General features: G+C 34.8%; 48 protein-coding genes and 3 pseudogenes (2 of these 51 running past the window's edge). 37 read left to right on the top strand and 14 right to left on the bottom strand.

What is annotated here, in order from left to right; genetic code table 11:
• The 7 genes from rpoB to tuf form a co-directional block, all read left to right on the top strand.
• Window positions 1-2,546, top strand: partial view of a DNA-directed RNA polymerase subunit beta gene (gene rpoB / locus HYI43_11050; GenBank protein ID UDI79067.1) — the 3' portion only. 1,006 nt of this gene lie to the left of the window's left edge; the window shows 2,546 of its 3,552 coding nt (coding positions 1,007-3,552); its start codon lies beyond the left edge, outside the window; it ends in the stop codon at window positions 2,544-2,546.
• A 190-nt stretch (window positions 2,547-2,736) separates the two neighbouring features.
• Window positions 2,737-6,330 carry a DNA-directed RNA polymerase subunit beta' gene (gene rpoC, locus HYI43_11045; GenBank protein ID UDI79306.1) on the top strand — a complete coding sequence of 1,198 codons (3,594 nt, stop codon included), beginning with the start codon at window positions 2,737-2,739 and terminating at the stop codon, window positions 6,328-6,330.
• 198 nt (window positions 6,331-6,528) lie between these two features.
• The gene (locus tag HYI43_11040) at window positions 6,529-6,789 is read left to right on the top strand and encodes a ribosomal L7Ae/L30e/S12e/Gadd45 family protein (GenBank protein ID UDI79066.1); all 261 of its coding nucleotides are present in this window, start codon (window positions 6,529-6,531) and stop codon (window positions 6,787-6,789) included.
• 89 nt (window positions 6,790-6,878) lie between these two features.
• Window positions 6,879-7,292: a 30S ribosomal protein S12 gene (gene rpsL, locus HYI43_11035; protein ID UDI79065.1), complete on the top strand. Its 414-nt coding sequence runs from the start codon at window positions 6,879-6,881 to the stop codon at window positions 7,290-7,292.
• A 70-nt stretch (window positions 7,293-7,362) separates the two neighbouring features.
• Window positions 7,363-7,833 carry a 30S ribosomal protein S7 gene (gene rpsG / locus HYI43_11030; GenBank protein ID UDI79064.1) on the top strand — a complete coding sequence of 157 codons (471 nt, stop codon included), beginning with the start codon at window positions 7,363-7,365 and terminating at the stop codon, window positions 7,831-7,833.
• A 122-nt stretch (window positions 7,834-7,955) separates the two neighbouring features.
• Window positions 7,956-10,037: an elongation factor G gene (gene fusA / locus HYI43_11025; protein UDI79063.1), complete on the top strand. Its 2,082-nt coding sequence runs from the start codon at window positions 7,956-7,958 to the stop codon at window positions 10,035-10,037.
• A 204-nt stretch (window positions 10,038-10,241) separates the two neighbouring features.
• On the top strand, window positions 10,242-11,426 hold the full coding sequence (gene tuf, locus HYI43_11020; GenBank protein UDI79062.1) for an elongation factor Tu: 1,185 nt from the start codon (window positions 10,242-10,244) through the stop codon (window positions 11,424-11,426).
• A 427-nt stretch (window positions 11,427-11,853) separates the two neighbouring features.
• On the opposite strand, the gene HYI43_11015 is transcribed toward tuf, so the two are convergent.
• Entirely contained in the window at window positions 11,854-13,020 is a 1,167-nt protein-coding gene (locus tag HYI43_11015; protein UDI79061.1) for an amidohydrolase, read from the bottom strand.
• Window positions 13,021-13,275: 255 nt separating this feature from the next.
• Between HYI43_11015 and HYI43_11010 the strand changes: the two genes are divergently transcribed.
• The 4 genes from HYI43_11010 to HYI43_10995 all read left to right on the top strand — a co-directional run bounded on the left by HYI43_11010 (window position 13,276) and on the right by HYI43_10995 (window position 17,048).
• Window positions 13,276-14,466 carry a glycine C-acetyltransferase gene (locus tag HYI43_11010; GenBank protein UDI79060.1) on the top strand — a complete coding sequence of 397 codons (1,191 nt, stop codon included), beginning with the start codon at window positions 13,276-13,278 and terminating at the stop codon, window positions 14,464-14,466.
• A 209-nt stretch (window positions 14,467-14,675) separates the two neighbouring features.
• Window positions 14,676-15,182, top strand: a complete 507-nt coding sequence (locus HYI43_11005) for a GNAT family N-acetyltransferase (protein ID UDI79059.1) — start codon at window positions 14,676-14,678, stop codon at window positions 15,180-15,182.
• 11 nt (window positions 15,183-15,193) lie between these two features.
• Window positions 15,194-15,613 (top strand): NUDIX hydrolase, encoded by a 420-nt coding sequence (locus HYI43_11000; protein ID UDI79058.1) that lies wholly within the window; start codon window positions 15,194-15,196, stop codon window positions 15,611-15,613.
• Between the two features lie 475 nt (window positions 15,614-16,088).
• Window positions 16,089-17,048, top strand: a complete 960-nt coding sequence (locus HYI43_10995) for an ornithine cyclodeaminase family protein (protein ID UDI79057.1) — start codon at window positions 16,089-16,091, stop codon at window positions 17,046-17,048.
• Between the two features lie 203 nt (window positions 17,049-17,251).
• Here HYI43_10995 and HYI43_10990 read toward each other — a convergent pair whose 3' ends face one another.
• A complete protein-coding gene (locus HYI43_10990) occupies window positions 17,252-20,110 on the bottom strand; it encodes a 5'-nucleotidase C-terminal domain-containing protein (GenBank protein UDI79056.1) in 2,859 nt (952 codons plus the stop codon).
• A 469-nt stretch (window positions 20,111-20,579) separates the two neighbouring features.
• Here HYI43_10990 and HYI43_10985 point away from each other — a divergent pair.
• The 5 genes and pseudogenes from HYI43_10985 (at window position 20,580) to HYI43_10965 (ending at window position 24,473) form a co-directional block, all read left to right on the top strand.
• Window positions 20,580-21,352 (top strand): annotated as a pseudogene (locus HYI43_10985) (NAD-dependent epimerase/dehydratase family protein).
• Window positions 21,353-22,151: 799 nt separating this feature from the next.
• Window positions 22,152-23,228 (top strand): branched-chain amino acid aminotransferase, encoded by a 1,077-nt coding sequence (locus tag HYI43_10980; GenBank protein ID UDI79055.1) that lies wholly within the window; start codon window positions 22,152-22,154, stop codon window positions 23,226-23,228.
• A gap of 200 nt (window positions 23,229-23,428) precedes the next feature.
• Window positions 23,429-23,687: pseudogene (locus tag HYI43_10975) on the top strand (hypothetical protein).
• Window positions 23,688-23,706: 19 nt separating this feature from the next.
• A complete protein-coding gene (locus tag HYI43_10970) occupies window positions 23,707-23,979 on the top strand; it encodes a hypothetical protein (GenBank protein ID UDI79054.1) in 273 nt (90 codons plus the stop codon).
• Between the two features lie 44 nt (window positions 23,980-24,023).
• Window positions 24,024-24,473, top strand: a complete 450-nt coding sequence (locus HYI43_10965) for a GNAT family N-acetyltransferase (GenBank protein ID UDI79053.1) — start codon at window positions 24,024-24,026, stop codon at window positions 24,471-24,473.
• A 761-nt stretch (window positions 24,474-25,234) separates the two neighbouring features.
• Here HYI43_10965 and HYI43_10960 read toward each other — a convergent pair.
• Window positions 25,235-25,942: a phosphatase PAP2 family protein gene (locus HYI43_10960; protein UDI79052.1), complete on the bottom strand. Its 708-nt coding sequence runs from the start codon at window positions 25,940-25,942 to the stop codon at window positions 25,235-25,237.
• A gap of 142 nt (window positions 25,943-26,084) precedes the next feature.
• On the opposite strand from HYI43_10960, the gene HYI43_10955 reads away from it, so the two are divergent.
• Window positions 26,085-26,504 (top strand): GNAT family N-acetyltransferase, encoded by a 420-nt coding sequence (locus HYI43_10955; GenBank protein ID UDI79051.1) that lies wholly within the window; start codon window positions 26,085-26,087, stop codon window positions 26,502-26,504.
• Window positions 26,505-26,602: 98 nt separating this feature from the next.
• On the top strand, window positions 26,603-27,304 hold the full coding sequence (locus HYI43_10950) for an HAD family hydrolase (protein UDI79050.1): 702 nt from the start codon (window positions 26,603-26,605) through the stop codon (window positions 27,302-27,304).
• Between the two features lie 58 nt (window positions 27,305-27,362).
• Here HYI43_10950 and HYI43_10945 read toward each other — a convergent pair whose 3' ends face one another.
• Both HYI43_10945 and HYI43_10940 read right to left on the bottom strand, forming a co-directional pair.
• Window positions 27,363-28,025: a deoxynucleoside kinase gene (locus HYI43_10945; protein ID UDI79049.1), complete on the bottom strand. Its 663-nt coding sequence runs from the start codon at window positions 28,023-28,025 to the stop codon at window positions 27,363-27,365.
• Window positions 28,012-28,635, bottom strand: coding sequence for a deoxynucleoside kinase (locus tag HYI43_10940; GenBank protein UDI79048.1), 624 nt, complete (start codon window positions 28,633-28,635; stop codon window positions 28,012-28,014). The genes HYI43_10945 and HYI43_10940 overlap by 14 nt, the downstream gene beginning before the upstream one ends.
• A gap of 63 nt (window positions 28,636-28,698) precedes the next feature.
• Here HYI43_10940 and tadA point away from each other — a divergent pair, with 63 nt between their 5' ends.
• From tadA to HYI43_10915, 5 genes and pseudogenes are all read left to right on the top strand, one after another.
• Window positions 28,699-29,172, top strand: a complete 474-nt coding sequence (tadA, locus tag HYI43_10935) for a tRNA adenosine(34) deaminase TadA (GenBank protein UDI79305.1) — start codon at window positions 28,699-28,701, stop codon at window positions 29,170-29,172.
• 141 nt (window positions 29,173-29,313) lie between these two features.
• Window positions 29,314-30,183, top strand: coding sequence for an HAD family phosphatase (locus tag HYI43_10930; protein UDI79047.1), 870 nt, complete (start codon window positions 29,314-29,316; stop codon window positions 30,181-30,183).
• A gap of 21 nt (window positions 30,184-30,204) precedes the next feature.
• Window positions 30,205-30,771, top strand: a complete 567-nt coding sequence (locus HYI43_10925) for an NAD(P)H-dependent oxidoreductase (protein ID UDI79046.1) — start codon at window positions 30,205-30,207, stop codon at window positions 30,769-30,771.
• A 329-nt stretch (window positions 30,772-31,100) separates the two neighbouring features.
• A pseudogene (locus tag HYI43_10920) lies at window positions 31,101-36,392 on the top strand (putative Ig domain-containing protein).
• Between the two features lie 153 nt (window positions 36,393-36,545).
• Window positions 36,546-37,847: an MFS transporter gene (locus tag HYI43_10915; GenBank protein UDI79045.1), complete on the top strand. Its 1,302-nt coding sequence runs from the start codon at window positions 36,546-36,548 to the stop codon at window positions 37,845-37,847.
• Window positions 37,848-37,933: 86 nt separating this feature from the next.
• Here the strand turns inward: HYI43_10915 and HYI43_10910 are convergent, their stop codons facing one another.
• From HYI43_10910 to HYI43_10900, 3 genes are read right to left on the bottom strand one after another with little or no spacing between them, the layout of a single operon-like run.
• Window positions 37,934-38,812, bottom strand: a complete 879-nt coding sequence (locus tag HYI43_10910; GenBank protein UDI79044.1) for a GTP cyclohydrolase I FolE2 — start codon at window positions 38,810-38,812, stop codon at window positions 37,934-37,936.
• Window positions 38,813-38,826: 14 nt separating this feature from the next.
• On the bottom strand, window positions 38,827-39,492 hold the full coding sequence (bshB2, locus tag HYI43_10905) for a bacillithiol biosynthesis deacetylase BshB2 (protein UDI79043.1): 666 nt from the start codon (window positions 39,490-39,492) through the stop codon (window positions 38,827-38,829).
• 13 nt (window positions 39,493-39,505) lie between these two features.
• Window positions 39,506-39,868, bottom strand: a complete 363-nt coding sequence (locus HYI43_10900; GenBank protein UDI79042.1) for a YojF family protein — start codon at window positions 39,866-39,868, stop codon at window positions 39,506-39,508.
• A gap of 276 nt (window positions 39,869-40,144) precedes the next feature.
• Between HYI43_10900 and hxlA the strand changes: the two genes are divergently transcribed.
• From hxlA to HYI43_10855, 9 genes are all read left to right on the top strand, one after another.
• Window positions 40,145-40,777: a 3-hexulose-6-phosphate synthase gene (hxlA, locus tag HYI43_10895; GenBank protein UDI79041.1), complete on the top strand. Its 633-nt coding sequence runs from the start codon at window positions 40,145-40,147 to the stop codon at window positions 40,775-40,777.
• A 2-nt stretch (window positions 40,778-40,779) separates the two neighbouring features.
• A complete protein-coding gene (gene hxlB / locus HYI43_10890) occupies window positions 40,780-41,328 on the top strand; it encodes a 6-phospho-3-hexuloisomerase (protein ID UDI79040.1) in 549 nt (182 codons plus the stop codon).
• Window positions 41,329-41,512: 184 nt separating this feature from the next.
• On the top strand, window positions 41,513-42,157 hold the full coding sequence (locus HYI43_10885; protein ID UDI79039.1) for an HAD family hydrolase: 645 nt from the start codon (window positions 41,513-41,515) through the stop codon (window positions 42,155-42,157).
• 84 nt (window positions 42,158-42,241) lie between these two features.
• Window positions 42,242-43,627 carry an AMP-binding protein gene (locus HYI43_10880; GenBank protein UDI79038.1) on the top strand — a complete coding sequence of 462 codons (1,386 nt, stop codon included), beginning with the start codon at window positions 42,242-42,244 and terminating at the stop codon, window positions 43,625-43,627.
• Window positions 43,624-44,769, top strand: coding sequence for a thiolase family protein (locus HYI43_10875; protein ID UDI79037.1), 1,146 nt, complete (start codon window positions 43,624-43,626; stop codon window positions 44,767-44,769). The genes HYI43_10880 and HYI43_10875 overlap by 4 nt, the downstream gene beginning before the upstream one ends.
• On the top strand, window positions 44,738-45,118 hold the full coding sequence (locus HYI43_10870; GenBank protein ID UDI79036.1) for a protein VraC: 381 nt from the start codon (window positions 44,738-44,740) through the stop codon (window positions 45,116-45,118). Before HYI43_10875 ends, HYI43_10870 begins: the two co-directional genes overlap by 32 nt.
• On the top strand, window positions 45,108-45,368 hold the full coding sequence (locus tag HYI43_10865; protein UDI79304.1) for a hypothetical protein: 261 nt from the start codon (window positions 45,108-45,110) through the stop codon (window positions 45,366-45,368). Before HYI43_10870 ends, HYI43_10865 begins: the two co-directional genes overlap by 11 nt.
• Before the next feature lie 193 nt (window positions 45,369-45,561).
• Window positions 45,562-46,974: an MFS transporter gene (locus tag HYI43_10860; GenBank protein UDI79035.1), complete on the top strand. Its 1,413-nt coding sequence runs from the start codon at window positions 45,562-45,564 to the stop codon at window positions 46,972-46,974.
• A gap of 208 nt (window positions 46,975-47,182) precedes the next feature.
• Window positions 47,183-47,683 (top strand): hypothetical protein, encoded by a 501-nt coding sequence (locus HYI43_10855; GenBank protein ID UDI79034.1) that lies wholly within the window; start codon window positions 47,183-47,185, stop codon window positions 47,681-47,683.
• A gap of 266 nt (window positions 47,684-47,949) precedes the next feature.
• Here the strand turns inward: HYI43_10855 and vraX are convergent, their stop codons facing one another.
• From vraX to thiD, 3 genes are all read right to left on the bottom strand, one after another.
• Window positions 47,950-48,120 carry a C1q-binding complement inhibitor VraX gene (vraX, locus tag HYI43_10850; GenBank protein UDI79033.1) on the bottom strand — a complete coding sequence of 57 codons (171 nt, stop codon included), beginning with the start codon at window positions 48,118-48,120 and terminating at the stop codon, window positions 47,950-47,952.
• A gap of 344 nt (window positions 48,121-48,464) precedes the next feature.
• Window positions 48,465-49,616, bottom strand: coding sequence for an FAD-dependent monooxygenase (locus HYI43_10845; protein UDI79032.1), 1,152 nt, complete (start codon window positions 49,614-49,616; stop codon window positions 48,465-48,467).
• Between the two features lie 228 nt (window positions 49,617-49,844).
• The gene (thiD, locus tag HYI43_10840) at window positions 49,845-50,675 is read right to left on the bottom strand and encodes a bifunctional hydroxymethylpyrimidine kinase/phosphomethylpyrimidine kinase (GenBank protein UDI79031.1); all 831 of its coding nucleotides are present in this window, start codon (window positions 50,673-50,675) and stop codon (window positions 49,845-49,847) included.
• Window positions 50,676-50,815: 140 nt separating this feature from the next.
• Here thiD and HYI43_10835 point away from each other — a divergent pair, with 140 nt between their 5' ends.
• From HYI43_10835 to HYI43_10820, 4 genes are all read left to right on the top strand, one after another.
• Window positions 50,816-51,475, top strand: coding sequence for a uracil-DNA glycosylase (locus HYI43_10835; protein ID UDI79030.1), 660 nt, complete (start codon window positions 50,816-50,818; stop codon window positions 51,473-51,475).
• On the top strand, window positions 51,476-51,880 hold the full coding sequence (locus tag HYI43_10830; protein ID UDI79029.1) for a DUF5327 family protein: 405 nt from the start codon (window positions 51,476-51,478) through the stop codon (window positions 51,878-51,880). It begins immediately after the preceding gene.
• Window positions 51,881-51,907: 27 nt separating this feature from the next.
• Window positions 51,908-52,276: a DUF423 domain-containing protein gene (locus HYI43_10825; protein UDI79303.1), complete on the top strand. Its 369-nt coding sequence runs from the start codon at window positions 51,908-51,910 to the stop codon at window positions 52,274-52,276.
• Between the two features lie 128 nt (window positions 52,277-52,404).
• Window positions 52,405-53,886: an APC family permease gene (locus HYI43_10820; GenBank protein UDI79028.1), complete on the top strand. Its 1,482-nt coding sequence runs from the start codon at window positions 52,405-52,407 to the stop codon at window positions 53,884-53,886.
• A gap of 87 nt (window positions 53,887-53,973) precedes the next feature.
• Here the strand turns inward: HYI43_10820 and HYI43_10815 are convergent, their stop codons facing one another.
• The 3 genes from HYI43_10815 to HYI43_10805 form a co-directional block, all read right to left on the bottom strand.
• Complete coding sequence (locus HYI43_10815) at window positions 53,974-54,426, bottom strand: threonine/serine exporter family protein (protein UDI79027.1); 453 nt, start codon at window positions 54,424-54,426, stop codon at window positions 53,974-53,976.
• Window positions 54,427-54,438: 12 nt separating this feature from the next.
• Entirely contained in the window at window positions 54,439-55,206 is a 768-nt protein-coding gene (locus HYI43_10810) for a threonine/serine exporter ThrE family protein (protein ID UDI79026.1), read from the bottom strand.
• Window positions 55,207-55,813: 607 nt separating this feature from the next.
• Window positions 55,814-56,563: a heme-dependent peroxidase gene (locus tag HYI43_10805; protein UDI79025.1), complete on the bottom strand. Its 750-nt coding sequence runs from the start codon at window positions 56,561-56,563 to the stop codon at window positions 55,814-55,816.
• Window positions 56,564-56,737: 174 nt separating this feature from the next.
• Between HYI43_10805 and pta the strand changes: the two genes are divergently transcribed.
• Window positions 56,738-57,671, top strand: the 5' portion of a protein-coding gene (gene pta / locus HYI43_10800; protein ID UDI79024.1) for a phosphate acetyltransferase. The gene runs 56 nt beyond the window's last position; the window shows 934 of its 990 coding nt (coding positions 1-934); its start codon is at window positions 56,738-56,740; its stop codon lies beyond the right edge, outside the window.

The following is a 57,671-nucleotide window of genomic DNA, read 5'->3' as shown; positions in this document are numbered from 1 at the left end:
CTGTTATTGATGAACCAGTTGAAATTCAATCAATTAAAGTTTATGTACCAAATGATGACGAAGGTCGTACTACAACTGTAATCGGTAATGCTTTACCAGATTCAGAAGTAAAATGTATTACACCTGCTGATATCATTGCTTCAATGAGTTATTTCTTTAACTTATTAAGTGGTATTGGATACACAGATGATATTGACCATTTAGGTAACCGTCGTTTACGTTCAGTTGGTGAATTACTACAAAACCAATTCCGTATCGGTTTATCAAGAATGGAACGTGTGGTACGTGAAAGAATGTCTATTCAAGATACAGATTCAGTTACACCACAACAATTAATCAATATCCGTCCTGTAATTGCATCAATTAAAGAGTTCTTTGGTAGCTCTCAATTATCTCAATTCATGGACCAAGCAAACCCATTAGCAGAGTTAACACATAAACGTCGTCTTTCTGCACTAGGACCTGGTGGTTTAACACGTGAACGTGCTCAAATGGAAGTACGTGACGTTCACTACTCTCACTATGGTCGTATGTGTCCAATTGAAACACCAGAGGGACCAAACATTGGTTTAATCAACTCATTATCTAGTTATGCACGTGTAAATGAATTTGGTTTCATTGAAACACCATATCGTAAAGTTGATCTAGATACGAATGCAATCACTGATCAAATTGACTATTTAACTGCTGATGAAGAAGATAGTTATGTTGTAGCACAAGCCAACTCTCGTTTAGACGAAAATGGCCGTTTCTTAGATGACGAAGTTGTTTGTCGTTTCCGCGGTAACAACACTGTTATGTCTAAAGAAAAAATGGACTACATGGATGTATCTCCTAAACAAGTTGTTTCAGCTGCGACAGCTTGTATCCCATTCTTAGAAAATGACGACTCTAACCGTGCATTGATGGGTGCGAACATGCAACGTCAAGCTGTGCCATTGATGAATACTGAAGCACCATTTGTTGGTACAGGTATGGAACACGTAGCTGCCCGTGACTCAGGTGCTGCAATCACTGCCAAACACAGAGGTCGCGTGGAACACGTAGAATCTAAAGAAATTTTAGTTCGTCGTTTAGTTGAAGAAAATGGAACTGAACACGAAGGTGAATTAGATCGCTATCCATTAGCTAAATTTAAACGTTCAAATACAGGTACTTGTTATAACCAACGTCCAATTGTTTCAGTTGGCGACGTAGTTGAATACAATGAAATTTTAGCTGACGGACCTTCAATGGAATTAGGCGAAATGGCATTAGGTCGTAACGTCGTTGTTGGTTTCATGACTTGGGATGGTTACAACTACGAGGATGCTGTAATCATGAGTGAACGCTTAGTTAAAGATGACGTTTATACTTCAATTCATATCGAAGAATATGAATCAGAAGCACGTGATACTAAACTAGGACCTGAAGAAATTACTCGTGATATTCCTAACGTTTCTGAAAATGCACTTAAAAACTTAGACGATCGCGGTATTGTTTATGTTGGTGCAGAAGTTAACGATGGTGACATCTTAGTAGGTAAAGTAACGCCTAAAGGTGTAACTGAATTAACAGCTGAAGAAAGATTGTTACACGCAATCTTTGGTGAAAAAGCACGTGAAGTACGAGATACATCATTACGTGTGCCACATGGTGCTGGCGGTATCGTTCTTGACGTTAAAGTATTCAATCGTGAAGATGGCGATGATACTTTATCACCAGGTGTTAACCAATTAGTTCGTGTTTACATCGTTCAAAAACGTAAAATTCATGTTGGTGACAAAATGTGTGGTCGACATGGTAATAAAGGGGTTATCTCTAAGATTGTTCCTGAAGAAGATATGCCTTATTTACCAGACGGACGTCCAATTGACATCATGTTAAACCCACTTGGTGTACCATCACGTATGAATATCGGACAAGTATTAGAATTACACTTAGGTATGGCTGCTAAAAACTTAGGCATCCACGTTGCATCTCCAGTATTCGATGGTGCGAACGATGACGATGTATGGTCAACAATTGAAGAAGCAGGTATGGCACGTGACGGTAAAACTGTATTATACGATGGACGTACAGGTGAACCATTTGATAACCGTATTTCTGTTGGTGTAATGTACATGCTTAAACTTGCGCACATGGTTGACGATAAATTACATGCTCGTTCAACTGGTCCATACTCACTCGTTACACAACAACCACTTGGTGGTAAAGCACAATTTGGTGGACAACGTTTCGGTGAGATGGAGGTATGGGCACTTGAAGCATATGGTGCTGCATACACATTACAAGAAATCTTAACTTATAAATCTGACGATACAGTAGGTCGTGTTAAAACTTATGAATCTATCGTTAAAGGTGAAAACATCTCAAGACCAAGTGTTCCTGAATCATTCCGCGTATTGATGAAAGAATTACAAAGTTTAGGCTTGGATGTAAAAGTTATGGATGAACAAGATAATGAAATCGAAATGGCTGATGTTGATGATGAAGATGCAACTGAGCGCAAAGTAGATTTACAACAAAAAGATGTTCCAGAAACACAAAAAGAAACTACTGACTAATGAGTAAAACGTTGTAAAAAGAATGAATGACAAAGAAATTGAGTGACATTCGTTCAAAGTTTGAACGATGTCACTGGTTTCGGTCTTTAATTACTTGTTTAGTTTCAATAAATGTAAATCAATCAAATAGCACAGCTAATCTAAATTGAAGGAGGTAGGCTCCTTGATTGATGTAAATAATTTCCATTATATGAAAATCGGTTTAGCCTCACCTGAAAAAATCCGTTCTTGGTCATATGGTGAAGTAAAAAAACCTGAAACAATTAACTATCGTACATTGAAACCAGAAAAAGATGGTCTTTTCTGTGAAAGAATTTTTGGTCCTACAAAAGACTGGGAATGTAGTTGTGGTAAATACAAACGTGTTCGTTATAAAGGCATGGTTTGTGATAGATGTGGCGTAGAGGTGACAAAATCTAAAGTGCGTCGTGAAAGAATGGGGCACATTGAATTAGCTGCACCTGTATCACACATTTGGTACTTCAAAGGTATCCCAAGTCGTATGGGTCTATTATTAGATATGTCTCCAAGAGCGTTAGAAGAAGTTATTTATTTCGCTTCATACGTTGTTGTAGATCCAGGTCCAACTGGTTTAGAGAAAAAATCACTATTATCTGAAGCAGAATTCAGAGAATATTATGATAAATACCCAGGTCAGTTTGTAGCTAAAATGGGTGCTGAAGGTATTAAAGACCTTTTAGAAGAAATCAATTTAGACGAAGAATTAAAAACGTTACGTGATGAGTTAGAATCTGCGACTGGTCAAAGATTAACTCGTGCAATTAAACGTTTAGAAGTAGTTGAATCATTTAGAAATTCTGGTAATAATCCATCATGGATGATTTTAGACGTACTTCCAATTATTCCACCAGAAATTCGTCCAATGGTTCAATTAGATGGTGGACGTTTTGCAACAAGTGACTTAAATGACTTATATCGTCGTGTTATCAACCGTAACAATCGTTTGAAACGTTTATTAGACTTAGGTGCTCCTGGCATCATCGTTCAAAACGAAAAACGTATGTTACAAGAAGCTGTAGATGCTTTAATTGATAATGGTCGCCGTGGTCGTCCAGTTACAGGTCCAGGTAACAGACCATTGAAATCACTTTCTCACATGTTAAAAGGTAAACAAGGTCGTTTCCGTCAAAACTTACTTGGTAAACGTGTTGACTACTCAGGTCGTTCAGTAATCGCTGTAGGACCAAGTTTAAAAATGTATCAATGTGGTCTACCAAAAGAAATGGCACTTGAATTATTTAAACCTTTCGTAATGAAAGAATTAGTTCAACGTGAAATTGCCACTAACATTAAAAATGCTAAGAGCAAAATTGAACGTATGGACGACGAAGTATGGGATGTATTAGAAGATGTAATTAGAGAACATCCTGTATTATTAAACCGTGCACCTACGCTTCACAGATTAGGTATTCAAGCATTTGAACCAACATTAGTAGAAGGTCGTGCTATTCGTCTTCACCCACTTGTAACAACAGCTTACAATGCGGACTTTGATGGTGACCAAATGGCCGTTCACGTACCTTTATCTAAAGAAGCTCAAGCAGAAGCACGTATGTTAATGTTAGCTGCTCAAAATATCTTGAACCCTAAAGACGGTAAACCAGTTGTTACACCATCACAAGATATGGTATTAGGTAACTATTACCTTACTTTAGAACGTAAAGACGCAGTTAATACAGGTGTACTCTTTAATGATACAAACGAAGTGCTTAAAGCATATGCCAATGGCTATGTACATTTACACACTCGTATTGGTTTACATGCGCAATCACTTAATAACCCTACATTCACTGAAGAACAAAATAGAAAAATTTTGGCTACTTCAGTAGGTAAAGTGATTTTCAATGAAATCATTCCAGATTCATTTGCATTCATTAATGAACCAACTCAAACTAACCTTGAAGGTAAAACACCAGATAAATACTTTATTGATCCAACTCAGTTAGGTGAAGGTGGCCTTAAAGCTTACTTTGAGGAACAAGAACTTATTGAACCATTCAATAAAAAATTCTTAGGTAACATTATTGCCGAAGTCTTCAACAGATTTAGCATTACAGATACTTCTATGATGCTTGACCGTATGAAAGACTTAGGTTTCAAATTCTCATCTAAAGCTGGTATTACTGTTGGTGTTGCAGACATCGTGGTACTTCCAGATAAACAAGATATTTTAGATGAACATGAAAAATTAGTTGAACGTGTATCTAAACAATTTAACCGTGGTTTAATCACAGAAGATGAACGTTATAACGCTGTTGTTGAAATTTGGACTGACGCAAAAGACCAAATTCAAGGCGAATTAATGCAATCACTTGAGAAAACAAACCCAATCTTCATGATGAGTGACTCAGGTGCCCGTGGTAACGCATCTAACTTTACTCAATTAGCTGGTATGCGTGGTTTAATGGCCGCTCCTTCAGGTAAAATTATTGAGTTACCAATCACTTCATCATTCCGTGAAGGTTTAACAGTGTTAGAATACTTCATCTCTACACACGGTGCGCGTAAAGGTCTTGCCGATACCGCTCTTAAAACAGCAGACTCAGGTTATCTTACTCGTCGTCTTGTTGACGTGGCTCAAGATGTTATCGTACGTGAAGAAGACTGTGGTACTGACCGTGGTTTATTAGTTTCTGATATCAAAGAAGGTACAGAAATGATTGAACCATTTATCGAACGTATCGAAGGTCGTTATTCTAAAGAAACGATTCGTCACCCTGAAACAGACGAAATTATTATTCGTCCAGACGAATTAATCACTGCTGAAATTGCTAAGAAAATTACTGACGCTGGTATCGAACAAATGTACATCCGCTCAGCATTTACTTGTAACGCACGTCACGGTGTTTGTGAAAAATGTTACGGTAAAAACCTTGCAACAGGTGAAAAAGTTGAAGTGGGCGAAGCAGTTGGTACAATCGCTGCGCAATCTATCGGTGAACCAGGTACCCAACTTACAATGCGTACATTCCATACTGGTGGGGTAGCAGGTAGCGATATCACTCAAGGTCTTCCACGTATCCAAGAGATCTTCGAAGCACGTAATCCTAAAGGTCAAGCCGTGATTACTGAAATCGAAGGTGTTGTAGAAGACATTAAATTAGCTAAAGACCGTCAACAAGAGATTGTTGTTAAAGGTGCTAATGAAACTAGATCTTACTTAGCTTCAGGTACTTCAAGATTGAAAGTCGAAGTCGGTCAATCAGTTGAACGTGGTGAAGTGTTAACAGAAGGTTCAATTGAGCCTAAGAACTTCTTAGCGGTTGCTGGTTTAAATGCGACTGAAAGCTACTTACTTAAAGAAGTACAAAAAGTTTATCGTATGCAAGGTGTAGAAATCGACGATAAACACGTTGAAGTAATGGTTAGACAAATGTTACGTAAAGTTAGAATCATCGAAGCAGGTGATACTAAACTATTACCAGGTTCATTAGTTGATATCCATAACTTTACTGATGCTAACAAAGAAGCATTCAAAGGACGTAAACGTCCAGCTACTGCTAAACCAGTATTGCTTGGTATTACTAAAGCGTCTCTTGAAACTGAAAGCTTCTTATCAGCAGCTTCATTCCAAGAAACAACTCGTGTGCTTACTGATGCAGCAATTAAAGGTAAACGCGATGACTTACTTGGTCTTAAAGAGAACGTTATTATCGGTAAGTTAATCCCAGCTGGTACAGGTATGAGACGTTATAGTGACGTTAAGTATGAAAAAGCTGAAACACCAGTTGCCGAAACTGAAGAAGTAGAAGTAACTGAATAACATATGAAATAAACTCTGATTAGGATTTATTCTTCATAGTTGACGAGACGGGACCTATCTATCTTTGAGTGAATAGTCCCGCTCTCGTTCTTTAATTTTTAAAATGAGTAAAAAGTCATTGAAATATATTGACTTATTACTAGTTTAGGTGTTATTATTGTAAAGGTTGATGCAAGCAGAACTTTGGAGGATATTTCAATGTCTAATGAAAAAGTTGCACGCTTTAACAAACAACACTTTGTAGTTGGTCTTAAAGAAACGCTTAAAGCGTTAAAGAAAGATCAAGTTGCATCGTTGATTATTGCTCAAGACGTAGAAGTCCATTTAATGGCTCACGTATTTAGTTTAATCAATCATAAAAACATACCAATCACATATTTTCAAAGTAAACAAGCTTTAGGTAAATATGTCGGTATTAATGTAAATGCGACAATTGTTGCATTGCTGAATGAGAATTAGTAAGTATTATGCTTACTAAATTTTATTTAACCTAAAAATGAACCACCTGGATGTGTGGGATTAAAAAGTGAAGAGAGGAGGACATTTCAATGCCAACTATTAACCAATTAGTACGTAAACCAAGACAAAGCAAATCTAAGAAATCAGATTCACCAGCTTTAAACAGAGGTTTTAATAGTAAAAAGAAACAATTTACTAACTTAAACTCACCTCAAAAACGTGGTGTTTGTACTCGTGTAGGTACTATGACACCTAAAAAACCTAACTCAGCGTTACGTAAATATGCACGTGTGCGTTTATCAAATAACATTGAAATCAACGCATATATCCCTGGTATCGGCCATAACTTACAAGAACACAGTGTAGTACTTGTACGTGGTGGACGTGTAAAAGACTTACCTGGTGTGCGTTACCATATCGTACGTGGTGCGCTTGATACTTCAGGTGTTGATGGACGTAGACAAGGTCGTTCATTATACGGAACTAAAAAACCTAAAAATTAATTTTAAGATTGTGTAAATTTCAAAATCAATTTTTAATAATATACTATAATAGGAAGGGAGGATTTTAATTATGCCTCGTAAAGGATCAGTACCTAAAAGAGACGTATTACCAGATCCAATTCATAACTCTAAGTTAGTTACAAAATTAATTAACAAAATTATGTTAGACGGTAAACGCGGAACTGCACAAAGAATTCTTTATTCAGCATTCGACTTAGTTGAACAACGTAGTGGTCGTGATGCTTTAGAAGTATTTGAAGAAGCAATTAATAACATTATGCCAGTATTAGAAGTAAAAGCTCGTCGTGTGGGTGGTTCTAACTACCAAGTACCAGTTGAGGTACGCCCAGAACGTCGTACTACTTTAGGATTACGTTGGTTAGTAAACTACGCTCGTCTTCGTGGTGAAAAAACTATGGAAGACCGTTTAGCTAACGAAATCTTAGATGCTGCTAATAACACAGGTGGTGCCGTTAAGAAACGTGAGGATACTCACAAAATGGCTGAAGCGAACAAAGCATTCGCTCACTATCGCTGGTAAGATTAAAGCTTTTACCCTGAGTGTGTTCCGTCATATTGGTTTACCAAGTTTAGATGGTCCATGCTTAGGGCATCGCCATATTCTATAGTACTTATTCAGTAATAACTGGAAGGAGAAAAACAATGGCTAGAGAATTTTCTTTGAAAAACACTCGTAATATCGGTATCATGGCTCACATTGATGCTGGTAAAACAACTACGACTGAACGTATTCTTTACTATACAGGTCGTATCCACAAAATTGGTGAAACACACGAAGGTGCTTCACAAATGGACTGGATGGAACAAGAGCAAGACCGTGGTATCACAATCACTTCAGCTGCTACAACAGCTCAATGGCAAGGCCACCGTGTAAATATTATCGATACACCAGGACACGTAGACTTCACTGTTGAGGTTGAACGTTCATTACGTGTACTTGACGGTGCGGTAACTGTACTTGATGCGCAATCAGGTGTAGAACCACAAACTGAAACAGTTTGGCGTCAGGCTACAACTTATGGTGTACCTCGTATCGTATTTGTAAACAAAATGGACAAATTAGGTGCAAACTTTGACTACTCTGTAAGCACAATTCATGATCGCTTACAAGCAAATGCTGCGCCTATCCAATTACCAATTGGTGCCGAAGACGAATTTGAAGCAATCATCGACTTAGTTGAAATGAAATGCTTCAAATATACAAACGACTTAGGTACAGAAATCGATGAAATTGAAATTCCTGAAGATCATAAAGATAGAGCTGAAGAAGCTCGTGCTAACTTAATCGAAGCAGTTGCTGAAAGCAACGACGAATTAATGGAAAAATATCTTGGTGACGAAGAAATTTCAGTTGAAGAATTAAAAAATGCTATCCGTCAAGCTACTACTGACATAGAATTCTACCCAGTACTTTGCGGTACAGCATTCAAAAACAAAGGTGTTCAATTAATGCTTAACGCAGTAATTGACTACTTACCATCACCATTAGATGTTAAACCAATCATCGGCCACCGTGCTGATAATCCTGAAGAAGAAGTAATTGCTAAAGCTGACGATTCTGCTGAATTCGCTGCATTAGCATTCAAAGTTATGACTGACCCTTACGTTGGTAAATTAACTTTCTTCCGTGTATATTCAGGTACTTTAACATCAGGTTCTTACATTAAGAACTCAACTAAAGACAAACGTGAACGTGTAGGTCGTTTATTACAAATGCACGCTAACTCACGTCAAGAAATCGATACTGTTTATTCAGGCGATATCGCTGCTGCAGTTGGTCTTAAAGATACAGGTACTGGTGACACATTATGTGGTGAAAAGAATGACATTATCTTAGAATCAATGGAATTCCCAGAACCAGTTATCCACTTATCAGTAGAACCAAAATCTAAAGCTGACCAAGATAAAATGACTCAAGCTTTAGTTAAATTACAAGAAGAAGACCCTACTTTCCATGCACATACAGATGAAGAAACTGGACAAGTTATCATCGGTGGTATGGGTGAGTTACACTTAGACATCTTAGTTGACCGTATGAAGAAAGAATTCAACGTTGAATGTAATGTAGGTGCGCCAATGGTTTCTTACCGTGAAACATTCAAGCAATCTGCACAAGTTCAAGGTAAATTCTCTCGTCAATCTGGTGGTCGTGGTCAATACGGTGATGTTCACATTGAATTCACACCTAACGAAACAGGCGCTGGTTTCGAATTCGAAAATGCTATCGTTGGTGGTGTAGTTCCACGTGAATACATTCCATCAGTTGAAGCTGGTCTTAAAGATGCTATGGAAAATGGTGTCTTAGCTGGATATCCATTAATCGATGTTAAAGCTAAATTATTTGATGGTTCATACCATGATGTCGATTCATCAGAAATGGCCTTCAAAGTAGCTGCATCATTAGCACTTAAAGAAGCTGCTAAAAAATGTGATCCAGTAATCTTAGAACCAATGATGAAAGTAACAATTGAAATGCCTGAAGAGTACATGGGTGATATCATGGGTGACGTAACAGCTCGTCGTGGACGTGTTGATGGTATGGAACCTCGTGGTAATGCACAAGTTGTTAACGCTTATGTACCACTTTCAGAAATGTTCGGTTACGCAACTTCATTACGTTCTAACACTCAAGGTCGCGGTACTTACACTATGTACTTTGACCACTATGCAGAAGTTCCAAAATCAATCTCAGAAGAGATTATCAAAAAAAATAAAGGTGAATAATTAAACTTGTTTTAACTAGTGATTCTAGGTAAAATACAGCATGAGCTTATTAATTAAGCAATCATCTTTATGAATTGATTTTTTGCGGAAAATGCATTATAAATGAATTATGAATTTTAACAATCATTATGTCTCATGATGGTGAGAAACTATCATGAGAGATAATATTGAAATAACTTTTACTAGAATAGGAGAGATTTAATAATGGCAAAAGAAAAATTTGATCGCTCAAAAGAACATGCCAATATTGGTACTATCGGTCACGTTGACCATGGTAAAACTACTTTAACAGCTGCTATCGCAACTGTATTAGCTAAAAATGGTGACACTGTTGCACAATCATATGACATGATTGACAACGCTCCAGAAGAAAAAGAACGTGGTATCACAATCAATACTGCACACATCGAATACCAAACTGACAAACGTCACTATGCTCACGTTGACTGCCCAGGACACGCTGACTATGTTAAAAACATGATCACTGGTGCTGCTCAAATGGACGGCGGTATCTTAGTAGTATCTGCTGCTGACGGTCCAATGCCACAAACTCGTGAACACATTCTTTTATCACGTAACGTTGGTGTACCAGCATTAGTAGTATTCTTAAACAAAGTTGACATGGTTGACGATGAAGAATTATTAGAATTAGTTGAAATGGAAGTACGTGACTTATTATCTGAATACGACTTCCCAGGTGACGATGTACCTGTAATCGCTGGTTCAGCTTTAAAAGCTTTAGAAGGCGACGAAAAATACGAAGAAAAAATCTTAGAATTAATGCAAGCAGTTGATGACTACATTCCAACTCCAGAACGTGATTCTGACAAACCATTCATGATGCCAGTTGAGGACGTATTCTCAATCACTGGTCGTGGTACTGTTGCTACAGGCCGTGTTGAACGTGGTCAAATCAAAGTTGGTGAAGAAGTTGAAATCATTGGTATCCATGACACTTCTAAAACAACTGTTACTGGTGTAGAAATGTTCCGTAAATTATTAGACTACGCTGAAGCTGGTGACAACATCGGTGCATTATTACGTGGTGTTGCTCGTGAAGACGTACAACGTGGTCAAGTATTAGCTGCTCCAGGTTCAATTACACCTCACACTAAATTCAAAGCAGACGTATACGTTTTATCTAAAGACGAAGGTGGACGTCACACTCCATTCTTCACAAACTATCGTCCACAATTCTATTTCCGTACTACTGACGTAACTGGTGTTGTTAACTTACCAGAAGGTACTGAAATGGTAATGCCTGGCGACAACGTTGAAATGACAGTAGAATTAATCGCTCCAATCGCGATTGAAGACGGTACTCGTTTCTCAATCCGTGAAGGTGGACGTACTGTAGGATCAGGCGTTGTAACTGAAATCATCGAATAATTTTAATTATTCTTTGTTTCAAAGACTCCCTTAGGGGAGTCTTTTTTTTGGGGTGCTGGACAGAAATTTAAATAAATTCGTTGTCCTTTTCCAGCTTGCTTAGCTTGTAGAATTTCTTGATGAAATTCTCTTTGCTGGGGCCCCGCCGTCAAGTATGACTAAATTTGAAAAAAGTTTGATTCAAGCGCATTTTTAAATCAGTTAGCTACTGCCTGAATGTTTAAAGAGGCTAAGACAATTCATCTTGTTTTAGTCTCTTTTTTTCATATGCTTGAAAATAGGCACTTTTGTGTTTCTAAATGATTAATAGCTATAGCTATCATACTTTGTTATATAAATCTCAAATCCTATTATATAAAAACGCCTATGATTAACTTAATATAAAAGTCATCATAGACGTATAAGGTTAAATCAAATTTATTCAATTTTAAAACACGTTTTCAATTTCTAAAATCTTTAAAAACTCACTTGCTGCATATTTAAATGCTGACTCATCGATATCAAAATGTGGGTTATGATGCGGTGCTGTAATACCTTTATCCTTATTACCACATCCAGTTAAGAAGAACGCGCCGGGACGGACTTTTAAATAGTGAGAGAAGTCTTCACCAATCATCATTAATTCTGATTCATTAAAGCGTAAGTGTAAATCATTAGCAGCTTGTTTTACAACTTCATAGGCTTTAACATTGTTATGAACGGGAAGGTAGCCACGAATATAATCCATCTCATATGTGATATCGTTTGCTAATGCAAGGCCTTGTAATAGTTTATCCATTTTATATTGAATATGTGCTTGTAATTCCGTATCAAATGTTCTCACAGTCCCCTTACAAAAAGCACTATCAGGAATAACACTATCTGAAGAGCCAGCTTGAATCATTCCAAAAGTGAGTACAGCCTCTTTTACAGGATCTATTGTTCTAGAAATAATCTTTTGTGCACTAAGAATAAATTCAGCCATGATTACAATTGGGTCAATCGTTTCATGTGGTTTCGCACCATGGCCACCTTTACCTTTAATTGTGACTGAGAACTCGTCTGGAGATGCCATAATCGCACCTGGTCTTGAGTAGATGGTACCTGTTGAATAACCACTCCACAAATGTGTACCATAAATTTTATCAACATTATTTAAACAACCATCATCAATCATCTCTTGAGAGCCACCTGGCATAATTTCTTCACCATATTGAAAGATAAATACTACGTTACCTTTTAGGTGATGACGTTGTTCATGAATAATCTCAGCGACGCCCAATAAAATTGCGGTATGTCCATCATGACCACAAGCATGCATAAAACCTTCATTTTTAGATTTATATGGAACATCGTTTAATTCTTGCACAGGTAAAGCATCAAAGTCTGCACGAAATGCGATAGTAGGCCCATGTCCATTACCTTGAAACGTAGCTTTAATGCCATTGCGACCAACAGGTGATTCAATCTCACAATCTAAATGACTTAATTGATTTAAGATATAGTTATGCGTCCATGTTTCCTCGAAAGAAGGTTCAGGATATTGATGCATATAGCGACGCATCTGAATCATTCTATTTTCCTTATCACTGGCTAATTGAAACCAATCTAACACCGTAACCACTTCTTTCTACATATTATGATTTTTAGTATATCAAATTCTCAAATTTACCAATAGATTAATTCCTTACTTTTTGAAAATGAAGTATCAAAAAGACAAAATCTTATTAAAAATACATATTGAAAGTACACGTGTACGTGACGTAAAGAATCTTTAATATATTGAATTTACAGTCATGATAGTGCTTTCATGTTTTCAAAAAATCAGTTATGATTATGTTGATATAAAAATTACAAAGGGGAAATGATAATGGTTCAATCATTACACAACTTTTTAGATGAAAATATCCAATACTTGAAAGATAACGGATTATATAACGAAATTGATTCAATTGAAGGTGCGAATGGCCCAGAAATTACTATCAATGGTAAACAATATATTAACTTATCTTCAAATAACTATTTGGGACTAGCTACAAACGAAGATTTGAAAACAGCTGCAAAATCAGCAATTGATTCTCACGGTGTAGGTGCAGGGGCTGTACGTTCAATTAATGGTACATTAGACTTACATGATGAATTAGAGGAAACTTTAGCTAAATTTAAAGGTACTGAAGCAGCTATTGCTTATCAATCAGGATTCAACTGTAACATGGCTGCTATTTCTGCAGTAATGAACAAAAATGATGCGATTCTTTCAGACGAATTAAACCATGCTTCTATTATCGATGGTTGTCGTTTATCAAGAGCTAAAATTATCCGTGTTAATCACTCTGATATGGATGATTTAAGAGCGAAAGCAAAAGAAGCTGTAGAATCAGGTCAATATAATAAAGTAATGTACATTACTGATGGTGTATTCAGTATGGACGGAGACGTTGCTAAATTGCCAGAAATCGTTGAAATTGCTGAAGAATTCGGTTTAATCACATATGTTGATGATGCACACGGTTCAGGCGTTATGGGTAAAGGTGCTGGTACGGTTAAACATTTTGGTTTACAAGACAAAATTGACTTCCAAATCGGTACGCTTTCAAAAGCAATCGGCGTAGTTGGTGGTTATGTGGCAGGTACTAAAGAATTAATTGATTGGTTAAAAGCGCAATCTAGACCATTCTTATTCTCAACTTCATTAGCACCTGGAGACACTAAAGCTATTACTGAAGCTGTGAAAAAATTAATGGCTTCAACTGAATTACATGATAAATTATGGGATAATGCTAAATACTTGAAACAAGGATTAGAAAAATTAGGTTTCAATACAGGTGAATCAGAAACACCAATTACCCCAGTTATTATCGGTGGAGAAAAAGAAACACAAGAATTTAGTAAACGCCTTAAAGACGAAGGGATTTATGTTAAATCTATCGTCTTCCCAACAGTACCACGTGGAACTGGACGTGTAAGAAATATGCCAACTGCAGCACATACGAAAGAAATGCTAGATCAAGCCATCGCTGCTTATGAAAAAGTTGGTAAAGAATTAGGTACTATAAAATAATTGAAATAAGAAATAGTATATTTTAGACTGGGACACGTTTGCTGTTCCAGTCTTTTTGTATTGTGTATTTTGTTGTAAAAAGTCAGTAGTTATTAATACATGAGTCAATAATAATTATGTTGTAAAATCACTTTATAGCTAACTATTTTAAAAATTAAATTGATAAACTAAAACAAATCTAAATTATACTTCTGAAAGTGAGGATGTCTATGCCAAAGTTAAGACAATTAAGATATTCAGATAAAGATGCTTTAATGGAGTATCTTCAAGAATGGTATAACAATGATGAACCAATCGTTCCGTCCAATACTGATTTATCAAGATACTCGTCTTTTGAAGAAATGGTAGACTATCTAAATAAGGAAACGACTGATAAAGATTGGGTTCCTACGACTACACGTTTTTGTTTTATTGATGATCAAATTGTTGGAGCAGTGGATATTCGTCACCATTTAAACCGTCGCTTAGTCAACATAGGAGGTCATGTCGGTTATGGTGTGGCTCAATCTTTTAGAGGGCGTGGCATTGCTTCTTTTATGTTACAGGAGGCGAAGGTTTTTCTAAAAGAAATGGGTGTAGATAAAGTATTAATGACCACAAATCCTAAAAATATTGCATCGCAAAAAGTAATCAAACATAGTGGTGGTTATGAAATTGAATCATATATTAAAAAGAATGGCAATTTAGTGAGTCGTTTTGAAATTCCTAATGATTGAAGGTTAGAATAATGAAGGATTTAAAAGTAGTATATGCGTTAATACAAAATGAAGAAGGAAATGTTTTATTAGTACATAATACGGATGGTGGCGGATGGTCATTACCAGGTGGCAAAGTTAAATATGGTGAAACTTTAGTTGAAGCATTAAAGCGTGAGGTTAGAGAAGAAACAGGCTTAGCTATTGAAGTTAATGACATCGTTAGTATTAATGAAGGTAAATCGACACAAATGAATGTTCATACACTTTTTATCATGTTTAAAGCACAAGTTCATGATTATACAACAGAAATACAAATGAAAGATGAAATTTCGACATTAGGTTGGTGTTCGATTGCTGAAGCTGATGAAAAGTTAGTATATTATCATCATAGGTTGAAAGACTTTTTAAACAATAAGGCTACGTATTACTATGAGGGGATTGTGGATTAAAATGAAGAAAAGGTTGGACAAAAATTAATATTTTAATTATTTCATAGCAAATTCACAATAGCTGACTGAACTAAGAAGGCGCTTAAACCAAATTGTTTTCAGTTCTAAACACCTTTATGGGCGGGGCCCCGACAGAGAAAATCTCCAAAAGAGATTTCACAAGCAAAGTAAGTTGGGGTGGAACAATGAATTCAAAAAGAATTCTGTCCCACCCCCATCGTCAAAAGTTTATAAATAGTTTCATAGTATGCATGAAATCTCAAGGCACCACTATTGTGAAGACCTTTTATTTATAGTAATAAGATAGCACCATTTACATATAAGCACAATACTAAATTAATATATTAATCAAACTAAATTAATATATGCATATTTTTGAAAGAATTGTATTGAAAATGACACATAATAATGACAAATAGATGTTGTGATGGGTAAATAAAGATTAAATATGAAAATGAATGTGGAGGGTATCAATATGTTAGTTCTGAATGAGCAAGATCAACAAGAATTATTAGACATGAAAGAAGTCATTGATGAAGTTGCGAATTCGTTAAAAGCATTTTCAGAAGGTAAAACAGAAACACCTTTAAGATATGTCTTACCATTTAATGAATCCAATAGATATTTAGTGATGCCAGCATTATCTGATGAGCTTAAAGTTGTTGGTATAAAAACGGTGACATTTGCGCCCGACAATCCTAAAAGGGGTAAGAAGACAATAACAGGGTCAGTAATATTAAGTGATTATGAAACTGGAGAGACATTGGCTGTATTAGATGGCAGTTATTTAACCAAAATACGTACAGGAGCTATCTCAGGTGTTGCAACTAAATATTTGGCACGTGAAGAGGCTAAGACATTATGTGTCATTGGTTCTGGTGACCAAGCCCAAGGATTAATTGCTGCAGTAATGGCGGTTAGAAATATTGGTACGGTTCACTTTGCAAGTCGTACTAAGAAGAATGCTGAAGCATTAGCTGCTAATATTGCTAAAGCATATGATGTATCAACAAAAGTATTTGATGAAGCAGACGATGCAATGGAAGAAGCGGATATTGTAGTAACAGCGACAAATTCTAATCACCCAGTTTATTCACATTCACTTCATCCGGGTGTTCACTTAAATGCAGTAGGTTCATTTAAACCGGACATGCAGGAATTACCATCAGAGTCGATGTTAGTTGCCAATAAAATTGTTGTTGAATCAGTAGAAGCTGCGATGGAAGAAACTGGCGATTTAAAGGTACCTCAAGAAGAAGGGATTATCACGCAAGAATCATTACATGGAGAGCTTGGCGATATCGTTGCAGGTAAAATCTCGGGACGTGAAGATGATAAGGAAGTTACTTTATTTAAATCTGTGGGCTTAGCCATAGTGGATATTGTAGTGGCAAATTATTTTTATAAAAAAGCAGTGAAAAACAACAAAAATTAGTATTAATGAACATTGAAATAAAGGAAAAATATTAATTTAAATACGCTAGATTTAATATTATTAGACTGCCGGAACACTTAAACTTAGATTATTAATATAAAAAAAATAAGTCATAGTTGATATTTTTAAAAACGTAAAGAAACCGTGTAAATGACATATCATTAACTGTCATCTACACGGTTTTTAAATTTGTGAATCTATAATTATGCTGATTTTTTACGAGTTCGGAGATAAATGAATCCTGTTCCTGTCACTACTAATATAATAGCGATACCATGTTCTAAATCACCATCTTTGATACCCGCACTAGGTAATGATGTGATGGATTCATTTTGTTGTGCAAATATAAGTTTTGAATTCTTAGAAGTATCATTATTACTAGTTATTAGTGTCCCACTATTAGCATTACTTTTATGTACTGTTTGTCCAGGGAATTTAATAGCGTTATTACAATCAGTACTAGTCAATTGATCTTGTGTTGCTTTATTTTCAAAAGATGCACCTACAAGATGACCGATTGAATCTTTCTTAATATTGTTTTGTTGCATTTGACCGTTAGTATTAGGGATGATAACGTTATTGCCATTGCCATTGCCATTCTGAGTTGGATTACCAGAATTATGGATTATATCGCTATTGTCATTATCTTGTTGATGATCAGTCTTAGGGAATTCAATGACATTACCATGATTTGGTGAATCAGATTGCTTATCATCTTTCGTATTATCATTATTGTCGCCAATATGATTATTATCGGATTCACTATCATTGTTCTGACCAGGTATTTGTTGATGGCTATCATGGCCATTTGACGATTGGTTACCATTATGATTATTTTCTTTACCTGTATTAGGTTGTGCATCACTTTCTGGCTGACCATTAATAATACGTACAGGTTCTTCTGTATTGTATTCGTTTAAATCTGCTTTTTTAATATATTGAGCGACAACGGCGTCTAATGAGATACCTTCTTCACGTTGTCCACCAAACATATCATAACCGTCTCCTTGATTCGCTGTGAAGTCGTTAGTCGTTACATAATACGTGCGGTTAGGATCTAAATCTTCATACTTACCATTCTCTTTGTTCAATACTTTAATAGCATTAATACGATGTCCAGATGCTTTGTCGATATCATAATACACTCTGAGTGAGTCTGACACTTGTAAGAAGCCGCCATTCGCACCTAAGACTTTCTTACCGTCTTGTGTTTCAGTATCAGCACTTAAACTGTGTTCAAATGCTTTTTCAACATCCGAACCTTTCACTTGAATTTGAGAAATTAAATTACCAAATGGTAACACTGTAATGATGTCATTTTCAGTAACTTTACCTTTTTCAATTGAAGCACGGATACCACCACCGTTAGTGATTGCGAAATCAGGTTGATGTGAGAAGTTCTTAGAAGCATAGGATTCCATAGCATCCGTAATAAGATTACCTAAATTGGTTTCTTGCGTACGCGCCTCTGCACGTTCACCATTTAACGTCACTGTATTATTAGGAATGACTACAGTAGACGTTTCTTTTAAGAAATCATCATTTGCTTTCTTAGTTTGTGCATCAATTTGTGAGTCTGGTGTAATATCTTTTGCATCGGCTACATTGATTAACGATGCTTTAATATCAGACGCTTTTTTATTTTGAAAATTAAAATCCACACGTCCGACATTCGCTAAGGCAGTACCAGTTTGAGCAAGCACATTATTAGCACCATAATGTTCGCCATGTTCTATCACAGTATGTGAGTGGCCATCTAGGACAAAGATAGGTTGTTTAAATGAACCATCTTTCGTCAGTTGATCTATTAAATAATCACCACGCCAACTTCTTTGCGTCGATTTATCTACGCCTAAGTGCGATAAAATCACAAAAACGTCAACATTGTTTTTAATGTGATTCATTGCTTGCGTTACGCTAGTCAAAGGATCTTTGAAATCCACACCTTTAACAGCAGAAGGTGACGTTTTAGTCTTAGTCTCAGGCGTTGTAACACCTACAATGCCGTAACGTACATTGTTTTTGGTAACAATCGTTGATGGATCAAAGACACGTTTTCCATTTTTATAAATGTTAGAAGATACGATAGGGAAATTTAATTGTTTCTGTAATTTAAGTAATTGATCATAACCAAAGTCAAATTCATGATTTCCGACAGTCATTGCATCATAACCAACACTATTCATAGCTTTGGCCATTTCTTCACCCTTTGATTGATTAGAGACAGGTAAACCTTGAAAAGCATCTCCTGAATCTACCATCAAATCCGGGTTGTATTTATCTTTAAGACCTTTTACTTTAGCCATACCAATTACTCTGCCATCATCTTCAACGAAACGACCGTGAATATCATTAGTATGTAAAATTGTATGTTTATCCGTGTTGTGAGAAGATGTTGCTACTTTTTGACTGAAATTAACATGTTGAGACAGCGGCGCTGATTGTTTTATTGAAGTTTTGTTGTTTTTTGTTTCTTGTGTTGAAACTGGTGCAGATTGTTGTGTTTTTGAATCATCATATTTTGTTTGTTTCTGCGTTGATGCTTGAGGAGATTGTTTAACATTAGTGGAAGGTGATTTCTTTGCTGTTGCCACTTGAGTCGACTTCGACTGTTCCGATGTAGTCGCCACTTGAGACGGCTTAGTTTCTTTAGAATTTGAAGGTGACTCTTTTACCTCAGCACCTTGCGTTGACTTAATTTCACTTGTAGCAGGTTCAGACGATGCTTTCTCTTGTGAAAAGGCAGAACCCTGAGATGGAGCATTGTGTTTCTCTGAAGTAGTGTTTTGTGTAGCAGATGTTGTAGCATCAGGGTGTGTCGATGTTTCAGACGATGATGTTTTTTCATCATCATGTGAAACTGTATTTGACACTAATGCCAAATGCTTATTAGTCGAGTCTTTGTTCGTTGATGATGCTTCTTGTGAAGTCGTTTGTGGTACTTCTGTTGTAGCGGGTGCGTTAGACTGGTTTGTATGTGATTCAGCTGCATACGTTGTACCAGTGGTGATACCAAATACAATAAAACATAAAACTAAAATTGGAATAAGATATCGCTTCATATTTGCCTCCTTTATTTAATGAAATTTACATTTTTATATTAGCATAAGTAGTTCAGTCTAAAGCTTACACGTCAAATTCTTTACGATAACTTAAAAAACAATTAATAAGAAGAGAGACAAAATGTTTTATGAATGCGTTGTATTCCCAACTTAATTTGCTTGTAGAACTTTGGTTGAAATTCTCGATAATGTGCCTTGCGCATTACCTTTAGAATCAAAAACTAAGTAGATACTTGATGTAAGTGATGTTCAGTTCTATCAGCTACTACTGATTTGCTAGGTGGACTCATTATATTAATTTTTGTTCAAACCTCTTTTGAATTTTCAAAAAGAAAGTAATTTCAAAAGAGTGTACTTTGTGAGTATACAAGAAAGCGCTTTTATATTATAATAAGCATGTAAATAGGGTATATGTACACCCTAAAAGGACAGATATTCGTGTAAAAAACACAAAGGGAGTTTTCGAGTTATGGAAAGAATAGTTATTACAGGAGCACTTGGTCAAATTGGGACTGAGTTGGTATTAAAATGTAGAGAAATTTACGGAAATGATAACGTTTTAGCGACGGATATTAGAGAACCTGAAGAGGATTCACCGGTTAATAATGGTCCATTTGAAGTATTAGATGTTACCAATCGTGAAGCGATGATGGCTATCGTAGAAAACTTTAAAGCGGATACGTTAATGCATAACAACCAACTACAATGTATGGTGTGAACAAAGTTGCTGGTGAGTTATTATGCCAATACTATTTCACAAAATTTGGTGTCGATACACGTAGCGTGAGATTCCCAGGACTAATTTCTCACGTTAAAGAACCAGGCGGCGGTACAACTGACTACGCGGTTGAAATTTATTTCGAAGCGGTTAGAAAAGGCCGTTACACAAGCTATATCGCAAAAGACACATACATGGATATGATGTATATGGATGATGCAATTGATGCAATTATTAAATTGATGGAAGCAGATAGCGATAAACTTGTAACACGTAATGGCTATAACTTAAGCGCCATGAGCTTTGAACCAGAACAAATTAAAGCTGAAATCCAAAAACATTATCCAGATTTCGCATTAGATTACGAAGTAGACCCAGCGCGTCAAGCAATTGCTGATAGCTGGCCAGACAATATCGATACAAGCTATTCACGTAAAGAGTGGGGTTTCAATCCTAAATACGATTTAGCTGGTATGACTGATTTAATGTTAAAAGCGATTGAAGAAAAAGAACAAAATAAATAAGTTTGATGTTTTGAACTAGCAGGGTGGTAACATCTTGCTAGTTTTTTGTGTGAAAAAGCAGTCATAGATCGATAATCACTCACTTAAGTTGTTTCACTTTTTTGGGGTGCCGTCTCTATAGTAGTTCTTAAATGGATTTTCATTTCACTTAAATTGAGACGCTTGCCTAGGGTGGGTAAAGAAATTCTTAGATGAATATTTACTCATTCTGTTGTGATGCTTGCCTAGGGGGCTGGGTCGAGCCGCGGTCTCGACACTCATCCTATTCCCTCAGGCGTCACACAACGTCATTCGTAGTTCATCTTTAGAATTTCTTACATAAGTGCGTTAGCACTTAAGTTCATTAATAGTACTGGCTCCCTCAGGCGTAGCTTAAATACGTTTCAGTATCCATTTTAGAACTACTTACTTAAGCGTATTAGTACTTAATTTCATTATGTTTAGTGTGTTTGTAAGACGTTATCTAATTTAGTTTTTGGTATATTTATTGCTATTGCATACACACATAGTATTAGTAAGATTTTAATTTTGAATGTAAACATTATTTTATGATATACATTTATTTTATTTATAGTAAATATTTATATAATATTAAGGGTTTATTTATAACTTTTAAAAATGCAATTTTCAATTTCGACGATGGAGTTAAATTAATTATTAATGTATGTTATTTTAAAAGAAAGGGTTTACATATAAGTATTTAGTTTGAATATTTCGAAAACTTATTGAATCAAAAATATGAGATTGCTATAATTTAAGGTACTATTATTATCTAGGAAATATTTAGGAGGCTTTCATCATGTCAGAAAAAGTTAAATTTGAACAACGCGATACACTTAAAGAAAAACCAGAAGGCAATTTAGGATTCGGTCAATACTTTACAGATTACATGTTAAGTTTCGACTATGATGCAGATCAAGGGTGGCATGATTTAAAAATTGTTCCTTATGCACCATTCGAAGTTTCACCAGCAGCACAAGGTCTTCATTATGGACAAGCTGTATTTGAAGGGTTAAAAGCTTATAAACATGAAGGCGAAGTCGTATTATTTAGACCAGATCAAAACTTCAAACGTATTAATGATTCATTAGCACGTTTAGAGATGCCTAAAGTAGATGAGGAATTATTACTAGAAGGTTTAAAACAATTAGTAGATGTTGAACGTGATTGGGTACCTGAAGGCGAAGGACAATCATTATATATTCGTCCATTTGTATTTGCCACTGAAGGTATCTTAGGTGTAAGAGCATCTCATCAATATAAATTATTAATCATTTTATCTCCATCAGGTGCTTATTACGGCGGAGACACTCTAAAAACGACTAAAATTTACGTTGAAGATGAATATGTTCGTGCCGTACGTGGTGGCGTAGGATTTGCTAAAGTAGCAGGTAACTATGCAGCAAGTTTACTAGCACAAACAAATGCTAATAATTTAGGCTATGACCAAGTGTTATGGTTAGATGGTGTAGAACAAAAATATGTTGAAGAAGTTGGTAGTATGAACATCTTCTTCGTTGAAAACGGAAAATTAGTTACACCTGCTTTAAATGGAAGTATCTTACCAGGTATTACACGTAAATCAATTATTGAATTAGCTAAAGAATTAGGATATGAAGTTGAAGAACGTAAAGTATCAATTGATGAATTATTCGAAGCTTATGACAAAGGTGAATTAACTGAAGTATTTGGTTCTGGTACAGCTGCCGTGATTTCACCAGTAGGTACTTTAAAATATGAAGATAGAGAAATCGTCATCAACAATAACGAACCTGGCGAAATTACTAAAAAATTATATGACACATACACTGGCATCCAAAGTGGTAAATTAGAAGATACGCATGGTTGGAGAGTAGTTGTCCCAGAATATAAATAAGGTATGTTTATTGCGCTAGAAATCTTGTGATGTCAAGGTTTCTAGCTTTTTATTTATCTGATTGTGATGGTTTGAGTCTATGCTTTATGAATGATAACTTTAATAAGCAACTAGATAATTAAATCATTTAACCTAATATAATTATAATGTCTGAAAGCAAAATAAAGTTATTTACTAATTTAATATAGGAGAACTAAATAGTGGCTCATATCATAATGTTGATCGTAACTATTATTTGCATCATCCTTATTATTTATAATTTAGTAAAAGATGGTCCTATTATCAATGTATTTTTAATAGCAGTTAACCCAATCAATCATTTTATTTTTAATACGTTATTTATGGATAAATCAATCTTTAAAAGCTGCACTAAAACATTCTTTTGATTTATTAACGCTAATGGTTGTGGTTATTTATTTAATTTATAAAGTATATAAAAGGAATAAAAAGAATGAATAATTATTTTAGGAGGCTTTGAATGTTTTTAAAGAGAGAGAAAAAGTATGAAAAATACGAAGCAATATCTAAGAGTATATTAGGATTTTCAGTACTGTTATTATTTTTGATATTTTTACTGAAATTGATATTTGAATGGTCTTTCCTACATGTTTTTTTCAATATTTTTTGTTTTACTTTTATTATTGGTTTATGTATCGGGGCTATACCAGATGTTTTAGAGAAAAATGTTAATAACATACTGGCCGATATACTTGTTATTCTTTTGATGATTGTTGTGTTGTTTATTTTGTAATTTTAAGTAGAAATATAATCTATTTTCGAAAAGTAGGAATATTTATGATTGAAAAATTGAACTCTATAGAAGAGGCACCCTTTGATTTGCTGTTGTTGGCTGATCCTTCCATGAAATTAGTTTTAGAATACCTTCATAGTGGAGAATGCTTTATTTATAAAGATGGTTCAGAAATAATAGGTTGTTATGTGTTGAAAAAGATATGTGTAGATAGGATTGAATTAGCCAACATAGCTGTTAGTGAAAATAAACAAGGTCACGGGTTTGGTAAAAAACTATTATTACATCTGTTTGATTATGCAAAACAAAGAGGATACAAAGAGATTATTGTTGGGACTGGCAATTCTAGTATTGGACAAATTGCTTTTTATCAAAAAGTAGGTTTCAGAATGATTGGAGTAGAAATTGGATTCTTTGAAAGAAATTATAATGATAAAATATATGAGAATGGAATTTTATGTAGAGATAAAATTTGGTTTATTAAAAAAGTGTGAGCGTATATCTTATATATTGATATTATACATAAATAATAAAGATATGACATATTAAGAATAAGTGTTGAGGTGTAAAGCGTTTAAATAAACGAACAAAAATTGTATAGCAAGTATTTATACTTAGAATTATTTATAGTTTTATACTAAAAATTGATACTTCAAGAAAGAAGTTTGTTGTAAATATATGAGAGCAATTGCGATTATATTGGTAGTATGTCTATGGACTAGCTTATTTATTAATTTTGGGATGATTAACGTCTTTTTAAATATAGCCACTACATTTGTGGTACTTAAGTTACTTAACGATAGAAAGAAATAATTTATTTGGATTTATTTTAGTTTCGACACCTGTAACTATGACAGGTGTTTTTATATTAAAATATAGAAGGCATATTCAATGATGCTTAGTATACATAAAAAAATGTCTATATAATCGAGGTGAAAGACAGTTACGTACAAGAATTACTGACAATGCATTACAATACAAATCAAATATATAAGCAGACAAATACGCATTATTAATAGGCAATTACGCAATAAACGCCAAATTTATCTTCAGGTGTTTACAATAAAAGTGTAATTTAAATATTAATGAAGGAGTGGAATCAAATGACAGACGTATTCGGTTTCATTAAAAAAGCGATTGACTTTATTAGTAGTATTTTAGTACATGGCGAACCTAAATAATTATTTTCACAATAATTATCACCCCGAGAGTTAGATTGAAATCTAATTTTCGGGGTGAACTTTATATAACCATATTAATTGAAAACATGATAATTTTTATTCTTTTTGAAAATACGTAATTGATTCAACTTCATTGCAAATTGTTGATATAACATGATACATCCAAAGCCCCAAGATAGACTAAATGTAACGCCTCCCATAACATCTGTAAGATAGTGCGCATGGAAGTATAGTCTTGAGAATAGAATGCTCAACCACACCATAGTTAACATTATCGTTAATGACCATTTTAATAGCTTATTGTGAATTTTAGGTATAAAAAATAACACAATAATCATTATAACTAGTGTGCTGGCAAGAGAATGACCACTAGGGAATGAATATCCTGAATCAATTGATAAATGATCATATGGACGCGCACGATGTATTAAATCCTTAAACATTATACCTATTAGTCCACCTGATGCTACAGTAAGTAAAAGCCAAATAGACAATATGACATGACGTTTTAGAAATACTATAAGTGCCATTAGGATAGTTAAAATGACGAAAGGTAGTATGTCTCCATAAGTTGCGACGATAGTCATATAATCATTAAACCAACTTCCGTGATAATTCATTTGCGGAACACCAAATGAGTGTAAAAACCAATGGAAAGAACTTTGATCTACAAAAGTGATTAATAGCATATGCAGTTTCATTCCTAATATAATTGTTAAGAAGGCCAACACACTCAAAATAAATAAGATGTTTAATTTAGATTTGTTAAATAATATATTCATTAGTTTCACCTGTTGTCTTTTTTATTTAGTTTAACGTAGTAAAGTGATAAAGAAATCGGTATTGAGACGCATATATTTATAAGACTTAAAACCTATAAAAAAGTGTATATAATATAGAAAAAGACCATTTAGGGGGGATTGAATGGAGTTTAAGCTAATTACTTATTTCGATGAAAGCTATATTGATTCAATTTATGAAATATATCAATCAGTTGGTTGGTTAAAACATGACAAAGAGACTATATGTGAAATTTTCCGTAATAGTACACATGTCGTCTTAACTATTTATGATAATAAAGTCATTGGCGTAGCTAGGGCATTATCAGATGGTGTATTCAATGCAGCCATTTATGATGTTGTAGTTAACAAAGATTTTCAAAATAAACAAATTGGTATGCGTATGCTCGAACGCCTTCTAGATGAAATAGGCTTAGTTTCGTGCATACATTTAATATCAACTATTGTTAATTTAGATTTTTATCAAAAAGCGGGATTTAAAAAATTGAAAACTGGTATGGTTATATACCAAGATAAACGTCTAACAGATACATATACTGAATAATTGGAAAATGGAATTGCATATCGTTCTATTAAGTCTAAAATGAAAATCTGTATTACAATAGAAGAATTAAAGTTACGAATTATAGGAGTGTTATGTTAATGGAATGGATATTATTTGATAAAGATGGAACATTAATTGAATTTGATAAAAGTTGGGAGAAGATTGGTGTACGTCTTGTTGATAGCTTTTTAGACAAATTTCCAGTAATAGATAAGGAAGTTGCACATCGTCAATTAGGTGTAATCGACGATGCAATTGTTCCTGATTCTGTGATGGGATCTGGCTCATTGGATGAAATGGTCAAAGCTTTCAATAATATTGCTGGAGAAGATGTATCAAGTTGGACCCGTAATACGAGTCAAGAATTAGTTGATACACGCGTTCCGGAGAATAATTGGATTGATGGCGTTTACGATATGATTAAATCTTTGAAAAATGAAGGTTATAAAATTGGTATCGTTACAAGTGATTCTAGAAAAGGCGTCTTGCAGTTTTTAGAAGATACAAATTCAAAAGATGCGTTTGACTTAGTCATTTCAACTGAATCACACGCTGCAGAAAAACCCAATCCGGCAGTACTTAATCCACTGTTTAATCACTATGACGTGAAACCTAAAGACGTAGTGATTGTTGGTGATACGAATAATGATATGAAAACAAAAGTGAACGCTGAACTAGGTCTAGCTATTGGTGTACTTAGTGGTATTGCTAAAAAAGAAGAGTTAGTAGACGCTGATGTAATTATAGATACAGCAGTAAGTGTGCCCGAAGTCTTAAAACAACATATTGAAAATAAATAAGGTTATAAATTAAAAAACGCTACACAAGGATTTCAATATTGTGTAGCGTCATATTATATTATCGATTATCTACGTTTCGGTAAGTGTTAATTACGTGAGCTATTTTATCAATAATTGGGTCTAATGAGTCTGGATTTTCATGAATGTCATATTCATTGATGTTAACGCGTACTACCGGGCAAGCATTGAAGTTATTAATCCAATCTTCATAACGTTTGAATAACTTTTGCCAATACTCAGGATCTGTATTAATTTCCATATCACGGCCGCGTGCTTTGATGCGTTCAATCACTTCGTTATAGTCACATTCGAGATAGATTAATACATCTGGTTTTGGAAAATACGGTGTCATCACCATGGCATTAAACAATTCAGAATATGTTTTAAAGTCATCTTCACTCATAGTACCTTGTTCTTCATGCATTTTCGCAAAAATATCCACATCTTCATAAATAGAACGATCTTGAATAAAGCCACCACCATATTCAAACATACGTTTTTGTTCTTTAAAACGTTCAGCTAAAAAATATATTTGTAAGTGGAAACTCCAACGCTCAAAGTCATCATAAAATTTATCTAAGTATGGGTTATGATCTACATTTTCAAAAGAAGTTTTAAAATTAAGTTTGTCAGCTAATGCCTGTGTCAAAGTAGATTTCCCCACTCCTACAGTACCAGCAATTGTTATAATAGCATTTTGAGGTACTTTATAATGATTCATGTTCAATGTCTCCTATCATTGGTTTTATTTTTTCTAAAATGTCTTCATAATCTGAGTCATTATTGACGAAATCGATTGAGCTCGTATTAATAAGGACAACATTTGCGCCATCTTTTTTCATTGCATCATAAAATGCGAGATAATCTTCTTTTAAATTAAGTAAGTAATCATCTTCAATATGATGTTCAAAGCTACGATTTCGTTTTGCGATTCTTTCTTTCAGAACTTGTAAATCAGCATCTAAGAAAATAATCATATTTGGCATTTCGATATCTTCTGTCAAAATATCAAAAATGCGATTAAATTTATCAAATTCAGAGTCATTTAAAGTGTTGCGTGCGAAGATTTTGTTTTTATAAATATGATAGTCACTGACAACACCTTGTGTCATTTCGGCGATATCTTTAGCTTGTTTGTAGCGATTACATAGGAAAAACATTTCGGTTTGAAAACTCCATTTAGAAATGTCATCGTAAAAGTCAGATAAAAATGGATTTTCGTCGATTATTTCCTTTTCTTCATAATAACTTAAAGATTGGCTGAGCTTGTGAGCTAAAGATGATTTACCAACACCAATAGGGCCTTCAATTGCAATAAAAGGTTTGTTCATAATCACATCTCCAAATGTTAAAATAGACAATGAGTATTGTATCACAAGTGAGGTATGGCACACATGTCAAATGATGAATATTACATGAAATTAGCGATTGAAGAGGCTAAAAAAGCACAAAAACTTACGGAAGTTCCAATTGGTGCAATCATAGTTAAAAATAATGAAGTGATTGCAAGGGCACATAATTTAAGAGAAACTGCACAGCTTCCGACTGCTCATGCGGAGCACATTGCTATAGAACGAGCATCTAAAATAGTTGGTAGTTGGCGTTTAGAAGATTGCACATTATATGTAACACTTGAGCCGTGTGTCATGTGCGCTGGAGCAATTGTTATGAGTAGAATTCCTCGTGTCGTATATGGTGCCACGGACCCTAAAGGTGGATGTAGTGGTAGTTTGATGAATTTACTTGAAGAACCACGTTTTAATCATAGAGCTACAGTAGTAGGGGGCGTACTTGAAAAAGAATGCGGTGACCTACTACGACAGTTCTTTCGAGATTTACGTACAAAGAAACCTAAAGCAAACAAGTGATAATACAAATTATGACGAATTTGTTAAAATAAATACATAAATTAAGTTTTAAATTTCATATTTTGTTTTATCCGAATACCCATTTTCAAAAATAAAAATAATAAACTGTTATAGATTAAGTTAATGAAACGAGGTAATTGTATGATTAAATTAATAGCAACGGATATGGATGGCACATTATTAAATGCAGCGCATGAAATTTCACAAGAGAATATTGATGCAATTAAATATGCACAATCGCAGGGGATTACTGTTGCCATTGCAACCGGTCGAGCATTCTATGAGGCGAGTACACCAATAGCAGAAACGGATTTGAGTGTACCGTATATATGTTTAAATGGTGCAGAAGTACGCGATGAATCTTTCAACATCATTAGTACATCAAATTTAAATCATGAATTGGTTGAACGTATCAAATCAATTCTTAATAAAGATGACGTATATTTTCAAATTTACACAAACAGAGGTATTTATACAGAAGACCCAACCAAAGATTTAGATATTTACTTAGATATTGCGAAACAAGCTGGTCAAGAAGCGGATGTTGAAAAAATTAAAGCAGGTATTCAAAAACGTATTGATAATGGGACATTAAAAGTTGTAGATAGTTATGAAGATATTGAGGACATCCCGGGTGAATTAATTATGAAAGTACTTGCATTCAATCCGGATTTAGAGAAAATTAATGCAATTGGAGCGCAACTTTCAGCAATTCCAAGTTTAGCTGTTTCATCATCTTCACGAGGAAATCTTGAAATTACCCATTCTGATGCACAAAAAGGAATTGCGCTAGAGTCAATCGCTGATAAATTGAAAATTGACTTGCAGGATGTGATGGCTTTAGGAGACAACATGAATGATGTGTCTATGTTAGAACGTGTTGGCTACCCTGTTGCTATGGATAATGCCATGCCAGAAGTTAAAGCTGTTGCTAAATATGTTACAGATTCTAATGAAAATAGCGGCGTTGGTAAAGCGATTATGAAAGTACTTAAAGAAGAAAATAAATAACGTAAGAGGTGTCAAGATAAAATGAAAGGACTTATTATTGTAGGTAGTGCCAAAGTGGGCTCACATACAAATGCGTTAGCTAAATACTTAGTAGGACAATTTGATCATCATAATTTAGATGTTGATATATTTGATTTAGCAGAAAGACCATTAAACCAATTAGACTTTTCTGGAACAACACCATCGATTGAAGAAATTAAATCAAACATGAAAGATTTTCAAGATAAAGTAATGGAAGCAGACTTCTTAGTATTAGGTACGCCAAATTATCATGGTTCTTATTCCGGTATTTTGAAAAATGCCCTAGACCACATCAATATGGATTATGTCAAAATGAAACCAGTAGGATTAATTGGTAATAGTGGTGGAATCGTAAGCTCAGAACCATTATCACATTTACGAGTTATTGTACGTAGCTTATTAGGCATTGCTGTTCCTACACAAATTGCTACACATGATTCTGATTACGGTAAATTAGATGACGGTACGTTATATCTAGATGACGACCAATTTCAATTACGCGCAAAACTATTTGTAGACCAAATCGTTTCATTTGTGAATAACAGTCCATATGAACATTTAAAATAAAAAAATTAATTACTGATAAAAACACATATATAATAGAAGAAACTAGTTTATATAAAAAATAAAAATAGTCTCATTCAGTCATATCTTTTCATATGATAATGAGACTATTTGTTTCCATGAATCTAAAAGTCCTCTGATTATTTTGATTATTTAAATTTATAATAATGCTATTTAATTATTATTAATATGAAATTTGAAAATGTTTGGTTACAAGTAATTATTTATAAAATATTAAGACTTGCAACATTTGTATATCTTTAATAAATTTTGTATAATATTTCTAAATCATTATTATGATTGTACTAAATGTGTATGGAGTGATTAGTTGAATGAAAAATAGACAAGGTTTTTTACCCAATATTTTAAACAAGTATGCTATCAGAAAGTTTTCTGTTGGTACTGCTTCTTTACTGATTGGTGCAACATTAGTTATGGGGGCAGGTAATGTTGCAAGAGCTGATGAATTGGATAAAATAACTACAAATGATGGGGCAAATAAAGATAAATCGGATGCAGTTGATATTAATGAACTTACAAAAACTGAACAGACGGATAGTAATGTAAAAGAAGCACAATCTAACGCCACAACGGAACAAGTTGATGAAAATAAAGACATAGATTCAAATGTAGATAGTACTTCTGTAGAAAATAATAAATCATCTGAACTTAGTGATGAATCAGTGAATAATACTGCGACCAATAAAAGTGATGAAAGCTCTACACAAAGTCAAAACGTAAGTACAACACAGGATAATCAAAACCAAAGCGATGAGGCATCAAACGAAACCCAAACACAATCTACTAATAATGTCGAGCAAAGTAAAGAGAATACGACATCAGATGACGATAGTGTCAGTGTCAAAAATACAACTGATGAAAAGGCTAAAGCAGAGCCAACAACAGCGGAAGACAAGGAAACTAGTGATACAAGTCAAACAAGCCAATCATCCGAAAAAAGTGAAAATAAAACTGAAAAAGCATCAGACACTCAAAAAGAAACTAATGAAACAACAAATAAAGATGCTAACAAAAGTGAGAATGACGATACATCAAGTACAAGTAAAACTTCAGATAAGAACTCCTTTAAAGAAAGTACTACAGATAACACATCCTCCAAACAAAATTCTGTAAATTCATCCAAAGACGTAGAAACTTCAAGTTTAAACGATACTAAAAATGCTAGTGAAACAACTGCAACACAAAGTCAAAATAATAGTACTGCAATTAATGATAAACCAGTTGTAACTGAAGCGGATAGTCAAAGTCCAGTACCATTAAATAATGATTCTACGACAACTGTAAATTCACAAGCAACCACTTCGACTGTTAGAAATAATCGAATGAAGTTCAAAGTTTTAGTGGCTGTAAAAGATGGCAAAGTCGTTAAATATAAAATACCTTCAGATTCTAAATATGCGTATTTACTTCAAGACTTAGGTTATGATGCAACGACTGTAAAAGAAGATACCGATTTACGTCATGCTGGTATTAACCAAATGCAAAATGCGGATACGAATGTCATTAAGTTGAATTTATCGAAATGGCTGGCGCTACAAAATGACTTTGTAAATGGGGGCAAGGTTAACCTTTCATTTTCTCAAAGTAATTTCTTTACACAAATTCAGTCTATTACATTGAATGGTGTTAATATGACAACTACTAACAATGGTCAAAACTGGAGTGCACCTATCACAGGTAGTACTGTGAGTAGTGGTATGATTGGATCAATAACAAACCATGATGTATTGATTACTTTGAAAAATAATCAAACTTTAAAAAGTTTAGGGTATTCAAATGATAAACCAGTTTACTTAACACATACTTGGACGGAGAACGATGGTTCTATTGCCGAGGAAAGTATTCAAGTTACAACTATTACTCCTACACTTAATTCAAAAGCACCGCAAACTACGCAAACTAGTGGTTTTACAACGGGTAGAGTTGCTAACAAAATTAAATATGATAGTAGTACTGCAACTATCAATTCCATTCATAGTTTTAAACCTGATGAAAACTTTAAACAAACGGACTATAACTGGGTTTTATATATAAAATAACAAGTACCTAAAGAGTTGTTACCATATATTGATACAAATTCCGTGACAATTTTTGCTTCTGATGCAAATGGTAATAATGTTACGCCTACTGATACTGATCGTGGTGTGAAAGGTAGCCTTGATAGTAATGGATTTTTTGATACAAGTAAAATAGATTCAGTATCTATATTAAAAAATAATACATCTAGCCAACTTGACTCTGCTCGAACAGCGTTAGACCTTAATGTATTTTGGGGTACATTAGGCCAATCTCGTAGTTATACTATTTCTTATAAATTAAAAGATGGCTATACATTAGATAATATTGCTTCTCAGTTAAGTGATAGAGAAACATTTACGTCATGGCTCGAATCAGACTATCTTGATTCTAATGATAATGGTGCTGCAAATAAGAGAATTCTAGGTTCTTATGCAAGTTCTTATTTAGATGTTATAGACAGAGTGGCGCCAGTTGCACCAACTACAGCTAAAAATATTACAACTGAAGATAAAACGATTAGTGGTACTGGTGAAGCTAACATGACAATTCAATTAGACTTCAGTGATGGTAGAAAGCTTACAGGCCAAATTGGAAGTGATGGCAAGTTCACAGTAGCGATTCCTAGTGGATTTACATTAACTGGCAAGGAAACAATTAGTGCTACAGTTCTAGATAAAGGAAGTAATGTGTCACCTGCAACTACAATTACAGTTAAAGATACGACTAAACCTGTAGTAACAGCTATTACAAATCAAACGAAAGAAGTAAATACGTCAATTGATAGCATCACAATTGTTGCGACTGATAACAGTGGAGATGCTGTAACAAATTCAGTTAGTGGCTTACCTTCAGGTGTCACATTTAACAGTTCAACTAATACTATAAGTGGAACACCAACCAAAGTTGGAAACTATACTATTACAATTACTTCTACAGATTCTAGTGGCAACTCAACTATAACACCATTTACAATTGCAGTAGTTGATACAACGAAACCAGTAGTAACTAATATTGATAATCAAACAAAAGAAGTGAACACGCCTATAAAATCTATAATTATTTCAGCAACAGATAATAGTAAATTAGCTGTAACAAATAGTGTGAGTGGGTTACCAGATGGTGTTACATTTGACAGTTCTACCAATAGAATCAGTGGTACGCCAAGCAAAGTGAGCAGTTACCCAATTACAGTGACAACAACAGATGCCAATGGCAATGTAACGGAAACAATTTTTACGATTACGGTACAAGATACAACGGCACCGACAGTGACACCAATCGCAGGTCAAACTAAAGAAGTCAACACAGCAATTGATCCAATCAAGATTGATGCGACAGACAACAGCGGCCAAGCTGTAACAAATAAAGTAAGTGGCTTACCAACAGGTGTAACGTTTAATCCAGATACAAATACAATTAGTGGCACACCAAGTAAAGTAGGCAGTTACCCAATTACGGTGACAACAATAGATGCCGATGGCAACGAAACAACAACAAACTTTACGATTAAAGTGGAAGATACAACAGCACCAACAGTGTCACCGATTGGAAATCAAACTAAAGAAGTCAATACAGCAATCGATCCAATCAAAATTGATGCGACAGATAATAGTGGCCAAGCCGTGACAAATAAAGTAAGTGGCTTGCCAGCAGGTGTAACATTTAATAGTGCGACAAACACAATCAGTGGTACACCAAGCAAAGTGGGCAGTTACCCAATTACGGTGACAACAACAGATGCCGACGGCAACGAAACAACAACAAGCTTTACAATTACAGTGGAAGATACAACGGCACCAACAGTCAAAGCGATTGGAAATCAAACTAAAGAAGTCAATACAGCAATTGATCCAATCAAAATAGATGCGACAGACAATAGTGGTCAAGCCGTGACAAATAAAGTGAGTGGCTTGCCAGCAGGTGTAACATTTGATCCAGACACAAACACAATTAGTGGCACACCAAGCAAAGTGGGCAGTTACCCAATTACAGTGACAACAACAGATGCCGACGGAAACGAAACAACAACAAGCTTTACGATTACAGTGGAAGACACAACGTCACCAGCAGTGACACCAATTGCAGACCAAACCAAAGAAGTGAACACAGCGATTGATCCAATCAAGATTGATGCAACAGATAATAGTGGTCAAGCCGTAACAAATAAAGTGAGTGGACTTCCAGAAGGCGTAACATTTGATCCAGATACAAATACAATTAGTGGTACACCAAGTAAAGTTGGTAGTTACCCAATCACAGTGACAACAACAGATGCCGACGGCAATGAAACAACAACAAGTTTTACTATTACGGTCCAAGATACAACGGCACCAATAGTGACACCAATTGCAGATCAAACAAAAGAAGTGAACACAGCGATTGACCCAATCAAGATTGATGCGACAGACAATAGTGGTCAAGCAGTAACGAATAAAGTAAGTGGACTTCCAGAAGGTGTAACATTTAATCCAGATACAAATACAATTAGTGGAACACCGACGGAAGTAGGCATTTATCCAATTACGGTGATAACAACAGATGCCGATGGAAATGATGTAATCTCACACTTTAATATTACAATTATTGATAACAATATTTCCGATAGTACAAGCACATCAGATAGCATGAGCAACTCAGACAGCACGAGTGACTCACAAAGCAACACAAGCACATCAGATAGCGTGAGCGATTCAGACAGTACAAGTGATTCACAAAGTAGCACAAGCACATCAGAAAGTATGAGCGATTCAGATAGTACAAGTGATTCACAAAGTAGCACAAGCACATCAGAAAGTATGAACGATTCAGACAGCACGAGTGACTCACAAAGTAGTACAAGCACATCAGAGAGTATGAGCGATTCAGACAGTACAAGTGATTCACACAGTCACAGCAGCACAAGTGCATCAGATAGCATGAGCGATTCAGATAGCACAAGTGACTCACAAAGTGACAGTAGTACAAGCACATCAGATAGCATGAGCGATTCAGACAGCATAAGTGATTCACACAGTCACAGCAGCACAAGTACATCAGAAAGTATGAGCGATTCAGACAGTACAAGTGATTCACACAGTCACAGCAGCACAAGTACATCAGAAAGTATGAGCGATTCAGACAGTACAAGTGATTCACACAGTCACAGCAGCACAAGTGCATCAGATAGCATGAGCGATTCAGATAGCACAAGTGACTCACAAAGTCACAGCAACACAAGTACATCAGAAAGCATGAGCGATTCAGACAGCATAAGTGATTCACACAGTCACAGCAGCACAAGTACATCAGAAAGTATGAGTGATTCAGATAGTGCAAGTGACTCACAAAGTAGTACAAGCACATCAGAAAGTATGAGCCATTCAGATAGTACAAGTGACTCACAAAGTATGAATCATTCAGACAGTACAAGTGCTACCAATAGTCAAAGCACATCATCAAATTCTAATAATGCTAAAGCTTTACCTGAGACTGGAGAAGAAAAATCTGATAAACCATTATTACTTTCATTAATTACTGGTTTAGGATTATTGTTGCTCGGAAGACGTCGTAAGAAAGACAACGAAGATGATGCAAAAGATAAATAATAAAAAAGGCTTCTAAAAAACTAATCAAATTATTTTCACAATCCTCGAAAGAGGGTTGTGTTTTTTATTACTTGAAAAATACATGATAACGCTTCCACAAAATATGATAAAATAATTAATAAAGTAACTTTTCTACAAAGGGTGGGGGCTAATATGAAGAAATATAGATACTTTATTATCACGATGATTATTATAATGACAATGATTAACTACATAGACCGTGGCGCTATTTCATACGCTCAAAAGGATATCATTAGCGAGTATGGTTTCGACACGATTGCTTGGGGTAAAATTTTAGGTTATTTTGGCTACGGATATATGTTTGGATCACTTGTGGGTGGTTTAACGGCAGATAAGAAAGGACCTAAATTTGTATGGATTATTGCAGGTACCGCATGGTCAATTGCTGAAATGGCAATGGCATTTGCTGGGGAACTAGGTATGGCAATATTTGGTGGTTCTGCAATTATTGGTTTCGGTCTATTAAGAGTATTATTCGGTGTGGCAGAAGGTCCGGTATTTTCAATTATTAGTAAAACGAATGCAAACTGGGCTGCACCGAAAGAACGTGGACTATTATCAGCATTAGGTTTAATAGGTGTGCCACTTGGTGCATTAATTACAGCGCCAATTGTTTCTGGTTTCCTTACAATAGCAAGTTGGAGATTATTATTTATTATCTTAGGTGCGCTAGGTCTGATTTGGGTAATTGTATGGGCATTTGTATTTACTGATTATCCTGAGGACAATAAACGTGTATCTAAAGAAGAATTGGCAGAAATACGTTCAACTGAAGATAGTTTAAATGTAGAAAAAACGGTTGAAACAGAAGATGTTAAAGATGAAAAGTGGTATCACTTCTTTAAAAGTCCAACATTAGTAGGTAATATGTTTGGTTATTTTGGTTTCCAGTATGTTAACTTTTTAATTTTAACGTGGACGCCAAAATATTTGCAAGATGAGTATCATTTTGAAATCCATTCACTTTGGTATTTAGGTATGGTGCCTTGGATTGGTGCATGTTTCACTATTTATTTCGGTGGTCATATATCTGACTGGTTACGTCATAAAACGGGCAATTTACGTATCGCACGTTCATATTTTGCCATTGCAGGTATGATTTGTGCCGCAATTTGTTTCTTAATCATTCCATTTACGCATAGTATCATCGCAATTATGATTTTAATGATGATTGGGAATGCATTCATATTCTTACCAAATGGTGTGTATTGGTCTGTTATTATTGATACGGCACCTAATAAGACGGGAACATATGGGGGTATTACCCACTTTTTCGTCAATTCAGCAACTGTTATTGCACCAACATTAACAGGTTATTTAGTAGCAAGCTTTGGTTATTCTTCAATGTTTGTGTCAGCAGTAGTGGCATCACTTATTAGTGTTGTAGCTATGTGCTTTGTTAAACCTGGTGAAAAGAAAATGGCTAAACATTAATATAAATATTGATAAACATAAAACATGGCAGTTATCACACGTCATTCGTGTGGCAACTGCTATGTCTATTTATTATATAATAATGGTTATTTTCTATATTTTAATTTAGCAAAAGCATCATGTTGGTGAATGGATTCTTCGTTACGACATTCAATGTCAAAGCCGTCAATCCAATTAAAGTCGACTAAGTCAGCAGCAATTAAGCGAATTAAATCTTCGACGAAACGAGGGTTTTCGTATGCACGTTCAGTAACACGTTTTTCATCTGGACGTTTTAAAATAGGATATAAGATAGAACTTGCGTTGGCTTCCATCGCATCTAAAATTTTATCTTTATAATCGTCAATCACTTGATTATTTTTATCTAAATAAACTTTAACAGTGACAACACCACGTTGGTTATGTGCAGAATACTCACTGATTTCTTTTGAACATGGGCATAATGTTGTTACAGTTGCTTCGATTGTAATTTCTTTACGTGTAATTTGGTCTTGTTCAATAGCTAAACCATAAGTTACATCTGCGTTTCCAACTGCTTTAATGTTAGTAACTGGGCTGAAGCGGTCAAAGAACCACTTACCTGATACATCAACGCCTGCTGAAGTTTGTTTCATGTTTGTTTGTAATGTACGTAAGACTTGATAAAGTGTATCAAAATTAAGTTCTAAGCCATTACTATAATGCTTTTCTACGCTTTCTAAGATACGGCTCATATTGATGCCTTTTTCATCTTTATTTAAACTTGTTGAAAAGCTAAAAGTACCTGCCGTTTGGAAACGGTCAATATTGACAGGATAAATTAAATTTTTGATACCAACTTCTTCAATTTCGAATAAGAAATTTTTATGTGTACTTTGTAAGTCGGTCATTTCATTTTTTGTTGTTGGTTTCGTACCTTCGATTGGGTCAACAGAGCCAAAGTGTTTCCAACGACCCTCACGAGTGGATAAATCATATTCAGTCATCGTTTACCTCCCCTTTAAGATTCAAAATGATATGTCCAATAAGGTTCAACATCTAAGAAACTTTGTGTTTCGCCACCAACTTCTGGACTGGCAAGTTGTTTTAAGAATGGGCCTGTTTGAGAAGCGTGGGCTTCAAACGCTTTTAATTTAAGATCTCTAAATTCACTAATGTCATTTAAGATATCAGGTTCACCTAAGATATCAGGTGCATCATTACTAAAGGCAACAAGTTGTAATCTTGGACGTGCTTCTTTAGGCATGCGTCCTACAGTTCTAACGACTGCTTCGGCTGTTGCTTCATGGTCAGGGTGTACTGCAAATTTAGGATAGAACGAAATAATCACAGATGGATTCGTTTCTTCAATCAAATTCTTCACCATATCGTCTATTTGTTCATGCGGTTCAAATTCAACTGTTTTATCACGTAATCCCATCTTACGTAAATCAGTAATACCAATGATTTTCATGGCTTCTTCTAATTCACGTTCGCGAATATCAGGTAGTGTTTCTCTTGTAGCAAAAGGGGGATTCCCTAAATTACGTCCCATTTGACCTAATGTAAGACATGCATACGTTACTGGCACGCCATTATTTATATAGCTTGCAATGGTTCCAGCTGATGAGAAGGTTTCATCATCAGGATGTGGAAATATCATTAACACGTGTCTTTCGTCTTTCATGAATAAGCCTCCTCTATACTGTAAATGGCTTTTCACTGATTTCGATTGTGGCAGCCAATTGTCCCTCGTAGTTAAATCCTGCAATTAAAAATTCATTGTTATCATTGATTTCATAATGTGTTAGTCCTTGCACATAAACCCAACCGCCATCGCGAAGTTTTAATCCAACACGGTATGGATCTTTTTCTCCACCTTTAAGTTGTGCGTGTTCATATGTGACTTGTATATTTCTTAAAAATGTTCCCGCATTAAAGACACGTTGATCGAAATGGTTCGCATACGCACCATTAGTCGTTTCAACGTGTAGGTATACAGGTTTATTTTCGAATGTTGATAATAATCGTTGTACTTCTTCAGCGTTAATGAGTTCCAACACTTTCACTCCTTGCAACCATACAATATGTTTATCTATTTATTTTACTAAAAAGATAGGATTAATTGTACATCTATGCTCAATTTATTTAGAAAAAATAGTAAAAATACCTTTAAAAAGTTGAATTACAACGTTCGTTTTCAAGAAATAAAAGTAGCTAGAATATTTAAAACAATGTGTATCGTTTAAAAAAACATGAGACGGGTAGACTATGGAGTGTGAAAGATAAAATATAGAACTGAAGAAAAAGTACACTTTAGTAATGAAAGGATGTTTGCATTGGAATTACAATTAGCAATCGATTTATTAAACAAAGAGGAAGCAGCAGAATTAGCTAAAAAAGTTGAGGAATATGTAGATATCGTAGAAATAGGTACACCAATCGTTATCAACGAAGGTTTACCAGCAGTTCAACATTTAGATGAAAATATTAACAATGCCAAAGTATTAGCTGACCTTAAAATTATGGACGCAGCAGACTACGAAGTAAGCCAAGCAATTAAATTTGGTGCGGATGTAGTTACAATCTTAGGTGTAGCTGAGGATGCTTCAATCAAAGCAGCAGTTGAAGAAGCACATAAACATGACAAACAATTATTAGTTGATATGATCGCAGTTCAAGATTTAGAAAAACGTGCCAAAGAATTAGACGAAATGGGTGCTGACTATATTGCAGTGCATACTGGTTATGACTTACAAGCTGAAGGTCAATCACCATTAGATAGTTTACGTACAGTTAAATCAGTTATTAAAAATTCTAAAGTCGCTGTAGCTGGTGGTATTAAACCAGATACAATTAAAGATATTGTGGCGGAACAACCTGACTTAGTTATCGTTGGTGGCGGTATCGCTAACGCTGATGATCCAGTCGAAGCAGCTAAACAATGTCGTGACGCGATTGAAGGTAAGTAATCATGTCTCAATTTACAAATTATAAATTAATTCTTGATGAATTAGATCGTACATTATCACACGTGCAAGACGAGCAATATGATCGTTTTGCCAATGATGTGAATGGTGCACAAAGAATCTTCACTGCCGGTAAAGGTCGTTCTGGCTTTATGGCGAATAGTTTCGCAATGCGACTTAATCAACTCGGTAAAGAAGCATTTGTAGTAGGCGAATCAACAACGCCATCTATCAAAGAACATGATTTGTTCGTTATTTTATCTGGTTCAGGGTCAACTGAGCATTTACGTTTATTAGCTGAAAAGGCGCAATCAGTAGGTGCTAAAGTTGTGTTATTAACAACAAATCCTGAATCTGCAATTGGCGAGTTAGCCGAAACGGTGATTGAATTACCAGCAGGTACAAAATACGATGTTGAAGGTTCTGAACAACCGTTAGGTAGCTTGTTTGAGCAATCTTCATTATTGTTCTTAGATAGCGTCGTATTAGGCTTAATGGGAACATTTGATATAAGTGAAGAAGAAATGCAAAGTAATCATGCAAATTTAGAATAATTAAAATAGCATAAACCTTTGGAATAAATTTAATAGTGTAGTTGATAGAACTGAGAAGACGTTTATATTAAACTTTTCTCAATTGGAGATACCTTTGCGGGGGTGAGATAATGAATGCATTGTCTCACTCCCGAATTTTTTATAATATATATTAAAATAACGCTTATATTGAGGTGGATGACATTTGAAATATAATCATTATATTTTTGATTTTGATGGTACTTTAGGTGATTCTATGGCTTGTAGTATTGTGGCGACACAACAAGCTTTTAAAGCATTCGGGCTTGATATACCTACAGAACAAGATATCACATATTATATGGGCATTCCGATAGAGGTTTCTTTTCTGAAAATGAGTCAACGTACGCTAAGTGAGGAAGAATTAGAACAGTTATTAACGTTATTTAGACAAAAATACAAAGCATATGAAACACAATATTTAAAACCATTTAAGCATATAGCAGAGGTGCTACGATTATTAGTTGAAGCGGATAAGACATTATTTGTCGTTTCTAGTAAGAAGACTGAGGTATTGATACGTAACTTAGAAAGTATAGGACTTTATCAATATATAACTGAAGCGATAGGTTCTGACAAAGTGAAAGCCTATAAACCTAATCCAGATGGTATTCTAACGATAGTGAATAAATACGACTTAGAACTAAAGCAATCAGTATATATTGGCGATGCTATTTTTGACATTCAAATGGCGAAAGCAGCAGGTGTCGATTCAATAGCGGTAACGTGGGGCTCACATAGTAAAGAAGATTTATCAAAGGAACATCCGAGTTACATCATTGAAGATCCTACAGAACTAACACGTTTATAAATCACATAGTATTAATAGATGAGTCACTACACAATTAATGCTAACATTATAAATGATAAAGTTGACATTAGGGAGAGGTGTTATATGCTAGACATTTTAAAGAACATTCAACATTACGCGAAAGAACAACCGAACGCAATTGCACTGCAATTTGACGATGATGTCTTAACTTATGAACATTTACATCATGAGATGAATAAAGCACAATCACACTTTCCTGAATTACAAGCAGGGACGCGCGTAGGTTTATTAAGTGATGAACCGATGATTAATATGATTTATTACTTTACGATACAAATGATAGGCGGGGTGCCATGTTTTTTAGATGCCAATTGGTCATCCACGGTGATTAATGAACTTATCGATACCTATCATATTGAATACGTATTAGAAGCAGACGCTACGATAACACCAACCTCAGTATACGGAGCAAGTGCGCAATATATTGATGACCCATCTCAAGTTAAAGGCCTATTACATATTGGTTTTACTTCAGGGACGACAGGGCTACCTAAGGCATATTATCGTAACGAATCATCGTGGATTGCTTCTTATGCTGAAAATGAAAAACTCTTACAACAAAATGAAACTGTACTTGCTGCACCAGGTCCACTAGCGCATTCTTTATCTTTATATACATGTATCTATGCTTTATATTCAGGTAGACATTTTATTGGTCAACATCATTTCGATGCCCAATACCTTGCGCACTATATTCAGAAAGTAAATCAACCTACAGCATTATTTCTAGTGCCTACTATGTTGTACAAATTGACACATATCGACATGCCATTAAATCAACTTACATCGATACTGAGCAGTGGCGCAAAACTATCAACGCAATTATTTAAACGTGTCACACATCAATTTTCTAATGCGAATGTCATTGAATTCTTTGGAACATCGGAAGCAAGTTTTATTAGTTACAATTTTAATCAAACCGCACCAACTGACTCGGTAGGCACTATTTTCCCCAATGTCACAATTCAATTAAAAGATCAAGATGTGAATGGTATCGGCGAGTTAGAAGTTAAAAGTAATATGACATTCTCTGGTTATGTTAATCGGCATATTGTTACAGCTGATTCGTGGATTGAAACTGGGGATTATGCATACATAAAAGATGATCAACTTTATTTAGTAAGTCGCAAAAGTGAGCGACTTATTATTGGTGGTAAGAATGTTTATCCTAATGCGATTGAACAACAAGTAAAGGCGCTTGAAGGTATAGAAGAAGCGATAGTGATTGGGGAACCGCACCATCGCTTTGGTGAGATTGCGGTATTGTTATATTTAGGGAATCGCGAACTTGATTATGCGACGTTAAGGCGCTATTTACAACAAACATTATCTCGATATGAGGTACCTTCGAAACTTGTGAAAGTGAATACGTTGCCTTTTACCAATAGTGGCAAAGTTGCGCGAAGCAAGGTTCGTACGCTTTATTTAAAGGGGGCGTTTCATTCGTGAAAGAAGCAGTCATAGTGTGGGCTAAGCGGACACCGTTTGGTAAATACGGTGGGGCGTTAAGACATTTGGAACCTGAAGCGTTATTGTTACCACTTTTTCAAAAAATAAAAGAAACATTTCCTGAAGCAATGGCACAGTTAGATGATGTCGTGCTAGGCAATGTGGTAGGGAATGGTGGTAATATTGCGAGGAAGGCACTCTTGGAGGCTGGTATCACACATAGTGTGCCGGGTGTAACGGTGGACCGTCAATGTGGTTCAGGACTTGAAAGTATAATCTATGCGTGTCGAATGGTGCAATGCGGTGCTGGGCGTGTTTATATTGTTGGGGGCGTAGAGAGTACGAGTCGAGCACCATGGAAGATTAAGCGTCCGCAATCAGTATATGAATCACAGTTACCTGAATTTTATGAGCGGGCGTCATTTGCACCTGAAGGGCAAGATCCAAGTATGATTGAAGCGGCTGAGAATGTGGCACAATATTATGGTGTTGGACGTGAAGCGCAGGATGCATTTGCGATTCGTAGTCACCGTTTAGCGACTCAGCATTTCGATAATGGAGATATTTGTCATGAGATTGTTCCGTTAACAGTAAAAGGACACTATTTTGATAGGGATGAGAGTATCAAACCTACACTTTCTGAACAACGATTAGCAAGGTTACGCCCACTAATGCCAGGTGGCACGGTAACAGCTGGTAATTGTTGTATGAAGAATGATGGCGCGGGATTAGCGCTAGTCATGGATAAAACGTTTGCGGAAGAACTAGGGATTACAACAGGGATGGTATTTAAGGGAGCCGTGACAACGGGTGTTGATCCAACAATGCTAGGTATTGGACCGGTGCCAGCAGTTTCACAATTATTGCAGCAATTTGATTTAAATAGTAAAGATATTGATGCTGTTGAAATCAATGAGGCATTTGCTTCTCAAGTACTAGCCTCTATAAATGAGTTGCATCTAAGCGAAGAGATTGTCAACCAATGGGGTGGTGCGATTGCCTCAGGTCATCCTTACAGTGCTAGTGGTGTGGCTTTAGTTGCACGTCTTTTTAACATGCCTTCTTGGCAATTAAGTGTTGCTACAATGGGCATCGGAGGAGGTATGGGTAATGCAGTACTCTTTGAAAAGTGGAGACAGTGAAAGACGAAATGTTATATTTAATCAACATGAAGTACGTCAATATTGTAAGATTATAGGTCGTATCTATGATGGCACTGTCCCACCATTAATGTGTGCACAATTATGGCCGGAATTTGAAATGTTTCAAGCATTTATAGGTGAGCGAATTAAGTTGGCACGCACGGAAGTTAAAAAGTATGAAAATTTAGAAAGTGACATACAATATTGTGCATACTTAACGCATAAAAGTTTTAATAAGGTAAAGCAATTTGACCAATATATCTTCGAATTGAAAATAAATAAAAATTACAAAACATGCATGATTATCGAACAATTATTTATTGGAGAGGGTAATGCAAATGAGGTTTGATGCACAAATAGTAGGACAATATTTGAGTGTGGTTAATGATTATAATCCACTTCATAAAGACATCGTTCCAGGACAACTTATTGTAGAAAAAGCGTTTTTAGCTTGTAATGTAGCATGGGATGATTACAAGGTGAAATATGTCCGAACTACTGATATCAATGAATCTATAGACTGTCATATGCCTGAAGATAATGAAATAATTGTTTCAAATAAATATGGCGGGGTAAAACTAGTTATAATTAATAATTGATAAAAAAATTAATTCTTAATTATAACTTTTTTTGCGTTTATTAAAACTTTGAAAACGCATACATACATTTATTGTTAAATTCTGTTAAATGAATAATATTGTATTTTTAGTTTTATTTTACTTTTAACAAGTTTGACATCATACATTAGTACTGTATAATTATGTAACATAAATAGAAGGAGTGTTACAGGTCATGGATTTTAAAAAAGATAGAATTAACATGGTCGATGGTCAAACTGCGAAGAAAACAGTATTCGCAACGGGTATCGGTAATGCCATGGAGTGGTTCGACTTTGGTGTATATGCTTATACAACGTCTTATATCGGTGCCAATTTCTTTTCACCGGTTTCGAACCCTCAAATTCAACAAATATTTACTTTTGCCGCGTTAGCAATTGCCTTCCTATTACGACCAATAGGCGGGATAGTGTTTGGTATTATTGGCGATAAATTCGGGCGTAAAGTTGTATTAACAACAACAATCATCTTAATGGCCTTATCAACATTAACAATCGGTATATTACCAAACTACGATATGATAGGTTTATGGGCGCCAGCACTCTTGTTACTCGCTAGGGTATTACAAGGCTTCTCTACTGGTGGGGAATATGCAGGTGCAATGACATACATCGCTGAAATTTCACCAGATAAGAAACGTAATAGATTAGGTAGTGGTCTTGAAATTGGTACACTATCAGGTTACATCGCTGCTTCAATCATGATTGCATTATTAAGTTTCTTCTTAAATGATGCGCAAATGCAAGCATGGGGTTGGAGAATTCCATTTATCTTAGGTTTATTCCTTGGTCTATTTGGACTTTACTTACGTCGTAGACTTGAAGAATCTCCAATTTATGAAAATGATGTAGAAACACCAGCACGTGATACAATTGGTTTCTTTACAATCATTAGATATTACTTCAAAGATATCCTAGTATGTTTCGTAGCAGTTGTGTTCTTTAACGTAACAAACTACACAGTAACAGCCTACTTGCCAACATACTTAGGACAAATCGTTAAAATTGACGAAACAACAACAAGTGTATTAATTACATGTGTCATGGCCGTTATGATTCCATTAGCATTATTCTTCGGTAAATTAGCCGATAAAATCGGTGAGAAGAAAGTATTCTTAATTGGTACAGGAGGTCTTACACTTTTAAGTATCGTTGCATTTAGTTTATTAAACACAAAATCATTACCATTTATTATTTTAGGTGTATTTATTTTAGGTTTCTTCTTATCAACATACGAAGCAACTATGCCTGGTTCTTTACCAACAATGTTCTTTACACATATTAGATATCGTACATTAGCGGTAACATTCAACATTTCAGTATCATTATTTGGTGGTACAACACCATTAGTAAACTCTTGGTTAGTTGAATCAACAGGCAATATATACGCACCAGCGTATTATTTAACTGCTATTAGTATCATTGGCTTTATCGTGATAGCGTTACTGCACGTAAGCACTGCAGGTAAATCACTTAAAGGTTCGTATCCAAATGTGGACAATAAAGAAGATCTTGAATATTATGAAACGCATCCTAAAAAAGCCTTATGGTGGATTAAAGTTAAGAAAAATAAAAACAAGAATGCTTAATTACACTTTCAAGCACATTGATGAAATCAAATCGTCAATGTGCTTTTTGTTTTTTTGAAAAATATTTTTATCCAAAAAATTTAAATTGTAAATTAATTTATCATTACATGTGTAAAGGTATATAAAAAAATGTAATAATTGTAATATTTTGTAAAATAATGTAATATTACTTTCGAAAGATACTTTAAACTTTTAAAGGAGGTTAATGATGAATTTAATTTCAAAGCGTTTATTAGCAGGTACTTTAGCAGTTGGAGTTACACTTGGATCAGGCGCAAGTACACACGTTTTATCTCACAATGAAGCACATGCAGCAACGCAACCGTACTACACTTATAAAGGCTATACTTCTTCACAAAGTAAGTTTGTTTTAGATAAAAACTTTATTAATGCATTGAAATATGACAATTTTAAATTGAATGGATATAAAATTACAGAAAATAGTAAAAATAATGCAAAAAATAAAGAATTGTATGATCAACAATTTTATTTAGCAAGTAAAGGAAAAGCAGATGGTGTTTGGTTTAATTTAGCAAAAGGTGCGGTTTCTAAAAAAGATATATTAAAAGCCTATGGGAATCCCAATAAAAAACCAATAGCTTCGCCTCATGGAATGGAATACCAATATCAAATCGGCACAAAAACAGTTAAATTTATAATTGATAGAGGTTATGTTAACGAAGTAGGCATACACAATGGGATGTCATAATAATTGAAAAAATTCATTTATTTAATAAAAACATAGCGTCAATGTTAGTTAGGCTCAAAGTTACTCTCTAAGCTTCCAAGGGGGGACAATCCTTGGCTAACATTGACGCTATTTTAATAAGGTGAGTTTAGGAATGATTAATGACTTTTTAAGCTACTTAGTGTTAGGGGGCGTAAGTACTTAAAAATTCAATTTAGGAATAATTCATCTGTTTGAATTCTCAATTTGGAAAACACAATTTCTGTACTTCTTGATGTGTAAATGACTTAATAACTTAGTCTCATATTATCAAGGTCACTTTCTAGTAGAGAGAGCAATTTATAGATTTCGTTCTTGTTAAATGTTTCATCGAATTTTACCGTAATCGTCTTGAAGGTTCTTGTGATAATTTCGTACATTGGGATACCATTCTCTATATTTTGCTTGTAGATAATCAATGATGTGTAATTCCTCCTTTGTCTCTCTACACTTAATATAGTAAAGCATTTTTTATAGAAATACATGAGCCCCTAGTACCAACTTTATGTACAACGTATATCCGATATTTATCTACGACTAAATACCTAGTCATCTTTTTAATAAATTAAGCCATATTTTCGTACGGAATTATAAGCACTTTTTAATTGAATGCGTACTACTTTATCAGCGAATTCAAGCTCAGTCATACTACTTTCTATATTGCATATTGCAATTTTTGTAATTTAATATAAAAACCTCCTTACCAATAAACTTAAATAATAATTGGTAAAGAGGTTAATAAAAGTAATTTTTAATTTTAAAGTTAGCGTTCACCTTTGAATAGTTTTACAAATCTATCTGGACTATCTTGTCCTAAGCAAATATCTAAAATCTCGTGTGATTCTTGTTGTTCTTCTTCACTTCTTGGGAACGTACGGCTTTCATAATCTTTAATTACATCGTCGATATCATCATAATTGTTAGCGATACCTTCTGCTAATTCTGCAGCATCTAACATTGCTAAGTTAGCACCTTCACCAGATGGTGCTATTAAGTGTGCAGCATCACCAATTAAAGTTACGCCTGATTTTGGTTCCCAACGATGTTTATCAGGAAGGGCATTAATTTTTCTAGCAACAATATCTGAATCTGATTCAGTTAATAATGCCATAATTTCAGGTGCCCAACCTTTAAATTCAGCTGCAACTGTATCGATTGTTTCTTTTTTATTTGAAAAATCAATGCTATTAATCCATTCTAAGTCACGGTTCATCTGAATGTAGGTATGAATAATGTTGTTCGCTTCACGATGTGCTACAAAGCCTTTTCCTGGAGATAATGCATACATTGCACCTTGTCCTACTGCTTTAGCTGTTTCAGGGTGGTTATAATCTACATCATGTAAATATGTTTCGATAAATGTTGTGCCGACATAGTCTGGCGTTACGTCTGTTAATAATTTACGGACTTTAGACCAAGCGCCATCAGCACCAATTAATTTATTTGTAGTGACAGAACTATCATCTCTGAATACAACTTTATATTGGCCTTGTTGAATTTCTTCGATATGGTCTACTTTCTTATTCCACTCAATTGTTTCTTCTGGAAGAGAATCGAGTAACATTTGACGTAAGTCACCGCGTAATACTTCGGGACGACCATTACTTTCATCAGCAGGTACATCTAAAAGTAGCTCGCCATTTGAATTTAAGATACGTGCTGCGTCTGCACCTTCATGAATAATAGAATGGAATTCATCCATAAGATTAGCTTTTTCTAAAGCAACTTGACCATTATATTCATGAATGTCTAATTGTCCACCTTGTGTACGAGCAGCAGGTGACGGATCTGCTTCATATACTTTAGAAGGAATACCATTTACATATAATACTCTCGCTAATGTTAAACCTCCGATACCGCCACCAATAATCGTTATCGGTGCTTTTACTTCTGTGTCTTTATTTAATTCACTCATCATATAAACTCCTTAATTTAAAAACATTTCAATTCACTCATAGTTTACGCCGAATAGCTAATTGTTAAACATATTTCGCCTTTTAAAATATATTGAGTCAAAGTTAAATAATAGAAAAAAGCTTTTAATCACAAATAACAAGTCTCTTTCAAGTACTTGTAAAGTGATTAAAAGCTAATTGTTTATATTAACATTGATTATTCAATTATTGATAAAATATTATGATGTTTAAACTTCTGTTACCTCTACATCAATATGTTCTACACGATTATATGCACCGTGGTCTACAGGACCTACAAAGTCATTCATTTTCCAACCATTTTTAATAGCTGAAGCAACAAAAGCTTTTGCACTAATAACAGCATCTTTAGGTGATTTGCCATTAGCTAAGTAGGCAGTAGTAGCTGCAGCAAATGTACAACCAGCACCGTGGTTATAACTTTGTTGGAACATGTCTGTAGTTAATTGATAGAATGTGTTGCCATCATAGTATAAGTCGTAAGATTTATCTTGATCTAATGCTTTACCGCCTTTAATAATAACGTGTTTCGCACCTTGATTATAAATAATTTCAGCAGCTTTCTTCATATCTTCGATAGAAGTTAATTTGCCTAAGCCAGAAAGTTGTCCAGCTTCAAATAAGTTTGGTGTTACTACAGTTGCTTTTGGTAATAAATATTCAATCATTGCGTCAGTATTTCCTGGGTTAAGTACTTCGTCTTCACCTTTACATACCATAACAGGGTCAACTACGAAATATTGTGCACCTGATTGTTCAAATGCTTCGCCAGCACGTTTAATGATTTCCTGAGTACCTAACATACCCGTTTTAATAGCATCTGGACCAATTGAAATAGCAGTTTCAAGTTGTTTCTCAAATAAATCCATTGGAAGCGGCGTCACATCATGTGACCAAGTTTCTTTATCCATTGTTACGACAGCAGTTAATGCCACCATGCCATAAGTATCTAATTCTTGAAATGTTTTAAGGTCCGCTTGCATACCAGCTCCCGCACTAGTATCTGAACCTGCAATTGTTAAAACTTTCTTTAAAGCCATATACATTCACTCCCGACAGTTTGTAATTCTATTGCTTATCATATCACGTTTTTTACGCTACTTGCTAGCTTGAAGTTATGAACAAAATCAATAACTGATTCGCTTTGCATTATGTTAAAATATGGCATGAGGTGAAAGCGATGGAATGGTCAGACATATTTCATGACATTACAGAACGACATGATTTTAAAGCGATGCATGATTTTCTAGAAAAAGAATATACGACGCAAATCGTCTATCCAGATAGAGAAAATATTTATCAAGCGTTTGATTTAACGCCGTTTGACGATATTAAAGTAGTGATCTTAGGACAAGATCCTTATCATGGACCGAATCAAGCCCATGGTTTAGCGTTCTCTGTGCAACCTAATGCTAAATTTCCGCCTTCTTTAAGAAACATGTACCAAGAATTAGAAGATGATGTTGGATGTCATCGAACATCACCACATCTACAAGATTGGGCACGTGAGGGTGTGTTACTTTTAAATACAGTATTGACGGTGCGTCAAGGAGAAGCACATTCGCATAAAGATATTGGCTGGGAAATATTTACTGATGAAGTGATTAAGGCCATTTCGGAATATAGAGACGATGTAGTGTTTATATTGTGGGGGAAACCTGCACAGCAAAAGGTTAAATTAATTGATACATCGAAACATTATATTATTAAATCACCACATCCTAGTCCTTTATCTGCCTATCGAGGTTTCTTCGGTTCTAAGCCATATTCAAAAGCTAATGAATATCTTGAATCTAAAGGTAAAACACCGATAAATTGGTGTGAAAGTGAGGAAGCTTAGATGAATAAAGAACAAATCATTCAATTGATTGAACAAGAGTTGGTACAAGCAGATGAAGCAGTGGATGATCAACAATTTGAAAAACATATGTATACGATTCATACATTAACATCGTTATTTGCCAATGCAGGTGGACGTATGCCATTACGTCAAACTAAAAAACATGACTTCACAGATACTGTGTCGTCAGGGTCTTCATTTTCAAAAAATAATCATATCGCAAATAGCCAGGGTACAAGTTCTACAAATACGCAGAAAAGTTCTAAAGTAACAGCAGCTGAAATTGAGGCCATGGGTGGTAAAGTGCCGAATACGATGAAATCATCACAACATAATCAGTTACCTTCGAATACAATGGTAACTGACGATGAAATTGGTAACGGGGAGTCAATATTTGATTTCTAAATTGAGTAAGGAGAATGAATTGAAATGATGAAATTATTTATTATATTAGGAGCATTATGCACAATGATGTCAGTAGGTACTGGCGCATTTGGTGCACATGGGTTAGAAGGAAAGTTATCTGATAAATATATGTCTGTTTGGGAAAAAGCGGTGAACTATCAAATGTATCACGGTCTTGGACTTTTAATCATTGGTGTGATTGGTGGTACAACCTCTATTAATGTGAACTGGGCAGGTTGGCTTATATTCTTAGGTGTCGTCTTCTTTAGCGGTTCATTATATATTTTAGCGTTAACTCAAATTCGTATTTTGGGTGCGATAACACCTATTGGTGGCGTATTATTTATCGCTGGCTGGTTAATGTTAATAATTTCTACATTTAAATTTGTAGGTTAAACAATACAAATTTAAATTATATAAAAATTCAAAATGATTTATTTGAAAATAGTGTTATATTGTACAATTTATATAGATTGTGAAACTCACCTTTAGGGTATACAGGATACTTGAGGTGAGTTTATTTTATGAATAAAGAAAGTAAAAATCAGAATATAGATAGAGGAGATTTAAAGCAAAACCTCTCTGAGAAATTTGTATGGGCTATCGCTTATGGTTCATGTATTGGTTGGGGTGCTTTTATCTTACCGGGAGATTGGATTAAACAATCAGGTCCAATTGCTTCATCTATCGGTATCGTCATTGGGGCATTGCTAATGATCCTAATTGCGGTAAGTTATGGTGCGTTAGTTGAAAAGTTTCCAGTATCTGGTGGCGCATTTGCTTTTAGTTATTTAAGTTTTGGTAGATATGTAAGTTTCTTCTCATCATGGTTCTTAACGTTTGGGTATGTCTGTGTTGTAGCATTAAATGCAACAGCCTTTAGTCTTTTAGTTAAATTCTTATTACCTGATTTGTTAAATAACGGCAAACTGTATACCGTTGCTGGATGGGATGTGTACATAACAGAGATTATCATTGCTTCAGTGTTATTACTTGTATTTATGCTTGTAGCTATTCGAGGTGCAAGTGTTTCGGGTTCATTGCAATATTATTTCTGTGTGGCAATGGTTATTGTTGTGCTACTCATGTTCTTCGGTTCATTCTTTGGTAATAACTTTGATTTTAATAACTTACAACCATTAGCTAATCCTGGAAAAGGATGGTTTACATCAATCATTATGATTGTAGCAGTTGCACCGTGGGCATATGTTGGTTTTGACAATATTCCACAAACTGCTGAAGAATTTAACTTTTCACCAAATAAGACTTTCAAATTAATCGTCTATAGTTTACTCGCAGCATCATTAACATATGTTGTAATGATTCTGTATACTGGTTGGTTAAGTACAAATAGTGCAAGTCTTAATGGTAACTTATGGGTTACTGGTGCTGAAACGCAAACCGCGTTTGGGTATATCGGTTTAGCTGTGTTAGCAATCGCAATTATTATGGGAATCTTCACTGGTTTAAATGGATTCTTAATGAGTGCGAGTCGTCTATTATTTTCAATGGGACGTTCAGGTATTATGCCGAAAGTATTTAGTAAGCTACACCCTAAATACAAAACACCGTATGTAGCTATTATCTTCTTGGTAGCAGTTACACTGATTGCACCATGGTTAGGACGTACGGCTTTAACTTGGATCGTAAATATGTCATCAACTGGCGTTTCTATTGCTTATTTTGTTACTTGTTTATCAGCTGCAAAATTGTTTAGCTACAATAAAAACAGTAATACTTATGGTCCAGTGTATAAGACATTTGCGATTTTAGGGTCAATTGTATCATTTATTTTCCTATTATTATTGTTAGTGCCTGGATCACCAGCTTCACTTTCAATGCCATCATATATTGCGTTAGGTGGCTGGTTAATTATTGGTCTAATTTTCTTTGTCATTCGTTATCCTAAGTTGAAGAAGATGGATAGTGATGAATTAAGTCGCTTGATTTTAAATCATTCTGAAAATGAAGTAGAAGACATGATTGAGGATACTAATAAAAAATAGTGTGAAGAAATTAAATTTAGAAATAATAAAAGCGCGTGGCTAATTAAAGTCACGCGCTTTGTCATATTTTATAAAATGAAAAATAAATTATATACGTTTTCGAGTTCTGGCAAAACCGGATAGTATAATTTTAGAAATTTGGTCTGCGAATAGTAAACCAAGTGCAATGGCACCAGCGATAAGCGTTACTTCAAGCATTGTGTTGATCGCTTTGCCAAATTCTAATAACACTAAATTTTTAGTTGCATCAAAGGCTAAGCCTCCTGGAACTAGTGGAATAATTCCAGGTACCATAAAGATGATGGCAGGTTCTTTTTTAGTACGAGCCATATAGTGGCTGATAAGACCTAAAGCAAAACTACCAAAGAAACTTGAATAGATTGTATGTACACTAAGCCCTTGATAAAACAAAATGTATACCATCCAGCCACACGCACCTACAAAACCACAAGATAAGTATAGTCTTCTAGGAGCATCAAATATCACGCAGAAAAAAAGTGACGCGGTATAACTAAATACTAAATTTAATATCCAAAACATTAATGTGCACTCCTAAACTAAAATTAATATTGAACCTACGCCTGCACCTATACCAAAGGAAGTTACGAGGGCTTCCAACGATTTCGTCGTAAACATAAGCATGTGACCACCGAATAAATCTTGAATAGCATTAGTAATTAGTACCCCGGGGACGATAGGCATAACGGATGCGATAATAATAGTTGCTAAATCACCACTTGGAACGAGTGAGTGTCCAAAGACTGAAATGATACCAATAACAAGTGATCCAATGAATTCTGGTATAAACTGTGCGTGTAATTTACGATCAAGTATTTCTACTACTAAATAACCCAGTCCGCCAGCTAATAAGGCAGTTATCACATCGACAAGTTTGCCATCTTGTAAATAAAGGAAGCTTATCGCGATAATTGCTGCGGCAATGCCTTTAAACAATAAACTACTGTCTCGTTTAGCGACATAAATATTTTCAAGTTTCACTTTAGCATCTTCAAGTGTAATTTCGCCTTTAGTGATTAAACGTGAGATTTCATTCGTTTGAGAGATTTTAATAAGATTAGTATCACGAGAATTAATTCTGAAAATTCGTGGATATGATTCGTTGTGTAGCGTGAATTGTATAACAGTATTTGTAACAAAGCTATTGCTCTCAGAATAGCCTAATTTACGAGCGATACGCGTCATTGTATCTTCAACACGTGTGCCTTCAGCACCGGATTCAAGTAAGATACGACCAGCCATCATGACAACGTCTTTAATTAATTTTTCATCTTCATTTTCATGTATTTGTGTATTATCCATGTCATCACCATTCGTTAAGATGTTTCTATTAATTATAGTTGATGCATATTGAAAACTCCACTTAATTAAAGAAAACTTAATAATTAAAATGCTTACAATTGATTGAAATGTATTTATAAGCGAAGCACTCAAAATGTTGCGAGATACTTAAAATAAAAAGCATAAACAGATTTTATCTATAATGTTTCAAAATATTACAATTTGGTTAAATAAGAATTAGTTAGCAATTTATGAATGATATTGGGTAGCGACAATATTTTCATGGTTGTTAATGTTATGTTCAGAGTAGTAATTAAGTTCTCCCAAAACATACTACACAATGAGGCTGGGCATTCTGAATGCACCAGCCTTCTAATTATATTATGCCAACATTGTTAAATAACCTAAAATGATTAAAAATAAACGTAACACCTATAGATTAGGCGTTGCGTTTTTGGTTTATGTCTTATGTTTATATTGAATATAATCATTAGAGTAATGGAAATATCCCTTCTAAGCTTTGGCTTAGAAGGGATATTATGGTCAGTGAAACAATATTTGCTAAGATGTTCATTTCGTTCACCATACTTAAGTCATGTTTCACTGTTAAAATCTTATGGTTGTAGCATTAAATTGCGAAGAACTGATCGAAATGGTCAGTTTCTAAGATATGTCCGATATAGAAACCACCAAAGTCACCATAGCGTGCAGTTGTTTCGTCAAAACGCATTTCGTAAACGATTTTTTTGAATTGTAAGACGTCATCTGCAAATAAAGTTACGCCCCATTCATAATCATCAAAACCAACAGACCCTGTAATGAATTGTTTGATTTTTCCAGCATATTGACGACCAATCATGCCATGGTTATACATTAATTTTTTACGTTCTTCCATTGGTAGCATATACCAGTTATATGTTTCATTACGGCGTTTATCCATTGGATAGAAGCAAATATATTCTGTTCTTGGCAGCTCAGGATATAATCTCGCTCTTACATGTGGATTTTGATATGGATCTTCGTCAGATTTGCCAGCTAAGTAATTTCCTAATTCAATCACTGATACATATGAGTAAGTTTGAATAAAGAAATCGGCAATACGTAGTTTATTTAACTCATTTTCGATTTCATTTAATTCTTTCATTTCTGGACGTAAGTACCATAATAAGATGTCAGCTTTTTGACCAGTAATGTTATATAACGCATAGTCACCAGCTTGTTGTTCTCTAGCACCTGCTTTATCATTAATAAATGTTTTAAATTCATTAATCATTGCTTCACGCTCATCTTCAGGCACTAGTCTAAATGTTGCCCAATCTACAGCATAAAATAAATGAAGACTGTACCAACCATCTAATGTTTCGGCTGCTTCACTCATGTGTATCGCTCCTTTAAAATAAGATAATTATTTTTTAATACAGCCTAAATTTTATCATAAAGAGAATGAGTAAATATACCTAAATGATTACAAATTAGTGAAATGGAAATCTTAAAAAAAATGAAGTATAATTAAGGATGCAAATATTATTATGAAATTATTTAGGAGGGCATTATGTCTAGTTTATTAGATGTATTACAAGAAAAACTTTCAGGAAAAAATGTTAGAATCGTATTACCTGAGGGTGAAGATGAACGTGTATTAACAGCTGCTACACAATTACAAGCAACTGACTATGTAACACCTGTCGTTTTAGGTGATTATGACAAAATCAACTTATTAGCAAAAGACAAAGGATTAGATGTTTCAAATATTGAAGTCATCAATCCATCTACAAGTGAATTAAAACCAGAATTAGTGAAATCATTCGTTGAACGTCGTAAAGGTAAAGCGACTGAAGAACAAGCTGAAGAATTATTAAATAACGTTAACTATTTCGGTACGATGTTAGTTTACGCTGGTCATGCTGATGGATTAGTAAGTGGTGCTGCACATTCAACTGGAGATACTGTTCGCCCTGCATTACAAATTATTAAAACAAAACCAGGTGTATCTAAAACTTCTGGTATCTTCTTTATGATTAAAGATGATCAACAATATGTGTTTGGTGATTGTGCGATTAATCCAACATTAGAATCTTCAGATTTAGCAGAAATCGCAGTTGAAAGTGCGAAATCAGCTAAAAGCTTTGGCATGGACCCTCGCGTTGCAATGTTAAGCTTCTCAACTAAAGGTTCAGCGAAATCAGACGATGTTGATAAAGTTGCGAATGCAGTAAAATTAGCTCAAGAAAAAGTAGAATCTGAAGGCTTAAAAGATGTAGTTATCGATGGTGAATTCCAATTCGATGCTGCAATTGTGCCATCTGTAGCTGAGAAAAAAGCACCAGGTGCTAAAATTCAAGGCGATGCAAATGTTTTTGTATTCCCAAGTTTAGAAGCTGGTAACATTGGTTACAAAATTGCACAACGTTTAGGTGGATTTGATGCAGTTGGTCCTGTATTGCAAGGTTTAAATTCACCAGTTAATGACTTATCACGTGGTTGCT

This window comes from Staphylococcus taiwanensis (assembly GCA_020544305.1).
Classification (GTDB): Bacteria; Bacillota; Bacilli; order Staphylococcales; family Staphylococcaceae; genus Staphylococcus; species Staphylococcus taiwanensis.
The sequence above is the reverse complement of the archived record's forward strand: the minus strand, read 5'-3'. Positions and strand labels throughout refer to the sequence as shown.

Bases quoted from the DNA above. Each gene is read 5' to 3' on its own strand.
- rpoC (UDI79306.1), top strand. From the start codon at position 2,737: ATGAAAATCGGTTTAGCCTCACCTGAAAAAATCCGTTCTTGGTCATAT.
- HYI43_11040 (UDI79066.1), top strand. From the start codon at position 6,529: ATGTCTAATGAAAAAGTTGCACGCTTTAACAAACAACACTTTGTAGTT.
- rpsL (UDI79065.1), top strand. From the start codon at position 6,879: ATGCCAACTATTAACCAATTAGTACGTAAACCAAGACAAAGCAAATCT.
- rpsG (UDI79064.1), top strand. From the start codon at position 7,363: ATGCCTCGTAAAGGATCAGTACCTAAAAGAGACGTATTACCAGATCCA.
- fusA (UDI79063.1), top strand. From the start codon at position 7,956: ATGGCTAGAGAATTTTCTTTGAAAAACACTCGTAATATCGGTATCATG.
- tuf (UDI79062.1), top strand. From the start codon at position 10,242: ATGGCAAAAGAAAAATTTGATCGCTCAAAAGAACATGCCAATATTGGT.
- HYI43_11010 (UDI79060.1), top strand. From the start codon at position 13,276: ATGGTTCAATCATTACACAACTTTTTAGATGAAAATATCCAATACTTG.
- HYI43_11005 (UDI79059.1), top strand. From the start codon at position 14,676: ATGCCAAAGTTAAGACAATTAAGATATTCAGATAAAGATGCTTTAATG.
- HYI43_11000 (UDI79058.1), top strand. From the start codon at position 15,194: ATGAAGGATTTAAAAGTAGTATATGCGTTAATACAAAATGAAGAAGGA.
- HYI43_10995 (UDI79057.1), top strand. From the start codon at position 16,089: ATGTTAGTTCTGAATGAGCAAGATCAACAAGAATTATTAGACATGAAA.
- HYI43_10990 (UDI79056.1), bottom strand. From the start codon at position 20,110: ATGAAGCGATATCTTATTCCAATTTTAGTTTTATGTTTTATTGTATTT.
- HYI43_10980 (UDI79055.1), top strand. From the start codon at position 22,152: ATGTCAGAAAAAGTTAAATTTGAACAACGCGATACACTTAAAGAAAAA.
- HYI43_10970 (UDI79054.1), top strand. From the start codon at position 23,707: ATGTTTTTAAAGAGAGAGAAAAAGTATGAAAAATACGAAGCAATATCT.
- HYI43_10965 (UDI79053.1), top strand. From the start codon at position 24,024: ATGATTGAAAAATTGAACTCTATAGAAGAGGCACCCTTTGATTTGCTG.
- HYI43_10960 (UDI79052.1), bottom strand. From the start codon at position 25,942: ATGAATATATTATTTAACAAATCTAAATTAAACATCTTATTTATTTTG.
- HYI43_10955 (UDI79051.1), top strand. From the start codon at position 26,085: ATGGAGTTTAAGCTAATTACTTATTTCGATGAAAGCTATATTGATTCA.
- HYI43_10950 (UDI79050.1), top strand. From the start codon at position 26,603: ATGGAATGGATATTATTTGATAAAGATGGAACATTAATTGAATTTGAT.
- HYI43_10945 (UDI79049.1), bottom strand. From the start codon at position 28,025: ATGAATCATTATAAAGTACCTCAAAATGCTATTATAACAATTGCTGGT.
- HYI43_10940 (UDI79048.1), bottom strand. From the start codon at position 28,635: ATGAACAAACCTTTTATTGCAATTGAAGGCCCTATTGGTGTTGGTAAA.
- tadA (UDI79305.1), top strand. From the start codon at position 28,699: ATGTCAAATGATGAATATTACATGAAATTAGCGATTGAAGAGGCTAAA.
- HYI43_10930 (UDI79047.1), top strand. From the start codon at position 29,314: ATGATTAAATTAATAGCAACGGATATGGATGGCACATTATTAAATGCA.
- HYI43_10925 (UDI79046.1), top strand. From the start codon at position 30,205: ATGAAAGGACTTATTATTGTAGGTAGTGCCAAAGTGGGCTCACATACA.
- HYI43_10915 (UDI79045.1), top strand. From the start codon at position 36,546: ATGAAGAAATATAGATACTTTATTATCACGATGATTATTATAATGACA.
- HYI43_10910 (UDI79044.1), bottom strand. From the start codon at position 38,812: ATGACTGAATATGATTTATCCACTCGTGAGGGTCGTTGGAAACACTTT.
- bshB2 (UDI79043.1), bottom strand. From the start codon at position 39,492: ATGAAAGACGAAAGACACGTGTTAATGATATTTCCACATCCTGATGAT.
- hxlB (UDI79040.1), top strand. From the start codon at position 40,780: ATGTCTCAATTTACAAATTATAAATTAATTCTTGATGAATTAGATCGT.
- HYI43_10880 (UDI79038.1), top strand. From the start codon at position 42,242: ATGCTAGACATTTTAAAGAACATTCAACATTACGCGAAAGAACAACCG.
- HYI43_10870 (UDI79036.1), top strand. From the start codon at position 44,738: ATGCAGTACTCTTTGAAAAGTGGAGACAGTGAAAGACGAAATGTTATA.
- HYI43_10865 (UDI79304.1), top strand. From the start codon at position 45,108: ATGAGGTTTGATGCACAAATAGTAGGACAATATTTGAGTGTGGTTAAT.
- HYI43_10860 (UDI79035.1), top strand. From the start codon at position 45,562: ATGGATTTTAAAAAAGATAGAATTAACATGGTCGATGGTCAAACTGCG.
- HYI43_10855 (UDI79034.1), top strand. From the start codon at position 47,183: ATGAATTTAATTTCAAAGCGTTTATTAGCAGGTACTTTAGCAGTTGGA.
- HYI43_10845 (UDI79032.1), bottom strand. From the start codon at position 49,616: ATGAGTGAATTAAATAAAGACACAGAAGTAAAAGCACCGATAACGATT.
- thiD (UDI79031.1), bottom strand. From the start codon at position 50,675: ATGGCTTTAAAGAAAGTTTTAACAATTGCAGGTTCAGATACTAGTGCG.
- HYI43_10835 (UDI79030.1), top strand. From the start codon at position 50,816: ATGGAATGGTCAGACATATTTCATGACATTACAGAACGACATGATTTT.
- HYI43_10830 (UDI79029.1), top strand. From the start codon at position 51,476: ATGAATAAAGAACAAATCATTCAATTGATTGAACAAGAGTTGGTACAA.
- HYI43_10825 (UDI79303.1), top strand. From the start codon at position 51,908: ATGAAATTATTTATTATATTAGGAGCATTATGCACAATGATGTCAGTA.
- HYI43_10820 (UDI79028.1), top strand. From the start codon at position 52,405: ATGAATAAAGAAAGTAAAAATCAGAATATAGATAGAGGAGATTTAAAG.
- HYI43_10815 (UDI79027.1), bottom strand. From the start codon at position 54,426: ATGTTTTGGATATTAAATTTAGTATTTAGTTATACCGCGTCACTTTTT.
- HYI43_10810 (UDI79026.1), bottom strand. From the start codon at position 55,206: ATGGATAATACACAAATACATGAAAATGAAGATGAAAAATTAATTAAA.
- HYI43_10805 (UDI79025.1), bottom strand. From the start codon at position 56,563: ATGAGTGAAGCAGCCGAAACATTAGATGGTTGGTACAGTCTTCATTTA.